A 57671-nucleotide genomic window follows, 5' to 3' on the forward strand; every position below is an offset into this window, starting at 1 on the left:
GCTCTCGCCATGGGCGTCGCTCGGTGAGAGGTAAACCTTGCCGTTATAGGAGATGAGATCGAGGATCGATTTCGGCAGAACGTCTGCCCATTTGCCCGCTTTCGCCACATCGTCTATCGGGGTCAAAAGTCCCTGATTGACGAAATCGGTATTGGCAAGGCCGATCACCGCCTGTTTGGCAGCCGGCGGATCGCCCGCGACAAGACGGTTCTGGAAGGCGGCATCGGCCGCGCCGAAACCGGCGATGGAGGAATCCTTCCAGACGCCGCCGCGTTTTTCGAACGCCTGCTTGATGACATCAAGGGCGGCGGCTTCGCTGCCGGAGGTCCAGGAGGTCATCACCTCGGCCTGCGGCTTGTCTTCGGCTTGGGCAGGAAGAGACGCCGCAAAGAGCGCGGCTCCCATCAATAGAAGTTTCATTTGGTCTTTCATCGTTCCACCTCTTCAAGAAAGCCCTCTTGGCGGGGCTATTCGTTTTCAGATCATTGTATCAGCGATAGATCGGCAGCAGCGCCTGCCGCACCAGTGTCAGCCCGTTGGCGATGTCGGCGACCGGATCGGCGGCGGCATCGAGCTCGAGAATGGCCCAGCCTTCATAGCCGCGGTCACGCAGCAGCCTGGCCCAGCCTGGCCAATCGACGCGGCCAAGGCCGAAGCCGCAGAAATAGGGGCGATGGCGATCGTGGATATGCTCGTCGATCACCGTGTCGGCCGGCATCGGCCCGAGCGCATCCTTCCAGTGGGCGATGATGACGCGCTCATGGTGGCGGTCGACCACCTGCAGCGGATCGGAGCCGGCAACGATGATGTGTGCCGTGTCCGGGCACATATGCACATAGGCGGGATCGGTCAGCAGCATCAGCAGATCGACATCGCGTGCGGCGGCAAAGATGGAATGCGCCTCGGTGTGGAGGGCCAGCCGCACACCCTTGGCGTAAAGGGTGGCGCCGAGACGGTTGAGGAAATCGGCAATCTTGCGCGCCTGCTCGAAATCGAAAAAGCGGGTCGGCTGTTCGCCGAGCGTCTGGCGAAGCGGCGCGCCGATGACCATGATGTCGCTGCCGCATGCCCTAAGGAATTCGGCGTATTTTTCCGCCTTGTCGATGATGGCGGCCTGCGCGGATGCTTCGGTGAAATCGCCCGCAGCTTCGAGTTCCGCGAAAAAGCCACTCGCCAGCGTCAACCCGCGCCTGGAAAGCTCAGCGGCGAAATTCTCAACCGAACCATAGGTCTTCGTCGCATCCTGCCAATTGAACGGCGAGAAGGTCAGTTCGACGCCGGTGACGCCAGACGCCTGCACGGCATCAAGAATCTTGTCCCAGAAGGCGCGCGGTTCGCTGCGGGAGAGCGCGATAATGCCGTCATAATCCTCAACGCCCCAGAAGCCGGGGTGGAAGAAGGTGACGAGGTCGACGCCAAAGCGAAGTCGTTCCGTTGAGTTCATGAGACTATCCGTTCCGAGAGTAAGGAAAACCGTCTGCGGAAAGGGTTTCGCAGCAGATAATCCATAGCGATTTCAATGCACTGTCTTTTGGCAATCGTTTGCCATTCCTAGATAGTAGACAAGTCATTTTCAGATGCAAGTGATTTTTGGCAAACGTTTGCTATGTGAGCGGGATTACCGTAGCATCCGGCGCAGCAGGCATCGGGAAGGACGCGAAAAAGTGAAAAATAACAAGGATATGCCCCCGGAGGAGCATGGCGGGCCCTTGATGGCGGATGTTGCCCGGCTGGCGGGGGTGGCGATCTCAACGGTCAGTCGTGCACTTGCCAATCCCGGGCGGGTGAATGAGAAGACGCGCGCGAAGATTGACGCCGCCGCCAAGCAATTGGGTTACACGCCGAATGCCATGGCCCGGGGCCTGAGGGTCGGCAAGTCAAACACCGTCATGATCATCCTGCCCGGCTCGCTCTATTATGGCGTCTCCCAGGTCATTCCTCAGGTCTTGCAGAGCATCAACAGGGCCCTGCTCGAGAACGGCTATAATCTGATGATCGCCAATCTCGGCCGAGATGCCGACTCGGAAAGGCATATCCTCGATCTTGCCTTCGGCGGCACCGTTCGCGGCGCCATCATTCTCTCGTCGAAACTGCCTGAAGTCGATGGGCGATCCCTCGCCAATACGGGTTTGCCGATCGTCTCCATGCTGCTCGATATGAGCGCCGCCGGGCTGCCAAGCGTGGTGACCAACGATCGCGAGGCCGTGCGGGAAGCGACGGCCGAGATGATCCGGCTCGGCCACAGGCGCTTTCTTTATATTGCCGGTCCGGAAGATAACTACCATGATGTCGAGCGTTATGCCGGCGCACTTCAGGCGGTGCGTGAGGCAGGGCTTTCGGAAGAGGTCATCTCCCGGTCAGGCGGCAATCTCGATTACCAGGAGGGTTTCGCGATCGGTACCCAGGCCGCAGCCGATTTCGCCCGGCTGACGGACCGGCCGACGGCGGTGATCGCAACCAGCGACGACATGGCCATTTCATTCAGCAGCCGCATACAGCGCTCGGGCCTGCGGATTCCCGAGGATTTGTCGGTGGTGTCCTTCGACGGTTCGCCGGTCTGTGAATTTTGCTCTCCGCCACTCTCCACGATCTCGCAGCCCTTTGAAGAGATGGGACAGGTTGCCGTAGCACGCCTGCTCGACATTATCGGGCAGTCGGAAAAGGAGTGGGAGACACCCATCGTCGTGCGCAGCAGGTTCATTCTGCGGGAGAGCATGGCTCCTCCCAGCAGCTGAAGAAATCGTTGGTCAGCTCTCAGGCGCGAGTGCTCCCTTCACGCCAGGCAAGGTCGGCGTTGATTTAGCGCGCATGCCCCTTTATTTCTCAGGCTGAAAGAGAGGTCTGCCAACTATGGATAATGAAACAAGCCTGCGGAACGAGCGCAAGCGCGGCTCCGGCGTCAAGGTGGTCTATGATATCTTGCGCGACGAGATATTGCACCTGGAACTGCCGCCAGGCAGCCCCATCGACGAGGTGCAGCTTTCCGAGCGTTTCGGCATGTCGCGCACGCCGATCCGCGAAGCGCTGGTGCGGCTCGCCGGCGAGGGGCTGATCGATACGCTGCCCAATCGCTCCACAATGGTGTCACAGATCGACTTCCTGAACATGCATAGCTATTTCGATGCGCTGGTGCTGATGTACCGCGTAACGACGCAGCTCGCGGCGAAGTATCATCGGCCGGAGGATCTCGAGATCGTGCGGGCGCGTCAGGCGGAATTTGCCGAGGCCGTCGATGCACAGGATGCCCTCGCGATGATTTCCACCAATGCCGCCCTGCATCTCGCCATCGCCGAGGCGGGTCGCAACCCCTATTTCACCGGTCTTTTCGGTCGCCTGCTGAATGAGGGCCGTCGCCTTCTTCGTCTCTACTATCAATCCTATGATGATCGTCTGCCGCGCCGCTTCGTCGATGAGCACGACGAAATGATTGCCGCGATCGCCGCCCGCGACACCGAGCTTGCCGAGCGTCTGGCGCGCGAACATGCCGAGCAGATCGTCAGCCAGATCCAGAAACTGCTGGTTCGCGGGGACCGTCTGGACGTCGGTCTCTAATCTTGCATATTTCTTGTCGACAAGTTGGATGCAAGGATGTATCTATGCTGCAGCAAGGTGATCCCGGCTGCGGAGGCGGTTGGCGCGTTGCCGACCCAGCCCAGGCCCCAAGAGGATAGACAGATGACATCCAGCATTTTCTCAGGCGTGATCCCAGCGCTGATGACCCCATGCAAAGCCGATCGCAGCCCCGATTTCGAGGCGCTGGTGAAGAAGGCCAGGGAGTTGATCGCCACGGGCATGTCGGCGGTGGTCTATTGCGGCTCGATGGGAGATTGGCCGCTCTTGACCGATGCGCAGCGCATGGAAGGCGTTGAGCGCCTGGTCAAGGCCGGCATCCCGGTCATCGTCGGCACCGGCGCGGTCAACACGGCATCGGCGGTTGCTCACGCAGCCCATGCCCAGAAGGTCGGCGCCAAGGGGCTTATGGTCATCCCCCGCGTTCTGTCGCGTGGCTCGGTCATTGCAGCTCAGAAGGCGCATTTCAAGGCGATCCTGTCGGCGGCACCGGATCTTCCGGCCGTCATCTACAACAGCCCCTATTACGGTTTTGCCACGCGCGCCGACCTGTTCTTCGCGCTTCGCGCCGAGCATGCCAATCTCGTCGGCTTCAAGGAGTTCGGCGGACCGGCGGATATGCGCTATGCGGCGGAAAACATCACCAGCCGCGATGACGACGTATCGCTGATGATCGGCGTCGACACGGCCGTGTTCCATGGTTTTGTCAATTGCGGAGCGACGGGCGCCATCACCGGCATCGGTAATGTGCTTCCCAAGGAAGTCATTCATCTCTGCCGTCTGGCGCAGGCCGCCGCAAAGGGTGATGCCGATGCGCGCCAGCGGGCGCTTGAGCTCGAAGCCGCACTCGCCGTGCTGTCATCCTTCGACGAGGGGCCGGATCTGGTGCTCTTCTTCAAGCACATGATGGTGCTGAAGGGCGACGCCGAATATACGCTGCATTTCAACGAGAGCGATGTGCTCTCTGATAGCCAGCGCGGCTATGTCGAAGCGCAGTTCAAGCTGTTCAACAGTTGGTACGCTCAATGGAGCACGCTGCCGGGTGCGGTGGAAAAATACAAAGCCTGAAACGGCGGTCTGTCGGTCACTATCTGCCGATAAAATATGAAGGGTCCCATTCGGGACCCTTTTTCTGTTTCTAACCGGAGGTGCGGCAGCCTGCGGCAATCCTCAAGCCACGGCGTCGAGGCCCAGTTCAAGCAAACGGTCGAGCTGATGGATTTCTTCTACGGTCAGCGGAATACCGTGTTCTTCCGCCTTGGCGCGAGCGGCAAAGCGGCGCTGCGAGGGGAGGCGGGCACCCTGGCCGACGATCGCTTCGAAAAGCACCTCTGCGCGGGCCAGCGGATCACCCGGCCGCCCGGCGGAGAAAGCCTCCGGCGAGAAGGCGACGATGAGTTCGCCGTGGCGCGGGGCAAATGCCGTCGAGCCGAGATAGTCGAGTGCCTCGCGGCTGGTGAAGTCGCCGATCATGATCCCGGCCAGAAGCTCGATCATTGTGCCAATGGCCGAGCCCTTGTGGCCGCCGAAAGGCAGCATGGCGCCCGCAAGAGCCGCTTCCGGATCCGTGGTCGGCTGCCCATCGGCATCGATGGCCCAGCCCTCGGGCAGAGTTTTGCCGGCCCGGCGATGCAGCTCAATTTCGCCGCGCGCAGCCACGGAGGTTGCAAAATCGAAGACGTAGGGCGGGTTGTCACGGCGCGGCCAGCCGAAAGCAAAGGGGTTGGTGCCAAGCAGCGGCGCAGTACCCCCGGCGGGTGCGACCGTCGAATAGCTCGGGCACATGGCGAAAGCGGCAAGGCCTTGTCCGTCAGCGCCTCGACTTCAGGCCAGAGGGCGGCGAAATGGGTGCAGTCGTTGATGGCGAGAGCGGCGATGCCGAAGCGGCGGGCTCGCTCGGCAAGCACCGGCACGCCGAGCTCGAAAGCGGCATTGGAAAAGCCGCTCTTGGCGTCAACCCGAATGATGGCGGAGTCATCGGTTTGTGCCAGTTCCGGCACGACATCCGGCCGCGCTTTGCCTGCCTTCACCGCCCGCAATACGCCTTCAATGCGGTAGATGCCGTGGGATTTGCAGGCGTCCCGTTCGCCGGCGACGATGACCCGCGCGATCGCAGCTGCCTGAATGGCATTGAGCCCAGCCTTCGAAAGGATTGCCACAACGCGGCCTTGCAGTGCCTCGGGCGTCAGGGTGGTGACATCGCTCATTTGAATTCTCCTCTGTCTTGTTTGCCTGCTTCATACATCTGAGTTCTAAAATACATAAAGTATACAAAAAATCGACATGCCAACAAGCGATCTGCATGGTCGCCGCTCATCCGGTGGAAGAACCGCTGGCTGCGACCGCGTGAGCACTATCGCGCCGCCGATTCCCGGCTCTGACATCTCACCAGAGAGTGCCGGAGAGTTTGCCTTCCTACCAGTTCAATGGGTGATCTCATACCCCACGGCAAGCCGGTCTTGCAGCTGGGAAATGGCGAGTACCAGAGCTGCGTCGCAGCAAACCCTCAAGCTTTTCCCGTGACCTTGAAACCGCAAACCATTGGGAGATATCGCTTTTCGCGACATAAAATTCTTTTTGTATACTACATGTATTTTACGTTTGATTTGCTGCTGCAAAAAGCGTTTAGTGGCCGCGGTCGCAAAAATGGCCGACCACGTTTGGGAGAACAGGTAATAATGAAAAAAACGGTCATCGCATTCGGCCTTCTGGCCGCCGCCTCCGCCATCACGCCGGCCAAGGCCGACAAGCTGGACGACATCATTTCTTCCGGTACGCTGCGCTGCGCAGTGGTGCTCGACTTCCCGCCCATGGGCTCGCGCGACGAGAACAACAATCCGATCGGTTTCGACGTCGACTACTGCAACGATCTCGCCAAGGCGCTCGGCGTTACCGCCGAGATCGTCGAAACGCCATTTCCGGAACGCATCCCGGCGCTGATGTCCGGCCGCGTCGATATCGGCGTAGCCTCGACCTCGGATACGCTGGAACGCGCCAAGACCGTCGGCATGACCATTCCCTATTTCGCCTTCGAAATGGCCGTCACGTCCAACGACAAGTCGGGCATCAAGTCCTTCGAGGACATGAAGGGCAAGACAGTTGGCGCAACCGCCGGCACCTTTGAGGCGATCGCGCTCGAAAAGCAGGTCAAGGAATGGGGCACCGGCGAATTCCGCCCATATCAGACACAGGCCGACGTCTTCCTGGCATTGAGCCAGGGCCAGCTCGACGCGACGGTTTCCACCTCGACCGTTGCCCAGGCCACCGTGAAATCCGGCAAATTCCCCGGCATCTCCGTCGTCGGCAAGGCGCCGTTCCAGACCGACTATGTCGCGCTCTTCACCAATCGCGAAGAATACGGCCTTATCAATTATCTCAATCTGTTCATCAACCAGCAGGTCCGCACGGGCCGCTATGCCGAGCTCTATGGAAAATGGGTTGGCGGCTCCCTGCCGGCTCTGACCGTGAACGGCGTCTATCGCTAATCGGATCGCTCTCAACGACGGCGTGGCCATGATGGCCGCGCCGTTCGACCTTCCGAAAGGTGGACGTTCATGTTCAGCTACACCTTCCACTGGAACCAGGCCTTCAAGGTATTGCCGCAGCTGCTCGATGGCGCCGTCGTCACCCTGCAGATCGCAATCCTGTCGATGGCGATCGGTCTTGCCTGCGCCCTGGCACTTACGCTTTTCAGGCTTTCCGGCAGTCGCGTGCTTGCCGGCATCGCCTCGACCTGGGTGGAGGTTGCGCGCAATACGCCGGCGCTCTTCCAGATCTACATGGCTCATTTCGGGCTCGGCAATTTCGGCATTCATCTCAGCCCCTATACCGCTCTGCTGCTCGGCATCGCCTTCAACAATGCCGGATATCTGGCGGAAAATTTCCGCGGCGCGCTCAAGGCAATCCCCGACACGCAGGCCCGCGCCGGACGGTCGCTGGGGATGACCGCGCTTCAGGCCTACCGGCTGATCGTCTTCCCGCAGATGTTCCGTGTCGCCTTCCTGCCGGTCACCAACCAGATGGTCTGGGCGATCCTGATGACGTCGCTCGGCGTTACCGTCGGCATGAACACTGACCTCGCCGGCGTCACCCAGGAGCTGAATGCGCGCTCGTTCCGAACTTTCGAATTCTTCGCGCTCGCCGCGGTGATCTACTACCTGATCGCCAAGGTCGTGACCCTTGCCGCCCGGCTCGCTGCCTGGCGTATGTTCCGCTATTGAGGGAGACGAGAAATGTTCGATACAGCCCTCACCTGGAACGATCTCCTTTTCCTCGCGAAAGGCGCGGGGATGACACTTTTGGTGACTGGCGTGTCCGTCGCGGCGGGCACGATCCTCGGGATCATCTTCGGGGTGATCCGCGTTCAGGCCGGTTCCCTCTGGTCGGCGCCGCTGACCTTCCTGCTCGATATATTCCGCTCGGTGCCGCTGCTGATCCAGCTGGTTCTCGGCAATGCGCTGCAATCCATCCTGAAGCTCGGCTGGGCGCCCTTCACTACCTCCTGCGTGGTGCTGTCGCTCTATATGGCGGCCTATTGCACCGAAATCGTGCGCGGTGGCATCGCCGCCGTCCCGCCCAATACCCGTCGCGCCGCGCGTTCGCTCGGCATGAGTTGGGGCCAGGATATGCGCTACATCGTGGCGCCGCTTGCCACGCGCGTTTCACTTCCCTCGTGGATCGGCCTTTCGCTCGGCGTCATGAAGGATTCGGCGCTTGTCCTGTGGTTGGGATTGATCGAGCTGCTGCGCGCCTCGCAGGTTCTCGTCACCCGGCTGCATGAGCCGCTGCTGATCCTGACGATCTGCGGCGCGATCTACTTCATCATCAGCTTCCCGGTCGCCCGCCTTGGCGGTTATCTCGAAAAACGGTGGTCCCCCAATGATTGAGATTGAAAATGTCCGCAAATCCTTCGGCCCGCTCGAAGTTCTGAAGGGGATCGACCTCACCGTGGAAAAGGGCGAGGTGGTCACCATTATCGGCGGTTCCGGTTCGGGAAAATCGACGCTTCTGACCTGTATCAACGGTCTGGAGCCCATCGATTCCGGCCGCATCCGCATCAACGGCTTAGAGGTGCATGCAAAGTCGACGGACCTCAACAGACTGCGCCGCAAGGTCGGCATCGTCTTCCAGCAATGGAACGCGTTCCCGCATCTGACCGTGCTGGAAAACGTCATGCTGGCGCCGCGCAAGGTGCTTGGCATCTCTCGGCGGGAAGCCGAGGAGATCGCGGTAAAGCAGCTCACCCATGTCGGTCTTGCCGAGAAGCTTTCGATCTACCCGTCGCGCCTGTCGGGCGGTCAGCAGCAGCGCATGGCGATCGCTCGGGCGCTTGCCATGTCACCGGAATATATGCTGTTTGACGAGGTGACCTCAGCGCTTGACCCCATGCTGGTCGGCGAGGTGCTGGATACGCTGAAGATGCTCGCGGAAGAAGGGATGACGATGATCTGCGTGACGCATGAAATGGCGTTTGCCCGCGATGTCTCGGATCGTGTCGCCTATTTCCATCAGGGCGTGATGGCAGAAATCGGCAAGCCGGAGCAGATTTTCGGCGCGCCGCAGCATCCGGAAACGCAGAAATTCCTCGCGAGCGTACGTTGATGGCGAGACCTGATGTTATCGTCATTGGGGCGGGCGTGATCGGCCTTTCCACCGCGATTGCCGCCCAGTCTCGTGGCTTGACTGTTGTGGTCGTAGATCGCGAAGGACCAGCGGCCGGCGCCTCCGCCGGCAATGCCGGCGCCTTCGCCTTCACGGATATTCTGCCGCTTGCTTCCCCCGGCATCCTGAAGAAGGCGCCAAAATGGCTTCTCGACCCCCTGGGTCCGCTGTCGGTGCCGCCAGCCTATGCGCTTCAGATCGCGCCCTGGATGTTTCGGTTCTGGCGGGCTTGCCAACCATCACGCGTGGCCGCGGCGACCGCAGCGCAGACGAAGCTGATGGATCTGTCGAAAGCGGAGCTGGAACCGTTTCTCGCGGCGACCGACACGCTTTCCATGCTGCGCAAGGAGGGTAACCTTCAGGTTTATGAGAGTGAGGCAGAGTTTCGGGCTTCGCTTCCCGGTTGGGAGGTGCGCCGCAATCACGGCATCGAGTTCCAGCATCTGAAATCCGACGAGATGGCAGCGATCCAGCCTGGGCTCGCATCCCGTTTCATCCTCGGCACCTTCACGCCCGGCTGGTATTCCATCGCGGACCCCAAGCTCTATACGCTGGCGCTGGCGCAGCATTTTTGCAGCCGGGGTGGCCTCATCGAAACCGCGGAGATTTCGGCGCTTCACCCCGTCCCTGGCGGCGTCGAGGTGGTGGCGACGGATGGAAAGTTGCGCGAGGCCGGCAAGGTGGTTCTGGCCGCCGGCGCCTTCTCGCACCGGATAGCTAAAACGCTCGGCGAACATATCCCGCTCGAAACGGAACGCGGCTATAACACCACGCTTCCGGCCGGTGCCTTCGACCTGCGTACGCAGGTAACCTTCGGTGGTCATGGCTTCGTCGTCAGTAAGCTGTCGACGGGTATCCGTGTCGGCGGCGCCGTGGAGCTGGGCGGCCTCACGCTGCCGGCCAATTTTCGTCGGTCCGAGGCGATGCTGCAGAAGGCCCGCAGCTTCCTGACCGGCCTCAAGCCGGAGGGCGGCGTGCAATGGATGGGTTTCCGGCCGTCACTGCCCGACAGCCTGCCCGCCATCGGCCGCGCCAGGGCAACGCCGGATGTGCTTTATGCCTTCGGCCATGGCCATCTCGGTTTGACCCAGTCGGCGGGAACAGCGCGCCTTGTTGCCGACCTCCTGACCGGACAGACGCCGCCCATCGACCTGGCGTCCTTCTCGCCGCAACGCTTCTGATAGAGATCTGCAAGGCGATGCATGTCGCCTTGCGCATCAACAATGATCGTCCTCTTGCGCATGGATTTACGGTGAAATGACCGACACGGCACTCGCTCGCAGCATCATGGACGGCACGGCGGAGGGCCACGTCGTCGCCACGCAGGAGGCGCTCAGCTTCTGGGGTGGGGTCGATCCCGCCAGCGGCCGCGTCATTGATGTCCACCATCCCCTGCACGGCGAATGTCTCACCGGCGCGGTGCTGATGATGCCTTCGAGCCGTGGGTCCTGCACCGGCTCCGGCGTGCTGCTCGATCTGGCGCTGACGGGCCGCGCACCCGCCGCTCTGATCTTCTGCGAAGACGAGGATGTACTGACCCTCGGAGCACTCGTCGCCGCGGAAATGTTTGATCGGCAGTTGCCGGTGGTGCGTTTGCGGCCGGATATCTTCGCCGGTCTGTCGCAGGCAAAGATCATCCGGATCGAAGCCGCTGCCATCGTGGCCGACGGCGAGACCATTCCTCTTCTGCCGCCCGTCACCTCGGCACTCTACTTGACGGAAGCTGACCGCTCCATGCTCGAGGGTGGCGAAGGCGTTGCCGTTGCCCAGGCCATGCGGATCTTGATTTCCATGGCGGCGCAACAGGGCGCGACATCCCTGATTGATGTGACGCAGGGCCATATCGACGGCTGCATCTATGCAAGCCCGGCCAACCTCACCTTCGCCGAGAAGATGGCCGATCTCGGCGGTCGCGTGCGCGTTCCCACAACAATGAACGCCATCTCCGTCGATCGCGCCAACTGGCGGTCGCAGGGCGTGCCGGAGGATTTCGGCGATCCGGCCGTGCGATTGGCGGATGCTTATGTCCGCATGGGTTGCCGCCCGACTTTCACCTGTTCGCCCTATCTGCTTGAAAGCGCGCCGGGTGCCGGCGAGGCGATTGGCTGGGCCGAATCCAACGCGGTCATTTTCGCCAACACCGTGCTTGGTGCGCGTACGGCCAAGCACCCGGATTTCCTCGACCTCTGCATTGCGCTGACCGGTCGCGCGCCGCTCTCGGGTGTCTATCTGGATGAAAACCGCAAGGCCACGCGCATCCTCGATGTGGAATTGCCGGAGCATCGCGACGATGCCTTCTGGCCGCTGATCGGTTATCTCGCCGGCAAGGCTTCTCCGGATCGCATTCCTATGCTGCGCGGTCTTGCCGCCGGAAATCCGTCGCGGGATGATCTGAAGGCGCTGTGCGCCGCCTTCGGCACGACGTCTGCCGCACCCATGCTGCATGTCGAAGGCGTCACCCCGGAGGCTGGCGATGCCGAGCATCCGGCTGCCGACCGCCACGCCATTACGCGCGCCGACATGGCCGCTGCTTGGAAGATGTTGAACGAGGGACCGGAGCAGGTCGAGCTCGTCGCCATCGGCAGCCCGCATGCTTCGCTCGCCGAATGTCGTGCGCTCGCCAATGCCTTTGCCGGCCGCCGCCGTCTGTCTGGGGTGATGGTCATCGTTACCGCGGGACGTGATGTCATCGCCAAGGCACAGGAAGAGGGGACACTGGCGCGGCTGCGAGACAGCGGTGTGCAGGTTCTGCCCGATCTTTGCTGGTGCTCGATTTCAGAGCCTGTCTTTCCGCCCGGCACGCGGGCAGTCATGACGAATTCGGGCAAATACGCTCACTACGGGCCGGGCCTCAGTGGCCGGGTCGTGCGCTTCGGCAGCCTTGCCGATTGCGTGGAGGCAGCCTTGACCGGGCGTGTTCCAGTAGGGGCGCCTGACTGGATTTGACACTAGGCAGATTAGGCGGAAGGCACTTTGATGAATGCCTTCAACAATGACGGGCGGCCGTTCAGCTAGAGATCCATCGGCCAGGTATCGGAGAGGCGATAGCCGGCGGGAAACGGGTCGTCGGGGTCCACCATCAGCTGATGCGTGCCGATGATCCAGGCGCGGCCTGAGATGATCGGGCTGATCGCCGATTTGCCGTTGAGATCGACGGCGCTGTCGATGCTGCAATGGAATTCCGTGTCGATGAGCGAGGTTCCGACGAACCGGTCGCCGACTTTCATCTGACCTCGGGCGTGGAGAACGGCCATGCGCGCCGAGCATCCGGTGCCCGTCGGCGAGCGGTCGATCTTGCCGGGGCGAATGGCGACGGCATTCTTTCCCCAGAGGACGCCATCCTTCATTTGGACGGGGTCGGTGATCTGGCAGAAGGAGATGTGGTTCCAGTCGTTGACGGGATGGCGGAAGCCGAGTTGCTCATTGGCCGCTTCGGTGATTTTCACGCCGAGGCGGGCTATGTCGCGCGCCTGATCGGGCTGCAGGCTGAGGCCCAGTGACGCCGCATCCACCAGCACGAAACTATCGCCGCCATAGGCGGTATCCACCGTGATTGTGCCGATGCCCTCGATTTCCAGCTTCGCATCGAGCTTATCGGCAAAGGACGGGACATTGCGGACGTGAATGCGCTCGGCCTTGCCGTTGCGGCATTCGGCCTTCACCTCAATGAGGCCGCCTGGCGCCTCCAGCACCATGCGGGTAATCGGCTCCTGCATCGGGATGATGCCGGTGTCGAGCAGAACGGTGGAAACGCAGATCGAATTCGATCCGGACATGGGCGGGGTGTCGGCAGGCTCCATGATGATCCAGGCCATCTGCGCCCTGGGATCTTTCGGGGGAACCAGCAGGTTTACATGGCGGAAGACGCCGCCGCGTGGCTCGTTAAGAACGAAATTCCGCAAAGTCTCGTCTTGCGCGATCCAGCGTGACTGTTCCCAGACGGTGGCGCCAGGGGGAGGAGCCACCCCGCCGACGATGACATCGCCGACCTCTCCCTCCGCATGGCAGCTCACGACATGGATGACTTTCGATGTGCGCATTGAAATATCCCTCTTATCGCCAATATCGTATACGTTATTCGATAATTTCGGATAGCGTATACGATATTCCAGGTGCGTCAAGCCTTGCCCTAGAGCCGAGAGCGCATTGAATCCGCGAGCCGAAGCGACCGGAATGCGCCCTTGCGTCGCAGAACCAGATCACGATATTGAGGGATGGTTGCGACTTCAAAAACTCCGCTCACCTTGCGTGCGATCCAAGGAATAATGCCTGAATGCCCCTTAATGTCGATGACATACCCAATCTGGGAAAGGCGCCGAGCACTTCCGACCTGATCCTGAAATTCATCCGGGATTCGATTGCAGACGGTTCCCTTGATGAGGGAGAGCCCATTCGGCAAGACGACGTTGCCCGTCTCTTCAATGTCAGCAAGATCCCGGTTCGCGAGGCCCTTAAAAGGCTCGAGGCGGAGGGACTGGTGGAGTTTCACCGCAACAGAGGTGCTGTCGTCACCAGCGTATCCGAACCGGAAATCGTCCAGATTTTCGAGGTGCGGGCCATTCTGGAATCGAATGCGCTGAGGCTTTCAGTTCCCTTCATGACGGAAAAGACCTTCGAGAAGGCACAGGCCTACTGTGACGCATTTGCCGGGGAGACCGACGTGGCACGCTGGTCGGAATTGAACTGGCAATTCCACAGTTGCCTCTATGAGGATGCCGAGAGACCTTATCTCGTCAGCACCATACGGTCCGTTAATGATCGGCTTGAGCGCTACCTGCGGGTACAGCTCACGCTGTCGCACGGCAAGGAAACGGCTGATCGCGAGCATCGCGAATTGCTGGCGATCTGCAGGACAGGCAATGTGGAAAAAGCCGCCGCCTTCTTGACGGATCACATCATGGGTGCGTGCCAGTCCTTGCAGCATCACCTTCCCGGACGGCGAGCCTAGCGGCTGGCTTTTATCCGCAGCAAGCGGATGCGGTCATGATTGCCGCATGCCCATATATCGCTCCAGGCCTACATATTGGTGATATATTTCGGATCGAGCGATCCGCTCAACAGATGACGAAGCGCCACCAGATTCCCGCGAAGACGGCCGCGACGGTCGATGTAGGGCGGTGGTTTGATCGAGCCGACGATGTTCGAGGCGACGTTGCCGCCCATAAGCCTCAGCGCCCATTTCAACGATACGGTACGCTTTCTGACAAGATAGAGCGGGTTGGCGATCTGAGAGTAACCGAAGCGCAAGCCTGAGGTGCGGCCGACTTTGGCGCCGAGATGGACGCCGCGCAGCCGATTGAACCTGACGATCGTACCATATGCACGCAGCCGCCGGCAAAGATCGACATCCTCCTGCCAGGCATAGAGCGGCAGCTCCTCATCGAAATAGACATGATGGGTGAGGATAGGCTGCAGACGGAAAGTCATGTTGCAGCCGTAGGCATTGTGCGTGGCCTCGATGACGGGGGCGGGATCAGGGTCCGCATCTCCCTTGAGGATCCGGTCAGCCTCCTCAACCGTCAGGCCCGGCCCGCCGATGCCGTCGTAAATGACGTGTCCGGTCGCGACGACGATGTTTTCGTCGGCTTCCAGCAACGCTTCGGTTTCCGCGAGATAATTGGTGGCGGGAAAGAAGTCATCATCGAAAAAAGTAAGCATATCCATGCCGGCGGCGGCATGAATGATCGCGTTACGCTGCGGGCAGCTCCCCTTGGGGGATGATATGATGCTCACCGGAAACGGCGCTGAGCGCAGGCGTTCCATATCGATATCGTCATCGGTCGCGGGGCTGAGGAACAGATGGTCTGGCTTGCGCGTCTGCGCAGCCAGCCTGTCGATCATACAGGCCAATATCGCTTTGCGACCGGACGTCGCCACACCCACGGCAATCTTCATAATGCTTCCCGCCCATACCAACCCCGATATACAGAAGCATCAACGCGTTAATTCTTGGTTGTGCCGATGGTTGTGAGCATGAACCGCATGGGATGTGCCCATTGCAATGGATGTCGATTTGATCTGAAATAGCGTTGGGAGGAGGGCCCAATGACCAACAGCCATCAGATACTCTATCGCGAACGCCTGCGATCCGCCGCGGAGGCCGTCGCTCTTATCCCGTCGGGCGCGAAAGTCGCCATGCCCATAGCGGCGGGTCAACCGCCGGCCATCCTTGCGGCGCTTGCCGAACGGGCAAGGGCCGGGGCCGTCGACAATGTACGGCTTCACTACCTTCTTTGCACCGGCGTGGCGGGCACCAGCGTTTTTGATTTCGACCTGCGCCACCAGATCATCCCCGTCAGCTACTTCCACGGAGGCGTGGAGCGTGCGCTTGACAAGAGGCGATCGGCCGAGGCTCTGCCTCCTGTCGATTTGGTCCCCTGCCACTTCAGCCAGGTGCCGCGCTCGCTGGTCGAGCATGTCGGCGTCGACACGTTGATTGCAACGGTCGCGCCGATGGATGCGGATGGCAATTTCAGCCTTGGCGCCAGCACCGACTATGCGTTGACGGTATCGCGCAAGCCGGGAATTCGGTTGATCCTCGAAGTCAACGCCCGGATGCCCTATGTGCGCGGCGATTGCATGATCCCTGTCTCGAGCGTGGCGGCGTTGGTCGAAAACGATGTCGGCCTGCCAATCTTGCCTCCGGCGCCGCCGAACCAGGTGGACGATGCGATCGGTGCGATCATCGCGGGTCTGGTGGAAAATGGTGATTGCCTGCAAATGGGCATCGGCGCCTTGCCGGATGCTGTGTGCGCGCGGCTCTCGAAACATCGCCATCTCGGCATCCATACGGAAATGATGACGGCGGGTCTTGCCAATCTGGTCAAGGCGGGCGTGGTCGACAACAGCCGCAAGCAGACGCATGTCGGCCGCTCGATCTTCACTTTTGCGCTGGGGGATCAGCCGCTCTACGACTTCCTGCACGACAACCCGGATGTCGAAGCCCATCCGGTCGACTATGTGAACAATCCCTTCGTCATCGCCCGCAATGACCGTGCGGTGTCGGTCAACGCCACCATGCAGGTCGACCTGAACGGCGCCTGCAACTCGGAATTCGTCAACGGAAGACAGTTCAGTGCCTCCGGCGGGCAGGTGGATTTCGTACGCGGCGCTTATGCCTCGCGCGGCGGGCGATCGATCATCGCCTGCCATTCGACGGCGGCAAAAGGGACGATCTCACGCATTGTTCCAGCGCTGACGGGACCGGTGACCACCTCGCGCAACGACACACATATTATCGTGACGGAGTATGGCTGGGCGAACCTCAAGGGCAAATCCGTGGCTGATCGGGCAAAGGCACTGATCGGGCTGGCTCACCCGGATTTTCGCGAGGAGCTGGACAGGGCCGCGCATGCGGCGGGACTTCGTTCGCTGAGCTGACGTCGCATTTTACATATCGACACGGCCAGGGAGCGGTCTGTACCCTGGCCGTTCCGATCGAGATTGTTCGTCTCAAGCGACGAGCTTCTCGCCCTTCAGATGACGCTCCAGGAATGGCAGGCTATCCTGCCCCCAATAGAGCTCGCCCTCGTAGCGAAACGTCGGAAATCCAAAGACGCCGGCCGTCTTGGCGACTTCGTAGTTCGATTTCCAGATGGCTTGCACATCATCCTGTTGTACCCTCTTTTCGAGCGCAGCTCCATCGAGGCCGGCAGCGTCCGCGATCGCCTTGCGGACTGCGGCATCGCCAATATTTTCTGCGCGAACCCAGAATGCCTCCTGCAGGGCCTTCGTCAGTGCGAACCAATCCTGTCCTTCCAGCTGTGCGACAAGGACGAGCAGTGCGGCAGGCGTCGGGTCGGATAGGCCGGCGCGGTCATCGAAATTCAGTGTTTTCCCGCGTAAGGCTGCCCAGCGTTTCAGATCCTTGTACCAATAGGCCCGCCGCGCTTCCGGCCGGTTCTTGGACGAGATGGCGCCGTTTTCCTCGACAAGGGGGATGATGAAGGGCCGGATTTCCGCTGAGTATTGTGCTGCCAGTGCACCGAAGGGTTCAAGCCCGATGAAGGCCCAGGGAGAACCGATGCCGAAGAAGTAGTCGATCGTCTTTGTCATTTTCCATTTCCGTTTTGAATTTGATGAGGTCTCGCGACCCCGTCGGGCAGTGTCAGTGCATCTCAGTCTTTTGGTCCTGGTCGGTCAACCGGCTTTGAGAATGGAATTGGTGGCGGATGTCGGCACGCTTGCAGGCGATTGCGATGCTGGATGTCCGCGACCCAGCGCGGTGCGGCCGAGAATGGCGATTGCCGTGTCTTCCTGCGGCGCGTGAACGAGAACGGACTGGATATCGCGAAAATGCCGTTCGATGCCGAGATCGGCGCTGAGGCCGGGATTGCCGAGCGCACCGACGGCGAGGCGCGCCGCCTTCAGAAGCTGGCGTCCGGCCAGGAGGCGGGCGCGGATGAGAGCCTCGGGATCGTCGAGGCTGTAGTCCAGCGCATTGAAGATGAGCGCCCGCGCTCCGCCAACGAGAAGATCGATTTCGCCTGCAAGCGAAATGAAGCGTTCGGTGCGGGCGATGGGATAGCCCAGATTGGAAGGGACGCGTTCATGAGCGAAGCGCACGAAAGCTGCCTGAGCCGCCTCGGCGGCACCGAGATAGATTGCGCTCAGCGCCAGCGTCATGCTGGCATGGGCGCGATTGTCCTGCGCACCGCTGCCGGCATCGACGAGATCGAGCACATCTTCGCGGGGCACTTCCACATCGGTGAAATGCACGTCATGAGAACCGCTGGCGCGCATGCCGAGGCTCTTCCATGTGTGGATGACGTCGATGCCCGGCAGGCCAGCCGGCACGACGAAGGTGCCGACACGTTGCGGCTTCTCATCCGTGCATGCCCAGACGAGAAAATGCGTGAGCCCGAGCGCGCCGGTGACGAAGCGCTTGCGACCGGTGATCGACCAGCCGTTTCCCGTGCGGCGCGCCACGGTTTCAGGCAGGCCGCCGCGCGCCGGCGAGCCAAGGTCGGGCTCGACGCGGGCCGCGTTGAGCAGGATGGGGCGGTGCTTGGCCTCCGCCAGCAATCCTCGATAGAGACCTTCCGGCCATCGGTTACGGCCAGCCTCGCCCAAATGCGTGAAAATCGTCATGGCGCTGATCAGCGCTACGGATGGGTCGCCGCGTCCGAGGTCGGCGAGGATGCGCGCCACCTCCGGCAGCGAAGCTCCCGCGCCGCCAAAGCGCTTGCCGACGGTGCTTTCGAGGAGGCCGCTTTCATGGACGGCCCTGATCCCGACCCATGGAAACTCGCAGGTAGCATCGGCGGCCGGTGCTGCATCGGCCAGTTTCCGGATGATATCGGTCAGATCGGACCTGTTCTGGGACACTTGGTTTGGCCTTTTCAATGAGAGCCGCCCGGCAACCTCGGCGTGGGTTTCACCATGTTTTGGCGTCGGGTTTATTGTCTTAAAGAGAGTGAGCCCGCCACCATAGGGATGACGGGCTTACCGAAGGGATTGCGGCCTCGTCAGGCGACGTTCCGTTGGCCTTCCGCCCGCTCCAGCAGGCCGGCCCTGACTAACGGCAGCACATAGCGACCATAGTCGATGGCATCGTTGAGATTGTCATAACCGCGGATCGAGATCAGTTCTGCGCCGAGATCGACATAGTCCAGGATGGAGTCGGCGATGGTCTGTGGCGATCCGACAAGCGCGGTCGAAGCGCCGCGGGCGTTGGTGGCGCTGACGGTCGGATACCACAGCGCCCGGTCATGCACGTCACCGCGCGCCGCAATTTCCAGCAGTCGCTGCGAGCCGACATTTTGCGGCGCTGGCGCCGAGGCCGGCACTTTGCCGAGACCCTTGGCGCGGTTGTCCTGCAATGCGACCAGCACCTGCTTGGCTTTCGTCCAGGCCAGTTCATCCGTTTCCGCGACGATCGGGCGGAAGGTTACCCAGATGCGCGGCCTATCGCTGCGCCCGGCCCGCTTGGCTTCGGCATGGATGCGGTCGATCTGCTCTTTCGTTTCCGCCAGCGGCTCGCCCCACAGGCCGAAGATGTCGGCAAGTGCGCCACCGATGCGATAGGCGTCATCGGACGATCCGCCGACCGACACGGGAATGGTGCCGTTGACCGGACGCACCGCGTTGCGGAACTGCTTGAACTGGTAATATTTCCCGTCGAAATCGAAGGGCTCGGGCGATTGCCAGGCGCGGCGCAGGATGTGGATATATTCCTCCAGCCGCTCGTAACGTTGTTCCTTCGTCAGGAAATCGCCTTCCCGCGCCTGCTCCTCGTCACTGCCGCCGGCGATGAAATGGACGACGGCACGCCCCTCGCTCAGCTGGTCGAGCGTGGAGAGCGCCTTTGCCGCCACGGTCGGGTAGAGCGTGTTGGGACGCAGCGCGATGATGATCTTTATGTTCTTCGTATTGGCCGCGATCGTCGCACCGATGGTGAAGGGGTCGAAGGATGAGGAATCGTATGGGACCAAGGTGTAGTTGAAGCCGTAGTCATCGAGCGATCGGGCATAGCGAACCAGAAACCGCGGATCGATTGCCGGGCTTGGCAAGGGATTGAGCTCGGTCGAGGCATTGGGGAACGTCACGCTGATGAATTCGGTCGGCATCGTTTTTCCTCTCGTGCGCTATCCGGCGCTAATGTCCAAACCTTAGGGGCCGGCACCATGAAAGAGAAAGACCTGTCTTTCTTTAGTCTACTAATTTTATAGAAATTATTTCCTGAAATCGCGCCGCATATGCTGTCAGGCGAAGGACCCCGGCATATCGCCGCCATGTGAAGACCTGCAAACCCCGGAATTATTTTCGAAAGAATCGTGAAAAGCAGGATCGATTTAGCCTGCCTACAGACAAAGAGATTGCTACATGCTTCCATCTAGTTGAGCCGCATCGGGCACAATGAAAAACTAGCGCGACTGCTGCGCAAAAAGACATTTAAGGGAGTTCATCCATGTCGATCATTGCCTCTCGTTCCCGACTATTGGGGACAGCCATCAGCCTGGCGCTTCTGCTCGGCGCATCAGCCGTTCGGGCTGAAACGCCACCGAACGTGCTTGTGGTTGCCCAGTCGATCGACGATGCCGTCAGCTTCGATCCTGCCGAAGGCTTCGAATTGACGACCGTGCAGTCTTTCAACAATCTCTACCAGCGTCTCGTACAGTCGAACCGCGAAGATGGCACGAAGATCGAGCCGGCGCTTGCCGCTTCTTGGGCAGCGGGTAGCGATGGCCGCAGCCTGACATTTGAGCTGGCTGATGCCAAGTTCTCCTCCGGCAATCCGGTCCGCGCCGAAGACGTGATCTTCTCGCTGACCCGGGCGGTGAAGCTCAATAAATCGCCGGCCTTCATTCTGAATGAGCTGGGCTGGAAGCCCGACAATGTCGATGCCGCCATCACCAAGGTTGATGATAAGCATGTGAAGCTCACCTGGTCTGCCAATGTCGGCTCCGGTTTTGCTCTGTCGCTGCTGACGGCGCCGATCGCCTCGATCGTCGATGAGAAAACCGTCGAGCCGCAGGCGAAGGAAGGCGATTTCGGCAATGCCTGGCTGAAGACGAATTCGGCCGGAAGCGGCGCCTATACGATCGCCACCTACACGCCGCACGAGGCGCTGGTGCTGCAGGCAAATGCCAACTCATCTGACAAGCCGAAGCTCGACAGTGTCATCATCCGCAACGTTCCCGATGTCGGCGCTCGCCGCCTGCTGGTCGAGCAGGGCGATGCGGATATTGCGCGCGGCCTTTCGGCCGACCAGATCGAAGCGCTGAAGACCAAGAGCGGCGTCAAGGTTCTCTCCGTGCCGTCGGCGCGCACCGATTATATCCTGCTGAACACCAAGGCCAATCCGACGCTCGGCAATCCGGCCTTCTGGGAAGCGGCGCGCTACCTCGTGGATTATGATGGTATCGCCAAGAACCTGCTTCGTGGCCAGAGCACCGTGCATCAGGCCTTCCTGCCCGTCGGCTTCCCCGGCGCGCTGACGGATACGCCGTTCAAGCTCGATGTCGAGAAGGCCAAGAAAATCCTGGCCGATGCTGGCATCAAGACGCCGTTCAAGGTCGAGTTCATCGTCTTCAACGACCAGCCTTTCCTGTCGATCGCGCAATCGCTGCAATCGACCTTTGCGCAGGCCGGCATCACGCTGGACATCCAGCCGGGCGTCGCAAGCGACATCTATGCCCGGGGTCGTTCCGGCAAATTCGAGATGACGCTGCGCTACTGGATTCCCGACTATTTCGATCCCCACTCCAACGCCAGCGCCTTTGCCATCAACAAGGACAACTCCGCCAACACGGCCGCCAAATATGCCGGTTGGGTCATCCCCGAGCTGACAGATCAGACGCTTGCCGCCGTCAAGGAGCAGGATGCGGCGAAACGCGTGGCGCTCTATCAGGATCTGCAGAAGAAGATCCAGGCAAGCTCGCCGTTCATCTTTATGCTTCAAGGCAACGATCAGGTCGTGCTAAGCGACAAGGTGAAGAACTATGCCCAGGGTCTCAACGCAGACCAGGTCTACTACGACAAGGTGGAGAAGTAAGTGCCGCAAGCGGCCACACCATGCGATGCCGACATGAGCAACTCCCGCCAGAAGAAAACCTGGCGGGAGTTGTCGTTCGTGAGATCGCTTTTCACCTGGGGTTGGTCGTTTGCGCTGACGCTGTTCGGGCTTGCGCTCGTGACCTTTGCGCTGACGCGGCTGTCGCCGATCGATCCGGCGCTGCAGATGGTCGGCGATCACGCCAGCCAATCGACCTATCAGCAGGCGCGCGTCGAACTCGGGCTCGATCAGCCGCTGCCGGTGCAGTTCATTCGTTACGTCGAGGCAGCGCTGTCGGGGAATTTCGGGCAATCGACTTCGACCGGCCAGCCGGTTGCCAAGGATATCGCGCGGACTTTTCCGGCGACGATCGAGCTTGCGACGGCGGCCATCATTCTGGGCGTGCTCATCGGATTGGCGCTCGGCATCGCCGCGGCCATGTGGCAGGGGACATGGCTGGATAGCTTGGCGCGCCTCGTCTCGCTTCTTGGCTATTCCGTGCCGATTTTCTGGCTCGGCCTGCTGATGCTGCTGTTCTTCTATGCACGCCTGCATTGGGCGCCCGGGCCGGGTCGTGCGGATGTCGTCTTCCAATATACGGTCAAATCCGTCACCGGCTTTGCGCTGATCGATGCGTGGATTTCAGGCAAGCAAGGAGCTTTCCGAGACGCGCTGGCGCATCTGGCACTGCCGGCGACCGTTCTGGCCTTTCATGCGCTTGCCGCGATCTCGCGGCTGACACGGGCGTCGATCCTGACCGAGCTTGGGCAGGAATATGTGACGACCGCGCGGGCCAAGGGGGCGAGCCTTGGCCGCATTGTCTTTACCCATATCATGCCGAACATATCCGGGACGCTTCTCATCGTGATTGCCCTTTCCTATGCGAGCCTTCTGGAAGGCGCCGTGCTGACCGAGACCGTCTTCGCCTGGCCCGGCATCGGCCGCTACCTGACGACGGCGATGTTTGCCGGCGACATGCCGGCGATCCTCGGGGCGACGCTCGTGGTCGGTGCCTCCTTCGTCGTCCTGAATGCGCTGACCGATCTCGGTGTCGCGCGGCTCGATGTGGGGAAGAAGCGGTGAGTGACATCGTTCAGCACCCGCTTGACGGCCCCTCTTTTGTTCGGCGTATCCTGCGTTCGCCTTCGGCGGCGATGGGAAGCGCGATCGTGCTTCTTATTCTGTGCCTCGCCTTGCTGGCACCGGTGATCGCACCCTACGATCCCAATCTGCAGGAGACGGCCAATCGGCTGATGCCGCCGAGTGCTGCGCATTGGTTCGGCACGGATGGTTTCGGGCGGGATCTGCTATCGCGGATAATTTATGGTGCGCGATCGACCTTGCTGCTGCTGCTTTTCGTGGTTCTGATCATGGCTCCCCTTGGCATAGCGGTCGGCCTCGTCGCTGGCTTCTTCGGCGGGATCGTCGAGCGCATTCTGATGCGCATCACCGATGTCGTCATGTCGTTTCCGCGGCTGCTGCTCGCCTTTGCCTTCGTCGCCATCATGGGGCCGGGCCTCGTCAACGGCGCTCTGGCGCTGTCGCTGACAAGCTGGCCGGCCTATGCGCGCCAGGCCCGCGTCGAAACCGAGCGGTTGCGTCGGAGCGATTATCTCGCCGCTGCCGAAATGGTTGGGATCAAGGGCATACGGCTGCTTTACGGGCATGTGCTGCCCTTGGTGCTGCCGTCCGCCATCATCCGTCTCGCCCTTGATCTCTCAGGCATCATCCTTGCCGCGGCAGGCCTCGGCTTCCTCGGTCTCGGCGTTCGCCCGCCGACCGCCGAGTGGGGCGCAATGGTGTCGGAGGGCACCCAGGTCATCTTCGATCAATGGTGGGTGGCCGCCGTGCCCGGCTTTGCGATCCTCATCACCTCGCTTGCCTTCAACCTGTTGGCCGATGGTCTGCGCGATATACTGGATCCCCGTCATGTCTGATCCGCTGCTCTCCGTTCAGGATCTCACGGTTTCTTTTCCGTCCGAGGCGGGCATGGTCCGTGTCGTTGATGGCATCAGCTTCTCTGTGGAACGTGAGATCGTCGCGCTCGTCGGCGAATCCGGCTCCGGCAAGTCGATGACGGGGCGGGCGATCATGGGGCTGCTGCCGCGCCAGGCTAAAGTGCAGGCAAAACGGCTTTCCTTCGAGCGGCGGGATCTCCTGACCCTGCCGCCTTCCGGCTGGAACAAGGTGCGCGGCAACGGTATCGGCCTTGTCCTTCAGGATCCGAAATATTCGCTGAACCCGGCACACAAGGTCGGTCGACAGGTCGAGGAGGCCTTGCTGTTGCATACGCGGCTCTCGGCTGCAGAACGCCGCGAGCAGGCGCTGGACATGTTGCACAAGGTGGGACTTCCCGATCCGGCACGGATCTATGCGAGCTATCCGGCCGCCCTGTCCGGCGGAATGGGGCAGCGCGTCATGATTGCCGCAATGCTGATCAACCGGCCGCGCCTGCTGATCGCCGACGAACCGACATCCGCGCTCGACCGCGAGCTTCAGAACCAGATATTGGCGCTGCTGCGCTCGTTGACCGAGGAGTTCGGCATGGGATTGCTGCTGATCAGCCATGATCTGCAGCAAGTGTCGCAATTTGCCGATCGGGTGATGGTGATGCGGGGCGGGCATATCGAGGAGGAATTGGCCGCCACGGAGCTGGCCAGTGCCGAATCCCCGTATACGCGTGCCCTTTGGGCGGCACGGCCATCGGCTGATACCTACGGCACACGCCTGCCGGTATACGGAGCCGACGCATGAACGCGCTTTCGGTTTCCGATCTTTCCATCACCTTTTCAGGCGCACGCAAGGCGTTCACGGCCGTGCACGGCGTCAGTTTCGATATTGCGAGCGGCGAGACCTTTGGCCTCATCGGCCCGTCCGGCTGCGGCAAGACGACGGTGCTGCGCGCCATCGCCGGGCTGAACGTCAACTGGCAGGGCGCGATTTCCGTCTTCGGGGAGCCGCTTCAATCCGGGAAAAAGATTGCCGGCACCCTGCGCGACAACATTCAGATGGTGTTTCAGGACCCCTATTCCTCCCTGCACCCGCGCCATACTATCGAGCGAATTCTCGGTGAGCCGCTATCCTTGCGGGGCGTAAAGGACGTTGAGGCGCAGGTGCGAACGGCGCTCGATCAGGTCGGCCTTCCGGCAACGGCGAGCCGGCGCTTTCCGCATCAGCTTTCCGGCGGCCAGCGGCAGCGCATTGCCATCGCCCGCGCCTTGCTATTACGGCCGAAACTGTTGTTGCTCGACGAGCCGACCTCGGCGCTCGATGTGTCGGTCCAGGCGGGGATCCTCAATCTTCTCAATGATCTCAAGGCCTCGCACGGCATGACCTTCGTGCTCGTCAGCCACGACCCCGGTGTCGTCGCCCATATGTGCGATCGCGCCGCGGTCATGGACGCCGGCGCCATAACGCGGATCATGGATCGCGACGATCTCTCAAAACTCAGCTAGCGCGCGCTAAGCGATGTCTTGCAAGGACACTGGGCAGGGCGCTTGACCTCGCTTGGCGGCACTATAGTCTGACCCTTAATGTCGGGCTAACCGTGCTTTGCCTGGTCAATGATTGCCGTTGACCGAGACGACATCGGCCGAACTCCTACGCATTCGTCGTGGTCCCATTGGCACGGCCTCTCATAGCTCTATCTGAATATCGAACCGTGAAGTTCCGGCCGAATGCCGGAGATGAAGAACGGGCACACCCGAAGGGAGTTTCGATAATGGCACAGACTGTCGCTGACCAGTTCGTTACAACATTGGCCGCAGCCGGGGTAAAACGTATCTACGGCGTCGTCGGCGATAGCCTCAACGGTCTGACGGATGCGGTTCGGCGACATGGCGGCATCGAGTGGGTCCATGTGCGGCACGAAGAGGCCGCCGCCTTCGCCGCAGCAGCGGAAGCCCACCTGACCGGCAATCTCGCCGTTTGCGCGGGAAGCTGCGGGCCGGGTAATCTGCATCTCATCAATGGTCTGTTCGATGCGCATCGCTCGCGGGTTCCAGTCCTGGCGATCGCAGCCCAGATCCCTTCTGCTGAGATCGGCTCCGGCTATTTTCAGGAGACGCATCCGCAGGAACTCTTCCGCGAATGCAGCCATTATTGCGAGCTTGTCTCCGGTGTTCAGCAGATGCCGCGGGTGCTGGAAATCGCCATTCGACAGGCAATCGGGAAATCTGGCGTCTCCGTTATCGTCATGCCGGGCGACGTCGCGCTGCAAAAGGCCGAGGGGCCTGAGCGGCCGCGGGTCGGCGGCCTGCTTCCGCGCAAGCCCATCGTCGTGCCGGCGGCAGAAGAGTTGAGCAAACTGGCCGAGCTTCTGAATAGCGACGCGCGCATCACCATCCTCGGCGGCGCGGGCTGCGAGGGGGCGCACGATGCGCTGCTGGCGATTGCCGGGCGGCTGAAGGCGCCAATCGTTCATGCGCTTGGTGGCAAGGAGCACATCGAATGGGGCAATCCCTTCGATGTCGGCATGACCGGGCTGATCGGCTTTGCGTCGGGCTATTACGCCATGATGGATTGCGATGTGCTGTTGATGCTCGGCACGGACTTTCCATATCGCCAATTCTATCCCGCGGGATCATCCACGCGGATCGCTCAGGTCGATATCCGGCCTGAGAATATCGGCCGCAGGGCGCCCGTCGATCTCGGGCTGGTCGGCGATGTCAGGGCGACGATCGAGGCGCTGCTGCCGCACCTGCAGCAGAAGACGGACAGTGCCCATCTGGATCAGTCGATCGCGCACTACAAGAAGAGCCGCAAGGAACTCGACGCGCTAGCGACAGGCAGGCCCGGCAAGAACCCCATCCATCCCCAGCAGATCGCCAAGGCTATCAGCGATCACGCATCCGAGGATGCAGTGTTCACTTGCGATGTCGGCCTTCCGACGGTCTGGGCGGCGCGATATCTGGCCATGAACGGCAAGCGGCGGCTGATCGGATCGTTCCGCCATGGCTCCATGGCCAATGCGATGACGCAGGCGATCGGCGCGCAGGCCGCCTTTCCCGAACGTCAGGTGATTTCGCTCTCGGGAGATGGCGGCTTTGCCATGCTGATGGGCGATTTTCTCACCTTCGCGCAGCTCGGCCTGCCCGCAAAGATAGTGGTCTTCAACAACAGCGCATTGGGCTTTATCGAGGTCGAACAGAAGTCGGTGGGCTTCCTGCCGACGGGCACGGAGCTGAAAAACCCGAACTTCGCGGCGATGGCCGAGGCGATCGGCATCAAGGGCATCCGCATCGAAGATCCCGCCGATGTCGACAGCAGCATTGCCAAGGCGCTTGCTCATAATGGGCCGGTTCTGGTCGATGCGGTCGTTGCGCGCACCGAACTGCCGATCCCGCCTTCGATCAGCGCGGAGATGGCGAAGGGGTTCAGCCTCTATATGGTCAAGGCGGTGTTCAGCGGTCGCGGCGACGAACTCGTCGAGCTTGCTCGCACCAATCTCTGGCGTTGAGACAAGGCGGGCGTGGTGAGACGAGGCATCAGCCACGCTCTACCGAGGGTCGGTTTCGCTGAACGGTATCCACCGAAGCGGGATCCAGAGCGGAGAATTCCATGCCTTCAATGCATCGAGGAAGACCTGCAGCTTCGAAGGGATGAAGCGCCGCGTCTGATAGACCGCGTGCACGAAGATTTCGGGTGATGTCCATTCTGGCAGGAGGCGAACGAGTTCGCCGCGCTCGATGCGGTCGTCGCAATAGTTCGACGATAACAGGCCTATGCCGTGCCCCTTGTAGGTGAATGCACTTACGGACTGGAAATCGCGGCTGGAGATCGGTCCCGAAACCTGGACTTTCGCCGATTTGCGGCCGCTGACGAGATGCCATTCGGCTTCGTTGTTGCGGCTGTTCATCAAGACGCACTGGTGCTGACGCAGATCCTCAGGTTCGATGGGCCGGGCGCGACCCTCGAGATAGTCAGGCGTTGCGACCACATAGCGGACGCTTTTGCCGAGGCGTTGCGCGATCATCGTCGAATCCTGCAGTTCGCCAAAACGGATAGCTAAGTCGACATTTTCGGCAATCAGGTCGATGAAGGTATTGGTGATGAACAGGTCTATCTGGATGCGCGGATAGCTTTTCAGGAACAATGAAACGAACTCATAGAACGGTTCCTGGCTTAGAACCACCGGCACCGAAATCCGCAGCAGGCCCTCGGGATTCCTCTGGGATTGAACAAGCACCCGTTCGGCATCGTAGAGATTGCCAAGCGGCTCACTGCATTGGTTGAAATAGGCACGCCCCTGCGCCGTGAGGTTCAGTTTGCGCGTCGTCCGCTGCAGAAGCGTCACGCCCAGCTGCTCCTCGAGCGCTGTCAGCCGGCGGCTGACTGTGGAGACCGGCATTCCCAGGGCATGTGCCGCCCGGCTGAAGCTTTCTAACTGCGCTACCTTCACAAAGATCGCGATGTCATTCAAATCGGTCATGCCATTATTTTTGCATGAATGGAAAATTGATTCCAGATATTTCCATCTAATCGCGTAAAGCCGAAATGGGCATATTCCCTCTCACGAGAGCAAGCCAACCACCTCATCCCCTCTCGATCGATCCGGCCCTTAGGGCCGACGCATGGCGGTGAGGTTGCTTTGTGAAACGGAGAACGACAATGGAAATAGCAAAAACGGTACTCATTACCGGTGCCTCGCAGGGCATTGGTGCAGGTCTTGCCAACGCCTTCCTCGATCGCGGCTATAATGTTGTCGCGACATCGCGGCGGGTTAGCGAGACCAACGAGATCAAGGCCTCCGACAGGCTGGCGCGTGTGGATGGTGACATTGCCGATCCTGTCACGGCGCAACGCGTCGTCGAGGCCGCGCTCGGGCGGTTCGGGACGATTGACGCTCTGGTCAACAATGCCGGGGTCTTCTTCACCAAACCGTTCGTCGATTATACCTTCGACGATTACCGCAAGCTCGCCTCGACGAACCTGGAGGGTTTCATCCACCTGACGCAACTGGTCGTGCGCCAGATGCTGGCACAAAAGACCGGCGGCAGCATCGTCAGCATCACCACGCCTCTGGTCGACCATCCGATACTCGGCATCAACGCCTCCGTAGCGATGGCCACAAAGGGTGGCATCGAAGCTCTCTCCAAGAATATTGCGCTTGAATACGCAAAGGAGGGAATTCGCGTGAACACCGTGGCGCCCGGCGTTGTCGATACGCCGCTTCACAAGGACAATCCGCGGGATTTCCTCAACACGATGTCGCCGATGCACGGGATCTCCAATGTCCAGGAAATCGCAGATGCCGTTCTGTTCCTGACCGAGGCTCCGCGCATAACCGGGGAGGTGCTGCACGTTGATGGCGGCGCACATCTGGGCAAATGGTGAGCGCGGGCATAGCGCCGGCCGCTGGCGCAGAGCAGCGGCTGAATGATCTCGGCATTACGCTTCCTCCGCCTCCCACACCGTTTGGCGCCTATGTGGAGGCTGTGAAGATGGGAAAGCTGATATTCCTGAGCGGCATGCTGCCTGTCGTCGATCGCAAGCCGCAATATATCGGCCGCGTCGGCGGTGTGCTGTCGAGTGACGATGGACGAAAAGCAGCTGAAATCGCCACTTTGAGCGCGCTGGCTGCAATCAGGGAATATCTCGGCTCGCTCGACAAGGTGACCGGTGTCGCCAAGCTCGGAGTCTATATCGCAACGGAAGGCGATTTTCGGGATCATCCGAAAGTCGCGGATGGGGCGTCTGAGCTCCTACTCAAGGTCTTCGGCGCAGAGATGCTGTCGGGCCGAGTGGTTCTTGGGGTTGCAAGCCTGCCGCTTGGCATGCCGGTCGAGATCGAGCTTGTTCTCGAGGTTGCGGACTGAAATTTACGCCCCGGTTGGCCATTGTGGCCGGTCGGGGCTTACCCGTGATTTGACTGTACCGAGGCAGTTCTGCTGACTTGCGCCGGCTTGCTGGGCTTGGCGCTTTGAAGCACTGTCAGATGATTTCTCTACTCAACCTTCGAAGCCGAACCGTTCGACGTCGAAATCATCGTCGTCAAAGCCGGCCGCACTATTCCGGATATCGGCCATATCTTCCTCAAAGAGGATTGGCGTGCTGACGAAGGTCGGAAGCTTCATGTCGACAGCCGTGCCCGGAGGCTGGAGCGCCCAGGCCACGATAGCGCCGGTAGACATGGCGCCGACGCCACCCGATACGTCCTGTGCGGCGGAGGTGGGCAGGTCCGCCATCGGCTGCAGCTTTGCCATGGCGCTGCTGTTCGAATTCTTCGACTGATCGGCAAGGAGCAGGTTGCCTGCATCGTTCCGCCCCACCACAAGGCTCGCCAGAACCATCGCCGGCGGCCTTTCGGGAGCGGCTGTCGGGATCACGGCGATGCTGATCGGTCGTGAGGCCGGCAGGGGCACGGTATAGGTTGCCAGATCAGTGAAAGGTGCAATCTTGTTTTCTTCGGCCACGCGTTTGCCGAGCTGAAGCTCCAGCCCGTTGACGGCCCGGCTTCGAGGTGTCGGCAACATGCTGGTCAGGAGGCTCGTATTGGTGGCGGCCGCAGCGGATGCCACCGGCGATCCGGCGTCGTCATCATCATCATCGACAGCGGGTGCAATCTTGCTCGTGGTCAGGCTCGGGCGTTTTCTCGATTGTGCAATAGCGACTTCATAACCCGGCAATGGCCTGCCATCGGCGGGCACATGGAGTGTCCGGCCATTCGGAAAAAGCTGCGCCAGTTCCGGGCGCGACATTCTCGGCCAGGCGCGGACCCTGCCGACATCCAGATGCACGAAAGGGGATCCGGAGTTGGGATAAAAGCCAACGCCGCCGATTTGCATCTGCATGGCAATGGCGCGCAAGGTGGCAAGCTTTACGCCGGGGATATAGAAGTCCATCGCCTTGCCGAGCGTGTGCTGGCTGTGCTTTGCGACGCCGGAGCTGCGCGAGCGATTGCGCAGCATGCCATTGGTAGATGGGGAGCGGTAGGCCGACACGACGTGAATGGTGTCTTTCGCTCCGCTGCGGTTATAGACTTCCCAGACAAGATCAAGCAGTTCCGGATCCATTTTGGTCGGCTCGTTCTTGCGCCAGTCACGCAGGAAGCGGTTGATCTGGGCGAGGCCTCGCGGATCGTATTTGCCGCCGCGCTTGAAGACGATGGTCGCCCTCTCTCCCGTGTGCGTGAAAAACAGCTTGAGGGCGCGGTCGTCAGACGCGGCCTGGGCGGATCCCGCCAGCGCACCAAGCACCAGCATCACAACCAATGCCACCCGGCAGGCGGCGAAGGAGAAAGCCATGGTGAAAGTTGCGGCCGGAATGGAGAAGATCGCTTGATGCACGGATACGACTTTCGCCCTTGCTAATAGACACAGAAATCAGAGGCGCCGCGCCTGCGGCATCGTTGTACCTCCAATTATGGTCAATAAATCCCTAACGGACCGTTTACGGCCGATTGCCCCGAGATATCGCCCGCCTGAGCGGCATTCGCATCTGCTGGTGCCGGCTTTTGGGGAGGGTACTGGGAAGTGGCTTCGATCATAACTGCAGCCGTGGACAAACATGCAGCTTGTGGCGTTACGATGGCGGCTGAAATAGAAAAATCCATAGCTATGCAAACGTTTTCGCGTGGGTTGCAAACTGCCTGCCGAGACAGCATCATCCCGCGCATGAACGGACAGAATCGATTTGCTCCTCCGTCCAGCGGACAGCAAACCATTAAACGAAGCGACCTGTTGCGGCAGCTCCGGCGTGTCGGGCTGCGCCGTTTGACGACCATCGTGGCGCCAGCGGGTTACGGCAAGACCTCGCTCGCCGTCCAGTGGTACGAATTACTCAGGGAAGATGGAGTCAATCTGTGCTGGGTGTCGCTCGATGCCGAGCACACGAGCCAGGAAGCCTTTCTGCTGGCTCTGATCGATGCATTGCAGACGCTTCTGGACGAGGACGGAGCGGATGCGGGCAATCTGCCGGCAGCGGCGCTCCTCTCCGTACTCACGACGAGGCTGCGCAAGATCCCGGGGCCGCTCGTGATCTTCCTCGACGATTATCACTTCGCCCAGACGGATGCCACCGAGGCACTGATGGCGAAGATCCTCGCCGATCTTTCGCTCGAACATGTGAAATTGGTGCTGGTAAGCCGTAGTCCGCCGCGTTTTCCATTGTCGGCATTGCGCCTTCGTGGCGAATTCAAACAGTTCGGCGTCGCCGAACTCGGTTTTTCCGATGCCGAAGCGCGGGAATTGTTTGCCGGCAAGGGGACCCGCCTGACCGAAGAGCAGGTCGGTTCCTTTAACCGCCGGACCGAAGGCTGGGCCGTCGCGCTGCAGATGGTGAGTCTGCTTGTCTCGGAATCGGAGGAAAGCGACACGATCCTCGCGTCTTTCGATGGCGGCGGCGCGGATATGGGATCCTATCTTTCCGAGCAGGTATTCGAGCATCTGCCCGAGGAGATCCGCCAGTTTCTGACCGAGATCGCCGCGCTGCCTGCTTTCAATCATTCGCTGCTGGAGGCGGTATTGGAAAGCGGGGAGAGGGTAGGTTGGATCGAGCGCCTGAACGAATATGCTCTTCCTGTCACGCTGCTTGCCGGGCCGGGCAACTGGATGCGTTTCCACCCGGTCTTCAACGAGTTCCTCAAGCAAACCGCCAGCCGCAGGGGCGTTGACGCCAAACGCGTGCTGAACCGGGCAGCGCGCTGGTTCGAGGTTCAGGGTGATATCGACCGGGCAGTACAGCACGCGTTGTCAGCCGGTGACGCCAATCTTGCGGCAAGCATCGTGGAGCGAGCCGGCGGTTGGCGGCGGGTCTATGCCACGACGCGTGGCGGCGCGACGCTCTTCCAGGCGTTGAGCGGGCGAGCATCGGAGATTGATCTCAGCCGGTTTCCGCTCGCTACCCTGGGGCTTTCGATTTTCAACGCCAAGGCCGCCCAGCTTGCCGCCGCCAATCATTATCTGGTCATCGTAGAGCGCGCCGCCGCGGGCGATGAGATCCTGGCAAAGGATCTGCGTGTGGTGCGTATCCTGCTTGCGCTTTATACCGATCACTGGGCGAGCGCTGCCGATCTTTCCGCGCTGGAAAATGATCTGCAGCAACCCGACGGAATGGAACTCATCCATCGGGCGCTGGCGCTCAACATGCTTTCCTACAATTTCCTGATCCGCAGCGAGCTTGATCGGGCATTGCACTATGGCCATCTGGCCATTCGCGCCTTTCGCGACGGTGGCGCCGATTTCGGTGCCATGCATCTCTACACGCATATCGGTCAGGCCTTCTTTCTTTCGGGGGATAGTGCAAGCGCACTCTCCGCCTATGACGACCTGATCGCCGAGGCGCAAACCAACATCGCTGCGGGCAGCGATCTGGACGCCGTCGGCCAGGTGTTGAAGGCCGAAATTCTTTCGATGCGCGGCGAAACCGCAGCCGCTGCCGACATGTTGGGATGGGCGCTGCCGCATCTTGAGCGCCATGATACATGGTTCGATCTTCTCGCCGCCGGGTTCATGGCCGAACAGCGCACGCTGCGAATGCGCGACGATGTCCTGGCCGCCCACGCGGCCATGGATCGCATTCGCGCGGTGGCGCGCCGCCGCGGTTTCGACCGGCTTACCCGTCTGATAGATCGCGAGCGGGCAATGCTTCTGATGGAGTCGGGTGATCTCGACCAGGCAATCCGTCATGCCGAGGCCAGCGGATTCGGCATACAGGCGATCACTTCGGATCGCGCCAACATGTTGTCCATCCACCTGCGCGGGGCGACGCCGGCTATCTTCTGGACGCGTGCCTATTTGGCGCTTGGCGAGGTTGCCAAGGCGCGCGAGGTGTTTGACCAGCTCACGACGCGTCAGGCCCAGCGCCCGCATGTCCCGCGTACGATCGAGCTTGCGCTCCTCGAAATCGGGATCCTGATTGCCGAGGGCCGCAGTGAGATTGCAGCCGCGCGCCTTTCCGATCTTGTGGTGACCACACCGCTCGGCGACTACCGCGCGCTTCTCCATCTCGATCGTGCAGCCGGGCTGGAAGAGCTCCGTGCGCTTGCCAACCATCCAAGCGTTGCCACGGTCACCCGCAAACGCCTCCAGGCCCTATTGAATAGCGCCGATGCAAACCAGCAGCCTGCCCCGGACGAGGATCTGTCGTCGTTTACCGGGCGCGAGCGCATGGTGATGGAATTGCTCACCGCGGGGCTTTCCAACAAGGAAATCGGCCGCACGCTGTCGCTTTCCGACAATACGATCAAGTTCCACCTGCGCAATATTTTTGCCAAGCTCAACGTCTCGACGCGTACGGCCGCGGTGACGGCAGCACGACAAAAGGGCATGTTGAACTGATACCTACCCGAACGGGTAGGGTATGATTCGCTCACCCACCCATCGGGAAGGCTATCGGGGAAGAAAAAAACACCTAATCTGCGCTCGTGCGAATATAATAACGGGGGTAGATTCGTGGTCATCGTCGATCCAGTGACCCAGGAGATTATCGAGGGTAAGCTGGCCGCAACCGTCGACGAGATGGGCGTTGTGATGGCCCGGACCTCGATGAGCCCTGTGATCTATGAGGTGCTGGATTTCGCCTGCGGTCTGCTCACCCGTGAGGGAGAGCTGGTGGCACAGATGAACGGCATCACGCTGTTCACCGGCACCTTCGGCACACAGGTCAAATCGCTGATTGCGCTTTATGGCGACGATCTCGAAGACGGCGATATTCTGCTCACCAACGATCCCTATTCGGGCGGCACGCATGCCTGCGATTTTGCCATCGTCAAGCCGATCTTTTTCGATGGGCGGATCCTGGCCTATGCCATCAATGTTGCCCATTATCTCGATGTCGGCGGCTCGGTTCCCGGCTCGCTTGCGCCCAACGCCACCTCGGTCTTTCAGGAAGGGCTGAGGCTGCCTGGCGTCAAGGTCGTACGCAACGACCGTTTCTCCGGCGAGGTCCTGCGCATCATCCGTGAAAATGTTCGTCTGCCCGATATCGCCATCGGCGACCTGACCGCGCAGGTGGCCACGGTTCGCGTCGCAGCCCGCCGGATGGGCGAACTCGCGCGGAAATACGGTACGGCAGTCGTCGAGGCTGCATTCGATCACCTTCTTGCGATGAGCGAAAAGCAGGCGCGTGCTGCCATCGCCGCTTTGCCGGACGGGGTCTATGAGTCCCGAGACATCATCGACGGCGATGGCGTTACCACGGACCCCATCGAGGTCAGAGTGGCCGTGACCATTGCAGGCGATCGTTTGACTGCCGACTTTACAGGCTGCCCGCCGGCAGTGGCGGGGCCGATCAACTGTGCGGCAGGGGCGCTGCAATCGGCCGTACGCACCATATTCAAGGCATTGGTGGCGCCGCAGGCACCTTCGAACGAAGGCTGGTTTCGGCCACTCGATGTCATTGCGCCGCAGGGATCGGTTTTCACCGCAGAGAAGCCTTCTCCTACGGGTTGGTACTATGAGGGCTCCGTCCATGCCTCTGAGCTGGTCTGGAAGGCGCTTGCCGGGCTGATGCCGGAGCGGTTCTCGGCCGGCTCCTACACGAGCCTCTGCGTCGTCTACATCTCCGGTAAGGATGCGGCAGGTCAGCCGTTCATCCATATCGAACCGCAACATGGCGGCTGGGGGGCTAGCAAGGACGCGGACGGCGCAAATGCGTTGATCGCGCTGACCGATGGCGACACCTACAACTATTCCGTCGAGGTCATCGAGGCACGGTTCCCGCTGATGGTGCGTCGCTATGCGCTCAATCTCGAAGGTGGATCGGGTGCTGGTCGCCGCCGTGGCGGTTTCGGCGTTATTCGCGACTATGAAGTTCTGGCGGCCGGCGCATCGGCCTATTGCAGCTTCGGGCGGACGGAAACACCACCCTGGGGGATCGAAGGCGGGGCTCCGGGCACTCCCAATCTGTTGCAGGTGGAAGATTCTGCCGGCCAGGTTAGCAATTTCGGCCGAGAACCGCATATTGCGCTCAAAAGCGGTGACCTCGTGCGCATCATTACCGGTGGCGGTGGCGGCTGGGGCGAGGCACGTTCTCGCGAGGCCGAGCATGTCCGCCGTGACGTCGAAGACGGTTACATCTCCAAGGAGACGGCGCGGAACCTGTATGGGTTTGATGAGAGGATGGCGGGATGATCAGGCTGGCGACGGATGTAGGCGGTACCTTTACCGACCTCGTCGGCTATGACGAGCGCACCGGTGAGATTTTCACGGCCAAAAGCCTGACGACCGTGCATGACCAATCCGAAGGCGTGCTTTCGGCCATCGATCTTGCCGAACGGAAGGATGGGCTTTCCACCCGCGACGTCATCTTCTTTGCCCATGGCGGCACGACCGTCATCAACGCGATCACCGAGCGCAAGGGCGTCAAGACCGCCCTTGTCACCACGGCAGGCTTTCGCGATGTTCTGGAAATAGGTCGCGGCAACCGCCCCGATCTCTACAATCTCCAATTCAAAAGCCCGGAACCCTTCGTGCCCCGTAGCCTGCGCTTCGAAGTGCGCGAGCGCCTGGACGCCAAGGGACGGGTGCTGACCGCGATCGAGCTTGGCGATCTCGAGCCGATCATTCGCGAATGCCGGGCGCGCAATGTCGAGGCCATCGCTGTCATCTTCCTCCACAGCTATGTCAATCCCAGCCATGAGATTGCCTGCGCGAAGGCGCTGGCAGAGGCCCTCCCAGACGTGACGATCTGCGCCAGCCACGAGGTCTCCCGCCAGTGGCGGGAATATGAGCGCTCCAATACCGCCGTGCTCAATGCCTATGTGCAGCCGATCATCAAGCGTTACTTCGCAAGGCTCGAGAGCGCGTTGACTGAGCGCGATCTGTCCTGCCCCTACTACGCCATGCAGTCCAACGGCGGTATCTCGACCTTCGATCAGGCGCAGATGAGCCCGCTGACACTGGTCGAGTCAGGCCCTGCCGGTGGCGTCGCGGGTGCTGCGCGCATCGGCACGCTGCTCGGCCAGTCGGAAGTGCTTTCGCTCGATGTCGGCGGCACGACGGCGAAATGCTCGTTGATTCACGACAGCCGACCGACGCTAGACAGCGAGTACAAGCTCGAACACACCCGCATCGTTCCGGGCTATCCCGTGCAGGTGCCGGTCGTCGATATTGTCGAAATCGGCGCCGGCGGCGGCTCCATCGCCCGTGTCGACGAGCGCGGTGCGCTGCGTGTCGGCCCAGAAAGTGCCGGCTCGACGCCAGGTCCTGCCTGCTACGGTCGGGGTGGTGACAAGCCGACGCTTTCCGACGCACTGCTGACGCTCGGCATCTTCGATCCGGCAAGTTTTGCCGATGGCCAGATGCAGCTCGACAAGGGCAAGGCGGCTGCCGCAATTGCGACCGTCGCCAAACCGCTCGGGCTTTCGGTCGAGGATGCAGCGCTGGCCATCGTCGAGATCGCTCATGCCTCGATGATCAATGCTTTGAAGCTCGTCACCGTTCAGCGCGACACGATCCGCGCGATGCCGCCTTTGTCATCTCCGGCGGCGCCGGGCCGGCGCTGGCTGCCCGCCTCGGGCGCGACCTCGGCGTGCAGATGACGGTGGTGCCACCACATCCCGGTATTTTCTCGGCTTGGGGTATGCTTGCGGCTGAACCGCGGGCAGATTTTCGCAGCACCTGGTTCTCGCCTCTCGTGCCGCAGGCGGTCAGCGATTTGAAGCGGCGCTTCGACGAGCTGAAGCGTGATGCCGTTGCCTATTTCGCCAAAGGTAATGGCGCCGACATACGCTATGCCTGCCGGGTGGAAGCCCGGTATCGTGGCCAGGAGCACGGCGTCTTCGCTCGCTTTGAGCTTGACGACGATGTCGGAAGCTTCGCAGAGCGCTTCCACGCGGCTCACGAGCGTGCATACGCCTTCCGCCTTCCGGCTTCGCCGATAGAGATCACCATGATCCATCTTGAGGCGGTGTTGCATGGTCCGGTCATTGCCATTCCGAAGCTGACATTGGCGGATCGCTCGCTCGACGCTGCCTTCAAGGGTGAGCGCCAAGTCTATTTTGGTGGAGAGACAGGCTGGGTATCCTGCCCGGTTTACGAGCGCACGAAGCTGTCGCCGCTGAAGGGCGTCTTTGGTCCGCTTATCGTCGAAGAGGCAACGGCGACGTCGCTTGTCGTTGCCGGACAGGAACTGGAAGTGACCGACGAAGGACTGCTGCTCATCCGTGAATCTGATGGGGGACATGCCTGATATGGCGATAGCGATCGGTCTCGACCATATCGTCAGGAGCTACGGGCCGGTGCGCGCTGTCGATGACGTCACACTCGATATCAGGGCAGGGGAGTTTTTCACCCTGCTCGGCTCGTCGGGTTGTGGCAAGAGCTCGCTCCTGAAGCTGATCGGCGGCTTTGACAAGCCGACCGACGGACGCGTTCTTTTTGACGGAAAGGATATGGCGAGCGTTCCTGCCAATCGTCGGCCCGTCAACACCGTGTTCCAGTCGCTTGGGCTCTTTCCGCATATGAACGTGGCCCAGAATGTTGGTTACGGGCTGAAATTGCGTGGGCTATCCGGCGGTGCGCTGAAGACCAAGGTCGAAGACGCCCTGGAGCTGGTCGAGCTTTCCGGCTTCGCGGATCGGGACGTCAATCTTCTCTCGGGCGGCCAGCGCCAGCGCGTGGCTCTTGCCCGGGCACTTGTCATGGAGCCCGGTATTCTGCTGCTGGACGAGCCCTTGACCGGGCTGGACGAACGGCTGCGCCAGCAGATGCGCGACGAGTTTGGCAGGCTCCACAAGCGAACAGGTGCGACCTTCATTCTGGTGACCCACAATCAGGACGAAGCCCTTAGCCTCTCCGACCGCATGGCGGTGATGCACAAGGGCCGCATTGAGCAGACAGACGCGCCGGCGCGGTTCTTCGAGGCTCCTGCCAATGCCTTCGTCGCTCGTTTCGTCGGCATCGATACGCTGTTGAAGCCTGAGAGCATCTCTATTTCGGGCGATAGGGCCGTGGCGGTGATTGCCGGCCAGAACCTGAATGCAACATTTTCCGGCACAGCGCCCGCCAATGCTCTCGTTGCCATTCGTCCCGACCGGATTGGACTCGTCCCGGCAGGGGAAGATGCGAGTGAAACAATTGAACTTAAGGTTGTCGAAAGTATCTATCGCGGACTCAGCCATGACGTTACCCTCGCTTTCGCCGATAGCCAGCGTTTGGTGGTGACGACCGGCGCGGATGCAGTACCGCCCTTGCCGGGCAGAAGCGTGCGCGTACGTCTGAAGCCGGGTGGCGCGCTCTTGATTGATCGTTCCGGAATACCTGCCCTGAGTGAAGGCGATGAGTAGAACCCGAATAGCTGAAACACGCGAAAATAAGGGAAGGGAATGACATGATGAATAAAGGAAATGATCCCGTCTCCTCCGCTTTGAGGAGCAATCTGCAGCGTCGAGATATGCTGAAGCTGATGGGTGCTGGTGCGGCTGCGCTATCCGTCGGTGGGCTTGGCGCCACGCGCGCCATGGCTGACGATGCGACGGTTGCGTTCTGGGGCACGGCTACGCTTGACATCGGCGATAAGTGGCAGGAATTTACGCGCCAGAGTGGTGTTTCGCCCGAGTTTACCGACAATGGCAACGATGTGGGCCCGGTGGTTGCGCGTCTTGCCGCTGGCAATGCCAATGATCTTTTCGATGTTGGTGGTTTTCAGGGTGGTGCCGAGCGCGAACTCGCCAAGCAGGGGCTGATCGCTCCTTGGGACGTCTCAAAGATCCCCAACTTTGCCGGTATCTGGCAATGGGCCAAGGATATCCCGACCTTGACCTATGAGGGCAAGCAGTACGGCATCCCCACGGTCGTCAACGCCGACTCGATCATCTATCGTCCCGACAAGCTCGGCAAGGTCGACAGCTATGGCGTCATCTTCGATCCGAAGCTGAAAGGCCGGGTCGCGATGGAAGATGCCTGGATCAACAGCGCCATCTTCACCGCCATCTACCTTAAGGGCGCGGAGAACCAGCCGATCAAGGATCCTGGCAATCTCTCCGAGTCTGAACTCGGCCTCGTCATGGAATTCCTGATCAAGCACAAGAAGGATGGCCAGTTCCGCACCTTCTGGAATGGCTGGGAGCAGGGCGTGCAGCTGGTCGCCAACGAGGAAGTCGATGCGATGACCGGCTGGGAGCCGATCGTCTATGAAGGCCGCAAGCGCGGGCTTCAGGTGGAGTATGCCGCGCCGGTCGAAGGTTACGAAGGCTGGGGCAACAACACGGTCCTGCTCAAGGGCGCCGCAGAACGCGGTAAGGCCGACGTCGCCCACAAGTTCGTCGATGCGCTGCTTGCTGGCCTCTACGGTTGCGAACTGGGCAAGGCGCGCGGCTATCTCGTGCCGACGGACAACAACCTCGCTTATGCCAAGGCGCATCCGGACGAATACAAGGCCGACGACGTTGCCAAGCTTGCCGACCATGTGAAGGCCAAGTTCTCCGGCAAGGTCTATTGGCAGAATTGCCGCCCGGACAATTTCCAACTCTACGAAGAATGGTGGCAGAAGCTGCGCAACGCTTGATGTGATGCGATGGACCGGGGCTGGCCAGTTTTCCCGAGAGGGCAGGCCGGCCCCGAGCCGATGGAGACGACCCGATGAACCTGGATAGAAGTGGAGGCAGATTATGAAGACATCAGTTCTATTGCTGGCTGCCCCGCTTGCGGTCATTCTTGTGCTTGGCCTCGCGCCGCTGGTTCTCGTCGTCATCTGGAGCTTCTGCGCCTGGGATTCCGCAACCTACTGGATCAAGCCGGAATTCAGCCTCGCTGCCTATGGCGCTATCCTTGAAGCCGGGCGCTGGAGCGTGTTTCTTTCCACGCTTGGCAAGGCGTTTCTGACGGCCAGCATCTGCCTCGTTATCGCCTATCCTACGGCCTATGCGATGTATTTTCTGGCCGGGCGTAAACTATCCGTCGTGCTTGCGGCACTTCTGACGATTCCTTTTTTCACCTCCTATCTCATTCGTTCCTTTTCCTGGCGGTTGCTGCTTGGGCGCACCGGCGTCATCAATACGCTGCTTATGCAGGCGGGGATCACGGACGCGCCGCTCGATTGGCTGTTGTTCAGCGATTTCGCCGTCATTGTCGGACTTGTTGCATCCTATCTGCCGTTCGCAACCTTCCCTGTTCTGCTCTCCATGCGTCGCGTCGATACGGTGGCGATGGCGGCTGCCCGTGACCTCGGCGCCGGCTTCTGGACCATGGCGCGCACGGTATTGCTGCCACTCACCTATTCCGGTGTCTTCGCTGGCTTCCTGTTCGTCTTTGTCATGGTCGCGGGGTCCTCGACCGAGGTGCAGATGCTCGGCGGTGCCGGCGCATCGATCGTCTCGATCATGATCAATGATGTCATGCGTGTCGCGAACTTCCCGCTCGCCTTTGCGATCTCTACCCTCATGCTCGTCATCGTCTTCGGATTGGTGCTGATCGGAGACGCCGTATTCGGCCTTTCCTCCCTGTTCGAGGATCGCAGCCAATGATCGTCAGAGAGGGAACGAACCCGCGTATCATCATCTGGACGCTGACCATTGCCGGCCTGGCGGTGATCTATGCGCCGCCGCTCTATCTGCTGGGCGTTTCGTTCAATCCGTCCCTGCAGCCCGGACTGCCGCATTTCTCGGACCTCACCCTGCAATGGTATGTTGCGCTTGGTGGAGAAAGCGCACTCATTGCCGCGCTTGGCCAGTCGCTTATCATTGCGCTTGCTACGGCGGTCATTGCGACGGTGTTGTCGCTCGGTGCGGCCCTGGCATATCGCGAGCTTCATCGCGGCCGCGGCATCTGGTTCCTGACCGTGCTTTTGCCGATGTTCGTGCCGGGCGTCATACAGGGGCTGGCGCTCTCGACGGTCATCAGCCGGGTTGGCCTAAAGGCTTCGGCCCTGACTGTCATTGCCGGCCATCTTTTGTGGGCGATGCCCTTTGCCTTCATCGTCATTCTGACGAGCTTTGCCGCCGTCAAGCGGACCTATCTGATGGCGGCCGACGATCTCGGCGCCAGCCGTTTCCGGCAATTCCGCGACATCACCTTGCCGCTTATCCGGCCGGGTCTCGTCAGCGCCTTCATCTTTTCGTTTTTGCTGTCCCTCAACGAGTTCACGCGCGCCTTCTATCTGGCGGGGCGGCAAAACACGTTGCCGGTGGTGTTGTTCGGCAAGATGAATGCCGGGGCGTCACCGACCATTTATGCGATGTCGGGGGCCATCTTTCTTATTTCCAGCGTTTGCGTGGTGGTGGTGGCACTGCGCGCGCTGCTCATGCAACGCAGACCGGGTTGATCGATATGAACATGCGACTGACGGACCACAAAATCCGCCTGCCCCTAATCCTCCATGAACGGGAGTATAGAGGATGACACAAGAGTCCAAGCTGATGGCGCTGATCCGCGCCGGAAAAAGGCAAGAGGCGCTCGATATGGTCGAGCGGCTCAAGATTGGTGCACAATCTATACCGACCTCGATCAAGGTCGATCGGACCGGTTGCGTCAGCTATTACAAGGGAAATCGCCGTTTTGTGAGGAATACGCAGGGCTGGTGGGAGCTGGCGCCAAAGAAGAAGTAGGCTGCCGTCATGACGGCATATGCCATTCAGCGTGCCCATCCCATTGTCTCGCGATGTCGTGCCGCAGGCCGCGACCTGCCGAAGTCGACCGGTACCGTGCCAAAGCCGTTGAAAAGAACAACCCACCCGAGCGCCGCCGCCCGGCTTTTACAGGCCGGTTCTTTCGATAAGGGTGGCCAAGATACTGCAATGACAACAATTTATACCAATTAAACCAATATCTTTTAGATGTAAAAACATTAGAAAATAGTATATTTAGAAATATAAAATTAACGCGCGCAATCTAAGGTTTCCTGGATCGTCATCATCATAGATGACCAGCCGATCGAAGGAGCCAGGACCATGATTCGTGTTTCTGATTTCAACAGGGCCAAAGAAGGCACAGCCGCTGTCGAGTTCGCTCTGATCGCGCCGCTTTTCCTGCTTATGCTTCTGACGCTGATTGCTTTTGCAATCTATCTCACCGCCGCCCATTCGCTCCAGCAGCTGACGGCCGACGCCGCACGCACGGCGGTCGCGGGCATTTCTGCGACTGAGCGAACGCAGCTCGTTCAGGATTTCGTTACGCGCTCGACCATCAACGATGCCTTCCTGACGAAAGACAAGCTGACCGTTACCGTCGCGACTGATCCGGCGAACGCCAATCAGTTCACTGTCAGCGCCAGCTACGACGCATCCGCTCTTCCGATCTGGAACCTTTATACCTTCGTCATGCCGGATCAGACGATCCGCCGCTACTCCACGATCCGGATCGGAGGGCTGTGATGAAGAAGCTTTTCGAATGGGTCGCCCTCTGGCGCGACAGACGCGGAAACGTCGCGATCACCACGGCGCTCGTTTCGCCTCTGATCCTTTATTGCCTCGGCCTTGGCATCGACTACGGCATGATGACGCTGCAGCAGCAGCGCCTGCAGCAGCTGAGCGATATCGGCGCCATCACGGCCGCTTCGAATATTACCAGTGCCAACAGCACGCTTCTTGCCAATCTTCAGTCGAACGGCACCACCGCCGCTCTTGCCACGGGCAGCAACTATCTGACATCCAACGGTCCCATCACGTCTGCCGCCGCCAATTCAGGGCAATATGAAACATTGGCCAACATGGTTCTCGGAACCTACAAGGCAGATACATCGATCGCGCCCGCGAATCGCTTTTCTTCGGGTAGCACTCCAGCCGACTCCGTGAAAGTGACACTCACTCAGAAGGCCCTGATGCCTTTCTCATCGGCGTTTGCAGATGCGCCGACGCTCAGTGCAACCGGTACCGCCACAAGCGAACGCCTGGCCGCCTTTTCCGTCGGGTCGCGACTGGCGAGCCTCGATGGCGGTATTCTCAACCAGCTTCTGGGGACCCTTCTCGGAACGAAAATATCGCTCAAGCTCGTCGACTATCAATCGCTCATCGGCGCGAAGATCAATCTCCTGAGCTTCCTCAATCTTCTGGCGACGGACCTCAATCTCACGGCACTCAGCTATAATGATTTGTTGGCCACCGATGTCACCTACGACAAAATTCTGGGCGCACTCGGCAAATCCACGAACCTCTCCCCTGCGGTCGTTACCATCATTAACAATTTGGGTAAGTCGCTCGGCAAAACGAAGGTCACCCTCAAGCTCCAGGATCTCCTGAAGCTTGGACCTGACGGTAAAAATATCGTCGGGACAGGCCCCAATCTGTCCGTCAACATGAGCGTGATGAATTTCCTGTCGTTGACGGCGATGGCCGCCAATCAACAAAGACAGATCTCTATTGACCTTGGCGCCGCACTTCCCGGTCTCTTGACGGCCACAATGACGTTGGCGGTCGGCGAGATCGCGCAGCAGACGCCATCCCTCGCAGTGGGCGCGCCAGGCGCTACCGTTCGCACGCCGCAAGTGCGTGTCATGGTCGACGTTGCCGTCACGGGATTGTCGATCATTGCTGGACTGAAGCTCAGAATACCGCTCTATATCGAACTGGCACCCGCCGAGGCCAAGCTCGCCTCGATCACCTGTGTCGGCGGCAATATGCCCAACGCCGTCGTCGGCATAGACGCCGTGCCTGGGGTCGCGGAAATAGCTCTCGGAGATGTGGACCCCACGGCCTTCGTGAATTTCGGCACCAAGCCCAGGGTCACGCAGGCAGCCATCATCGATTCCCTGCTTCTTCGGGTCCTTGCCAGCGCACAGATCGACATCGCCAACATGACCCCGACGCGGGTGACGTTTCAGCCTTCGGAAATCTCCAATGGCACCATCAAGACGGTCTCGACCCGAGATGTCGTGACGTCGCTGATCTCGTCGCTGCTCAAGAATACCAACGTCACCATCCAAATTCTCATCATCACCATCGGTACGCCGAGCGGGATATTGTCCGCTCTTGCCGATACGCTTTCCGTTATCACGGCTCCAGTCGATCAGCTGCTCTATAACCTGCTGGGACTTCTCGGCATCGGTGTCGGGCAAGCGGACATACAAGTCACAGACGCACGCTGCCTGCAGCCCGTTCTCGTCCAATAAAGGCAGGCGTGATTGAAACGGGCCGAGTACCGGTGCACTCGCACCGGGCTCCGTCTAGCGCGCCGCTATTATCCCGACGCGCGAGATATCGAACACGTGATGATGCGCAATCGAAGCTGCGCCTATCGCCCCTTCGTAGGAACCCAGCGTGGAAAGCATCACCGTCGGGGCGGGGATGCCCGTGACGATACCGTCGCGCACGCCCTGTGAAATCTTGTCGATGTTTGCTTCTGCGAGCGTGGCCACCGGGCCGCCGAGGAGCACAATGCTCGGATTGTAGAGATTGACGAGCGAGACGAGGCCGAGAACGAGCCAGTGCACGAAGGAATCCATTGTCTCGATGGCGCGGGCATCATTGCTGCGCGCAGCTTCGACGATTCTTTTCGGAAGATGCGCAAGCTCGATGTCGGAGAGAGTATGCGCTCCCAAGAACTGCTGCGCGATGGCGCCAAGGCCGATCCTGCTTTCCAGGCAACCCCTGTTTCCGCAACCGCATTGCGGACCGCCATTCGAAAGCCTGAGATGACCAAACTCGCCTGCGGTACCGTTTGCTCCCCTTAGCAGCCTGCCGTCGACGACGACCGCACCGCCGCAACCCGCATCGAGCTTCAGAAAGAGGCTGCAGCTATTGGGCAGGGAAGGATCGTTGTAGACGCAACCGAAGGCTCCGGCATTGGCGTCGTTCTCGATGAAAAACGGCAGGTCGATCAATTCGGAAAGGAGGCCGGGGAAATCGATATTGCGCCATCCGACGATTGGCAGGTTCACGACAAAGCCGTCGGAGCGGACGATGCCGGGGAAGGCAATGCCTATTCCTTTGAGGCGCTCGTTGTAGGTCGGATTGGCTTTGAGCCGGTTGACTTGTTCTGCAATCTCTCCGGCGACTTGCTCGGGAGACATCTGGTTGTGGAATGGTATTTCGCTAGCCTCCACAACCGTAGCCGCCAGATCCAGCAGGGCGAAACGCAATATGTCGACGCCAACTTCGACACCGAAAAAGAATGCGCCGGAAGCATTCAGGGCGACACTGGTTGCCGGCCTGCCGGGCTCACGATTGGCTTGTCGGCCGGCATTGGGCAATTCGATGTCTTGGACGAGCCGCTGCTCGATGAGGTTGTTGACCAAGCGGGTAACCGTGGCGGGGGTGACGGAGAGGTGCCGCGCGATCTCGATCCGGCTGGCCTGTCCCTGGACCCGAAGCATGGTCAGGATGGTCAACTCGTTCAGATATTTCGCTATCGTCTGATCTGCCAACGCCCCACCGTCCATTTTTCCTGTTGATTCCAGCCTATAGCAGCATCCGGAAATTCCGCGCGCTTTTTCAAAAATATTTTATTTCTTTTGTAAAAAAATGATAGAAGCGAAATAAGAAAGGTCGAGCTGGCGGGGGAGGCCGACCTGTTCGATCTATCGAAGCGAGGAGTTATCGATGCCGGCTAAGAATGAACGACGTCTTCGCATAGGCGTGCTCGGTGCGGGCCAGATTGCCCAGGCGGCGCATTTTGAAAGCTGCACCAAGGCGGTCAATGCAGACCTTTACGCCATTTGCGATGTCGCCGACGATCTGCGCGAGCGGATGGCGATCACCCATGGGGTCGAGAAGGCCTACGCCGACTACGACAGGATGCTGGAAGATCCCGATCTCGACGCCGTCATCATTGCAACGGCCGACGCCTTTCATGTGCCCGCCTCCATCAAGGCTCTGCAAGCGGGCAAGCATGTGCTGTGCGAGAAGCCTGTCGGTGTCACCGTCGAAGAGTGCCTGGAGCTCAAGGCCGCCGTCGAGACCTCGGGCAAGATCCTGCAGGTCGGCCACATGAAGCGCTTCGACGCGGGATTGCAGGCGGCCAAGAGCTTCATTCGCGACGAAATGGGCGAGATGGTTGCTCTCAAGGCATGGTATTGCGACAGCACGCATCGCTACCCGATGACCGACGCGGTTCAGCCGCTGATCGTGACCAGCGCCAATGCCAGGAAGCCTTCGGTCAACCCGAAGGCGGATCTCAGGCGTTATTACATGCTGGCTCATGGATGCCATCTGATCGATACCGCGCGTTATTTCGCCGGCGATATCGTTTCCGTCCATGCCAGGCTATCCGAGCGCGGCGGCATCTGGTGCTGGTTCGTTGATGTGGAGTTTGCCTCCGGCACACTCGGCCATCTCGATCTCACCGTTCAGGTGCGCATGGACTGGCACGAAGGTTTCCAGATCTACGGCAAGAACGGCAGCGTCCTCGGCAAGACCTATAACCCCTGGTACTACAAATCGAGTGAAGTCGATATTTTCCGGGAAGCCGATGGCGCGACCCATCGCGTGCTTGGCGCCGATGGCCATTTCTATCGCCGGCAGGTGGAGGGCTTTGCCCGCACCATTCTGGATGGCGCGGCAATGGAGGGAGCCGATATCAATGACGGGCTTGCCTCGGTGCAGGCGATGGTCGCCATTGCCCGCTCGGTCGAGAGCGGCAAGGCGGTGGCGCTTGCCGACGTGACGGGCGGTGTATGATGAGGCTCGGTATTTTCGCCAAGACCTTTGATGGCACGGATCCTGCAACCGTTCTCGGGGCCGTGGCCGATACCGGCTTTTCGGCTAGCCAATATAACATGGCGTGCTCAGGCCTTGCCTCAATGCCTGACGAAATCAGCGATGAACAGGCCAGGTCGATTGGCGAAGCGGCCGCAAAGACCGGCGTGGAGATCGTCGCGGTTTCCGGCACCTACAACATGACCCACCCCGATGTCTCCGTGCGCCAAGTGGGGCACCGGAGGCTGGAGGAACTTGCCAGGCATTGCGCGGGGATGTCGACCGGTCTGATAACGCTCTGCACCGGCACGCGCGATCCCGTCGACCAATGGAGAGCGCATCCCGACAATGATCTGCCGGATGCCTGGCGGGACCTGTTGGAAGCAATGGAAACGGCGCTCGAGATTGCCGAACGCTATGACATTAACCTCGGTATCGAGCCGGAACTGGCCAATGTCATCAACTCGGCGGAAAAGGCACATCGCCTGATTACCGAACTCGGTAGTCCGCGACTGAAGATCGTCATGGACCCAGCCAATCTCTTCGAGGTCGCAACGCTGGAGGAGCAGCGGTCAACAGTATCCGCCGCCATCGATCTTCTCGCCGACCGCATCGTCATGGCCCATGCTAAGGATCGCAATCCGGACGGCAGCTTTGCGACTGCCGGCAAAGGCGTACTTGATTACCCGTATTATCTGGGCAGGCTGAAGGCTGTTGGTTTCGATGGCAGTCTGGTCACCCATGGTCTCTCGGCCACTGAAGCTGCCGGCGTGGCAACCTTCCTCCAAAACATCCTTTCGGGCGGATCGACTGGAGACGGACGATGAACAGTACGGCCCCGTTTGAAACAAGGCACGGCACGTTACTCAATGTCGATATGGCAGGCGCTGGCGCTCCCGTCATCTTTCAGCATGGATTATGTGGGGATAGCAAACAGACCGAGGAAGCCTTTCCGCTCGATCTCGGCTTTCGCCGGATCACCATCGAGGCGAGAGGTCACGGCCGTTCCCAGCCCGGCAATCTTGATCGGCTATCCATCGCCACCTTTGCCGAAGATGTGGCCTCCTACATCGAGGCGCAGATCGCCGCGCCGGTCGTGCTTGGCGGCATCTCCATGGGGGCTGCGATTTCGCTGCGTCTGGCGGTCACGCGGCCCGATCTGGTGCGTGCCCTCGTCATTGCCCGACCCGCATGGGTAACCCAATCGGCGCCAGAGAATATGGCTCCGAATGCGGAGGTTGGGCGCCTCTTGCAGACAATGTCGCCCGAGGATGCCAGAGCCGAGTTTCTCGCCGGCAAGATCGGGCAGCGGCTGGCCGGTGAGGCCCCGGACAATCTCGCATCGTTGCTGGGCTTCTTTTCGCGCCTGCCACATGACGTCACCGCAGCTTTGCTGACGGCCATTTCCGGCGATGGGCCTGGCATCCCGGATGCTCAGGTGCGTGCGATCACCGTGCCGACTCTCGTCATCGGCCATGAGCGCGACGTCATTCATCCACTCGCCCATGCGCAGGCTCTCGCGAAGCTGATCCCGACTGCCCGCTTCGTCAAAATTACACCCAAGGCTGAAAACCGCTCGCAATATCTGGCCGATTTCCAGATGGCGATGCGCAATTTTTTCAAGGAACTGACAGACAATGACTAATCCCTCCAAGAGCTGGATTGCCGATCTTCCTCGCGATCGACTGATCGGTGAATTCTCCGTCTGGTCCGCCGATCTGGTCCACTTGGCCGATGATCTCACACGCGTCGATCCCTATGTCGATGTCCTCCATATCGACGTTGCCGATGGTCACTTCGCTCCGGCCATGTTGTTTTTTCCCGATCTGGTCGCCGGCGTGAGAAAGGTTTCCTCGCGCCCGATCCATGTTCACCTCATGGTGGCAGACGATATCCTTCTGCCGCAGATCGAGCAGTTTGCCGACGCCGGCAGCGATCTGATCAGTATTCATCTCGAAAACGAGGCTGTCGCCGATGCGGCGCTGGATCTGCTGGATCGTCGCGGCATAGCCGCCGGCATGGTGGTCAAGGTCGAGACGCCAGTCTCGCTGGTGGAGAAGTACGTTGCGCGCCTCGACTTCCTGACACTTCTCGGCACGGCGATCGGCGTCAAGGGACAGGGGCTGGACGAGCGGGCCGGCGAACGGCTGCAGCACGCCAAGCAGCTTATTGATGGATGCGGTGCGACGCACAGGATCGTTCTCGCCGCCGATGGCGGTATTCGTGAGCACACGGTTCCGTTGCTGCGTCAGTCCGGAGCGGAGACGGTCGTTCTCGGTTCTCTCGCCTTCAACGCCCCGTCGCTGCAGGACAGAATGGCGTGGCTGCACGCACTTTGACACGGAGCGGCCCATGAGCCGGTTTGCGATCGGAATTGATTTGGGCGGGACGCAGGTCCGCGCTGCCCTGGTGGATGAGCTCGGCAATGTCCTGCAGCGCGTCGAGGATCGGACGGATGCGGACGCCGGCCCGGATCCCGTTCTCGGCCAGATTGGTAGCCTGACAGACCGGTTGCTTTTGACCTGCGATCCCGGCGCCATAGTCGGGATCGGCGTATCGGCGCCGGGGCCGCTCGATACGGAGACGGGAACGGCGCTGGAGATTCCGACGCTGCGCGGCTTCTCTAATTATCCTTTGCGGCAGGAGTTGCAGAAGCGCCTGCGATTTCCGGTCAGCCTTGAGAATGATGGTATTGCGGCGGCAATCGGCGAGTGGCAATTCGGCGCCGGCCGCGGCATCGCAAACCTCGTCTATGTCACGGTCAGCACGGGTATTGGCGGTGGTGCAATCGCGGACGGCCGCGTCGTGCGTGGCCGCAAGGGAATGGCCGGCCATGTCGGCCATATGTCCATCGCGCCCGACGGCATCGTCTGTCCCTGTGGCAACAAGGGCTGCTTCGAGGCCTATGCCTCGGGCACGGCCTTTACCAAACGGGCGCGAGCAAGGACAATGGAATGCAGCGAGACATCGCTCGCCAGAGATGGAGGAATCGTTGACAGCCGCAGTGTCTTTAGCGCCGCTGCCGTCGGCGATCCGCTCGCCAACAGCCTCGTCGACGAGGAGGCGGAAATTCTCGGTCGAGGCTTTACCAATCTCATTCATATCTTCAGCCCGGAAATCGTCATCATGGGCGGAGGGCTGTCGGATCAGTTTGATCGTTTACGGCCGGGCATTCGGTCGCATGTCTCGCAATGGGCAATGCCGGCCTTTCGCGACGTTGAAGTCGTTCGTGCGGCGTTGGGGCAAAATTCCGGATTGATTGGAGCTGCTGTCCTCGCCTTTATCGCCTAGCGCTTCCTCGTCATAATCGGTCGCTCTTCAAAGGGGACGCGCTTCGATTGAATTTTGACGCGTCATGGAACTATGACCAGCGCGGCTCCACAGATTGCCGATCTAGCCTCGCGCAAGGTCTGGTTGCGATTATACGCGCCGGGGCTAATGTTGGTGAACTGCGCGTCTGTGGGGGACGAACCATGATTTCAACCTATCTGGGCTATGTAACTGCGACCAAGGACATGGCATCAACGCTTGCGCGCATCGCTAAGCAAGCCACTGTCAAGAGCGATCAGCAGTACTACGACACCCACATCGGCAACATCAAAAACGTCGATGACTTCCTCAAGGATCACAAGCTATACAGCTATGCGGTGAAGGCCTACGGTCTCGAGGACATGGCCTATGCCAAAGCCTTTCTGAAGAAGGTTCTGACGAGCGATCTCAGCAACAGCAGCAGCTTTGCCAATAAGCTCACGGACCCTCGCTATCGGCAATTCGCGGCGGCCTTCAATTTCGGCGCGAATTCAAGCAAGCAAACGGCTCAAAGCGACACGCAGAAAACCGACACGATCGGGCTTTATGAGCGATCCTTCGCCAACGAAACGACGTTGGCTAAGAATGAGAGCAATTTTTACAGCAAATGGATCGACAAGGCGACGAACGTCGATGACATCGTCGGCAATACCAGGATGCGGGACTATGTCCTGACGGCTCACGGCGTTAATCCGGACAATGTCTCAAAGAGCTTTCTGAAGTCGGTTCTGACGAGCGACCCCAGTGATCCGAATAGCTTCGTCAATACCGCAAGCAATTTCTCGTCTGCTTCGACCCAGGCAACATACAAGCTCATCGCATCGCAATTCGGCTTCAATCCGGATGGAACGCTTTCCGGTGCAACTGCGCAAACTGAGCAGCAGAAAGAGGCGTTGATATCCCGTTACAACAATATGGTGCCGACCTTGCTGACATCGGCTTCAGCTGACAGCAATGATCAGTATTATCGCCAGCAAATTGGCAAGGTTGGATCGGTCAGCGATATCAGCGGCGATAACAGGCTGTTTTCCTATCTCAAGACTGCCTATGGGCTTAGCGCGACACTCACGCCAACACAATTCAAGCTAGCCTTTACCAACAAAGACTATGCGGCCGTTATGGATATGACGGAAATGGTTTCCTCGTTCAACTTTGCCGCCGATGGGTCGCTTCCGGCTGGCCAACTTGCGCAGTCGGCCGATGGCATCACGGCTGCCTCGAAGAAGTACATGGCGCACTATGCGGATGCCCGTGCGGTCTTGTTGAAGGATGCCGAGTCCCACTACAAGACGGTAGTCGGCAAGATCAAGACGATTTCCGATTTCTTCGCTCCCAATGATACCAAGAACCAGGATCTTCCAACGATCCAGGACATGGCGCTCCGCGCCTACGGGATCGAAAAAGGCGAGGTTACAAGAGACCAGCTGCGCAAGATATTGGAGAGCGATCCATACGACAGCAAGAGCTACGTCAACTCCCTCAAAGACGATCGATTTACCGAACTGGCGAAGGCATATAATTTCGACAGCAAAGGCAATCTCCGGTCTTCAGTCGAGGCTCTGCCGCAAGCGTCGATCAACAGCTTTATCTCGGCCTATTCGAAGGCAAAGACGTTTGGTTTGACAGGGCAGATGCGCGAGAAGGCCGTCAAGGACGCGAAAGACGCAGCAACCGATTTCAGCAAGTCGATTGCCGGCGTGAAAACCGTGGACGAACTCCTGGCGGACAAGAAGCTGACGGACTTCATCCTCGTTGCCAATAATATCGATCCCAAGACAGTCGACAAAGCCACGTTGAAGAAGGCTTTTGCCGCCGATCCGGAGGATGCGAAGGGATTTTTGAACACGCAAGCCGGTCAGCAATTCAAGGCGATGGTCAGCGTCTTCAACTTTGACGTCAAGGGAAATCTGACCAATGCCAAGATAGAGGCCAGTCAGAACAAGGGCGCGCGCCTTGCGACCGACAGTCTCTATCTGCACCAGACGTTGGAAACGCAGCAGGGCGCTTCCAACGACGGTGTCCGGCTCGCGCTTTACTTCCAGCGAAAGGCGCCGCAGATCAATTCCGTCTACGACATCATGTCGGACCCGGCGCTCTATAACGTGATCAAGACCACATTCTCCTTGCCCGCCTCCATATCCAATATGGATGTGACCCGCCAGGCGAAATATCTGGAAAAGCTTGTCCCGATCAAGGATATGCACGACGCCGCCAAGGTCAACACGCTCCTGAAGCGCTTTTCTGCCGTTTATGATGCGGCTAACAGCGCCAACACGGCGTCGCCCGCTTCTGCGATCCTGAATCGCGGTTCAGGGATCGGCATGAGTGGGGATCTGATGCTGTCGATCGCACAACTCAGGTCGCGATAACACGGTCGCTGAGGTTCGGCGGTGATGCGGCGGCAAAGCTTAGCGCACCTCGAATGCACCCGTAAAACCATACACGCCGCGAGCAAGCCGCGGCGCTAACTCTGTCACTTGGGCCGCCGAATTACGAACGCGGCGCTTCCGATCCCATTCGTCCATATTGCCGGATGAGTTCCACTAGTGGCTCGTGCTGGATGGCCTGGATGCGGAAGCGATCATAGGGCGTGCCAGCCATGTCCTCGGCCGCCAACATCGCATTGACGACGGCTTCCTCGACGCTGTCGACCGTGGCCATGTAGACAGGGTCGAGAGGTTCGTCGTTGACGATCTCCAGGGAAAGATGGCCATTGGCCCTATGCGCCATCGGGTGGGCATTCGCGGTCGAGAAGGCGAGAAAGATGTCTCCCGAATTATTGCCGCCTGGTGTGCCGTTGCGGCCGATGCCGATGGATGCGCGGCGGGCGAGGCGCTTGAGCTGGTGCGGCGCCAGCGGCAGGTCGGTGGCGATGACGACGATGATCGAGCCGCGCTCCTGAAGCTGGCTCTGCGGCGTGCCATCTCGCATATGCCGGCCGACCGGCACGCCCGATATCGTCAGCCAGTCACGCTGGCCGTGATTGGCCTGAACCAGCGTGCCGATCGTATAGCTGCGACCGTCGAACTCGACGATGCGGGAAGATGTACCCGTGCCGCCCTTGAAGCCATAGGTGATCATGCCGGTGCCGCCGCCGCAATTACCTTCCTGCACCGGACCAGCCGCAATGCTGTCGAGGGCCGCCCGTACATCGGCCTCGCTGACATGCAGTCCATTAATGTCGTTCAGTGCACCGTCATAGGTCTCCGCGATAACGGGCATGATCCAGAGGAAATCGTCGGTCTGATAGGTGGAGGCATAGCGCTCGATCATCCACTTGATGGTGGCGTGATGCGCCATGCCGACGCCATGGGTGTTGGTAATGACGATGGGCCCGAGAAAGTAGCCGCCATCCTCGATCCAGTGCGTGCCGGTCATCTCGCCATTGCCGTTGAAGCGATGCACCCCGGCGTAGACAGGAACGGGGGTTTCCGAATCCATATGCGGCAGGATGGCCGTCACCCCAGTGCGCGTCGGCCGTTTGCGGCCGGGACGCGGCTCGTTTTCGATGATCGTACGAAAGCCGACGCCGATACCGGCGACATCTGTAATGGCATTGTTCAAGCCGGTGCGGCCAGAAAAGGGCAGGCCGAGCTCGCGCCCGCGCGGTTTGCGGATGGTTGTTTTTGTTGTCATGTCATTTCTGCCGGGAGCGAAGATAGAGGCCAAGCGAGGCCACGAGGAAGGAGAAGGTCAGCATCATCACGGCAATGGCGTTGATTTCGGGCTTGATGCCGCGACGGAGCATGGCGAAGATGAACATCGGCAACGTCGTTACATCGACGCCGGCTATGAAATAGGTGATCACCAGGTCATCCATCGAGATGATGAAGGCAAGCAGCGCCCCGCCGAGTATGCCCGGCATCAGCTGCGGCAGCACCACGCGGCGGAAGGTCATCCACTCATTGGCACCGAGATCGGCAGACGCATTCTCCAGCGTCCGGTCCATGCCGGACAGACGCGCCGCAACGACGATGAACACATAGGAGGTCAGGAAGGTGCATTGGCCGATGATGATAGTCATCAGGCCGAGCTGGATACCGGCACTGACAAAGAAGATCAGAAGCGCTATGCCGAGCACGATATCCGGCATCAACATCGGCATGAACATGGCGGCCTGATAGAAGCGTTTGCCGAGAAAATTGAAGCGGTGAAGCGCGATTGCCATGGCCGTGCCGAGTACAGTCGAGATGACCGTCGTCGAGACGGCAATCTTCAGGCTGTTAAAGACGGCCGCGAGCAGCTGATCGGTCGATTCGATATAGAGCGCGCTCTCCGAAATTGCGGTCTTGAAGCCGAAGACCTGCGCGTACCAATCGGTGGTGAAGCCGCTCCAGCTCATCATGTTGACCGGGTTCGCATTGAACGAATAGACGGCGATCAGGACGAGGGGGATATAGATGAAGGCGAAGAATAGCATCGTATAAAATGCGAGGCCGCCGTTGAAGAGGGTGCGTGCGATCTTCATTGAGCCCTCCTCATACTGACAATGCTGCGGTCGCGTTGCGGCGGCCGGAGACGATGACATAGGCGACAAGCAGAATCAGCATCACGGCCATGACCATCATGGCGAGCGCCGCGCCGAACGGCCAGTTGCGGGCGGAGAGGAACTGCGCCTCGATGAGGCTGCCGAGCATCATCACCTTGGCGCCGCCCAGAACCGCCGGCACGACGAAATTGCCGAGCGCGGGAATGAAGACGATGATCGAGCCGCCGATGATGCCCGGCGTGGTGAGCGGCAGGATGATGCGGAAGAAGGTCCGGATCGGGCCTGCACCGAGATCGAGCGATGCCTGAATGAGCCGCCAGTCGAGCTTCTCGATGCTGGCATAGACCGGCATGAACATGAACGGAATGAAGACGTAGACCATGCCGAGGATGATCGCGCCATCCGTATAGATCATCTCCAGCGGTGCGGAGATCACGCCCGTCGCCATCAGTGTGTTGTTGATCAGCCCGGTCGGGCGCAGGATCATCACCCAGACGAAGAGCCGCACGATAAGGCTGGAAAAGAACGGCAGGGTGATGAGGAAAAGGCAGAAGTTCTTCCATTTGTCCGGTAGCCGGCTGATGTAGAAGGCGGCGGGGTAGCAGACGAGAAGCGTCGCCGCCACCGTCAGCGCCGCAATCCGGATCGAGCGAAGGAAGATGGCGATATAGACCGGATCGTATTCCTCGAATTGCGGATTGGCGAAGCCGAGGATCCGGCCGAAATTGTCAGGGTAGAAGCTCCATTCGACGCCGCCATAAAGGCCCGGCGTCAGGAGGCTCGTCACCATCATGATGCCGAGGGGCACGACGAAGAAGATCAGCAGGAAGAGCGTCACAGGTCCGAGCAACAGCCCGAGTTGGAAGCGCCGGCGCGCGGCAATCGTCATCAGGCTGCCTCCCTCGCGGTGATCAGGTGGACGCTGGCGGGATCATAATGCCAGCGCGCCGGTTGGCCGGTGGCAAGCGATCCGACAGCGCCCCGTTGGGCGGCTGGAATCTGCGCCACGAGCCTGCGCCCACCCGCCGTCCTGCCGAAGACTTCGAAGGATGAGCCGACATAGACGATCTGCTCCACGGTGACGTCGATTGCCGGGCAGGTGTCGGCGGAGGTCGAGAGGAAGAAGTTCTCCGGGCGGATCAGAGCGACGGCAGGTCCCATGTCCTCGGACTTTGTCGCGGAGGTGTGCCTGATCGCGGTGCCTTCGCTGGTCATGAAGTTCTGGCCGTCACTCATACCTTCGAAGAGGTTGCTCGCGCCGATGAAGCTCGCCACGAACGTATTGGTCGGGTGGTCGTAGATCTCCAGCGGCGTGTCGAGCTGCTGGATCCGTCCCTCGGCAAGCACGGCAACGCGATCGGACATGGTCAGCGCTTCCTGCTGGTCATGGGTCACGAAGATGAAGGTGATGCCGAGTTCGTGCTGCAGGTTTTTCAGCTCGAGCTGCATCGTCTCCCGCAAATGGCGATCCAGCGCCGAGAGCGGTTCATCGAGCAGAAGCACCTTCGGCCGGGCGACGATGGCGCGGGCAAGCGCCACGCGCTGCTGCTGGCCGCCAGACAATTGCCGCGGCAGACGGCCTTCCAAGCCCTCCAGCCCGACCATCTTCAATATCGCCCGCACCCGTTCCATGCGTTCGGACTTGCCGACGCCGGCGGCTTCGAGGGCATAGCCGGTATTCTCGCCGACACTCATATGCGGGAAGAGCGCGTAGTTCTGGAAGACCGTGTTGACCGGCCGGCGATAGGGCGGACGATCCGTCATGTCGTCGCCGTCGATCATGATGCGCCCGGCATCCAGTTCGACGAAGCCGCTGATCGCTTGTAGCAGCGTGGTCTTGCCGCACCCGGATGGTCCGAGAAGTGTGATGAATTCATTGCGGCCGATCTCCAGATCGATGCCGTCAAGTGCTTTCACCTGCCGACCCTCGGGAGTCGGAAAGGCCTTTGCGGCTGATACCAGCCGCACTATTGCATCTCGCATTCGTCGTTCCCCGAAATGTTATTAAATTAACTCTTGCGTGATTTAGATATATTGATATCATTTTTTCGTCGAAGTCAACGCCCTCAACGCGATCGGTTAAAGCTTCCACCAAAGCCCGAGCCGAGCGCGTCGAAGGGACAAAAATCCTATCAAGGGGAACAAAAATGATGATTTTGAAAGGCGTCTTCAGACGCCTGGGTCTTGTTGCGCTTACGGCATTGCTGCCGACTGCGGTCCTTGCCGAAGAGCTCAACATCTATAACTGGGGCGAATACATCAATCCGGCCGTCCTCCAGAAGTTTGAGGAGGAAACCAAGATCAAGGTCAATCTGTCGACTTATTCCTCCAACGAGGAAATGCTTGCCAAGATCCAGGGCGGCGCGACGGGCTACGACATCGTCTTTCCGTCGGTGCACATGCAGGAAATCATGGCCAAGCTCAATCTCCTGGAGAAGACCGATATCGATACCTATGAGGGTTTCAAGAATATTGATCCCCGCTTCCTGCGCGCCAAGAGCGATCCGAAGGGCGAATATTGCCTGCCTTATGCCTTCGGCACCGTCGGCATTCTCTATAACCGCAGGGTGCTCGGCAAGGATATCACCGGCTGGAAGGATCTGGTCGCGACGGTCAAGGCCAAGCACCTGAAATTCACG

General features: G+C 60.2%; 50 protein-coding genes and 2 pseudogenes (2 of these 52 running past the window's edge). 37 read left to right on the forward strand and 15 right to left on the reverse strand.

Annotated features, from left to right (window positions below; genetic code table 11):
* Together BSK43_RS33335 and BSK43_RS33340 are read right to left on the reverse strand one after the other, a co-directional pair.
* On the reverse strand, positions 1–432 hold the start of the coding sequence (locus BSK43_RS33335) for an ABC transporter substrate-binding protein (RefSeq protein WP_077471517.1). The gene continues 801 nt to the left of window position 1, outside the view; only the first 432 of its 1233 coding nucleotides appear in the window; it begins with the start codon at positions 430–432; its stop codon lies off the left edge, out of view.
* A gap of 58 nt (positions 433–490) precedes the next feature.
* Positions 491–1444, reverse strand: coding sequence for a sugar phosphate isomerase/epimerase (locus BSK43_RS33340; protein ID WP_077471516.1), 954 nt, complete (start codon positions 1442–1444; stop codon positions 491–493).
* A gap of 238 nt (positions 1445–1682) precedes the next feature.
* Between BSK43_RS33340 and BSK43_RS33345 the strand changes: the two genes are divergently transcribed.
* From BSK43_RS33345 to BSK43_RS33355, 3 genes are all read left to right on the forward strand, one after another.
* Entirely contained in the window at positions 1683–2735 is a 1053-nt protein-coding gene (locus tag BSK43_RS33345; RefSeq protein ID WP_136687492.1) for a LacI family DNA-binding transcriptional regulator, read from the forward strand.
* A gap of 115 nt (positions 2736–2850) precedes the next feature.
* A complete protein-coding gene (locus tag BSK43_RS33350; RefSeq protein ID WP_077471514.1) occupies positions 2851–3552 on the forward strand; it encodes a GntR family transcriptional regulator in 702 nt (233 codons plus the stop codon).
* Positions 3553–3675: 123 nt separating this feature from the next.
* Positions 3676–4638, forward strand: a complete 963-nt coding sequence (locus BSK43_RS33355; RefSeq protein ID WP_077471513.1) for a dihydrodipicolinate synthase family protein — start codon at positions 3676–3678, stop codon at positions 4636–4638.
* Positions 4639–4740: 102 nt separating this feature from the next.
* Here BSK43_RS33355 and BSK43_RS33360 read toward each other — a convergent pair.
* Positions 4741–5777: pseudogene (locus BSK43_RS33360) on the reverse strand (Ldh family oxidoreductase).
* A gap of 471 nt (positions 5778–6248) precedes the next feature.
* Here BSK43_RS33360 and BSK43_RS33365 point away from each other — a divergent pair.
* From BSK43_RS33365 to BSK43_RS33390, 6 genes are all read left to right on the forward strand, one after another.
* A complete protein-coding gene (locus tag BSK43_RS33365; RefSeq protein ID WP_077471511.1) occupies positions 6249–7055 on the forward strand; it encodes a transporter substrate-binding domain-containing protein in 807 nt (268 codons plus the stop codon).
* Positions 7056–7124: 69 nt separating this feature from the next.
* Positions 7125–7790, forward strand: coding sequence for an amino acid ABC transporter permease (locus BSK43_RS33370; RefSeq protein WP_077471510.1), 666 nt, complete (start codon positions 7125–7127; stop codon positions 7788–7790).
* Positions 7791–7802: 12 nt separating this feature from the next.
* Positions 7803–8456 carry an amino acid ABC transporter permease gene (locus BSK43_RS33375; protein ID WP_077471509.1) on the forward strand — a complete coding sequence of 218 codons (654 nt, stop codon included), beginning with the start codon at positions 7803–7805 and terminating at the stop codon, positions 8454–8456.
* Positions 8449–9171 (forward strand): amino acid ABC transporter ATP-binding protein, encoded by a 723-nt coding sequence (locus tag BSK43_RS33380; RefSeq protein WP_077471508.1) that lies wholly within the window; start codon positions 8449–8451, stop codon positions 9169–9171. The genes BSK43_RS33375 and BSK43_RS33380 overlap by 8 nt, the downstream gene beginning before the upstream one ends.
* Complete coding sequence (locus BSK43_RS33385; protein WP_077471507.1) at positions 9171–10412, forward strand: FAD-binding oxidoreductase; 1242 nt, start codon at positions 9171–9173, stop codon at positions 10410–10412. The genes BSK43_RS33380 and BSK43_RS33385 overlap by 1 nt, the downstream gene beginning before the upstream one ends.
* A 76-nt stretch (positions 10413–10488) precedes the next feature.
* The gene (locus BSK43_RS33390; RefSeq protein WP_077471506.1) at positions 10489–12177 is read left to right on the forward strand and encodes an aconitase X; all 1689 of its coding nucleotides are present in this window, start codon (positions 10489–10491) and stop codon (positions 12175–12177) included.
* Between the two features lie 65 nt (positions 12178–12242).
* Here BSK43_RS33390 and BSK43_RS33395 read toward each other — a convergent pair whose 3' ends face one another.
* Complete coding sequence (locus tag BSK43_RS33395; protein ID WP_077471505.1) at positions 12243–13271, reverse strand: proline racemase family protein; 1029 nt, start codon at positions 13269–13271, stop codon at positions 12243–12245.
* A gap of 233 nt (positions 13272–13504) precedes the next feature.
* Between BSK43_RS33395 and BSK43_RS33400 the strand changes: the two genes are divergently transcribed.
* Positions 13505–14179 carry a GntR family transcriptional regulator gene (locus tag BSK43_RS33400; RefSeq protein ID WP_077471504.1) on the forward strand — a complete coding sequence of 225 codons (675 nt, stop codon included), beginning with the start codon at positions 13505–13507 and terminating at the stop codon, positions 14177–14179.
* A 68-nt stretch (positions 14180–14247) separates the two neighbouring features.
* Here BSK43_RS33400 and BSK43_RS33405 read toward each other — a convergent pair whose 3' ends face one another.
* Positions 14248–15126 carry a glycosyltransferase family 2 protein gene (locus BSK43_RS33405; RefSeq protein ID WP_077471503.1) on the reverse strand — a complete coding sequence of 293 codons (879 nt, stop codon included), beginning with the start codon at positions 15124–15126 and terminating at the stop codon, positions 14248–14250.
* Positions 15127–15276: 150 nt separating this feature from the next.
* Here BSK43_RS33405 and BSK43_RS33410 point away from each other — a divergent pair, with 150 nt between their 5' ends.
* Complete coding sequence (locus BSK43_RS33410; protein WP_077471502.1) at positions 15277–16611, forward strand: acetyl-CoA hydrolase/transferase C-terminal domain-containing protein; 1335 nt, start codon at positions 15277–15279, stop codon at positions 16609–16611.
* Between the two features lie 72 nt (positions 16612–16683).
* Here the strand turns inward: BSK43_RS33410 and BSK43_RS33415 are convergent, their stop codons facing one another.
* The 3 genes from BSK43_RS33415 to BSK43_RS33425 all read right to left on the reverse strand — a co-directional run bounded on the left by BSK43_RS33415 (position 16684) and on the right by BSK43_RS33425 (position 19799).
* A complete protein-coding gene (locus tag BSK43_RS33415; protein WP_077471501.1) occupies positions 16684–17286 on the reverse strand; it encodes a DsbA family protein in 603 nt (200 codons plus the stop codon).
* Between the two features lie 84 nt (positions 17287–17370).
* Positions 17371–18558, reverse strand: coding sequence for an acyl-CoA dehydrogenase family protein (locus tag BSK43_RS33420; protein WP_077471500.1), 1188 nt, complete (start codon positions 18556–18558; stop codon positions 17371–17373).
* A gap of 140 nt (positions 18559–18698) precedes the next feature.
* Positions 18699–19799, reverse strand: a complete 1101-nt coding sequence (locus BSK43_RS33425) for an LLM class flavin-dependent oxidoreductase (protein WP_077471499.1) — start codon at positions 19797–19799, stop codon at positions 18699–18701.
* A 341-nt stretch (positions 19800–20140) separates the two neighbouring features.
* Between BSK43_RS33425 and BSK43_RS33430 the strand changes: the two genes are divergently transcribed.
* The 6 genes from BSK43_RS33430 to poxB all read left to right on the forward strand — a co-directional run bounded on the left by BSK43_RS33430 (position 20141) and on the right by poxB (position 27185).
* Complete coding sequence (locus tag BSK43_RS33430; RefSeq protein WP_077471498.1) at positions 20141–21727, forward strand: ABC transporter substrate-binding protein; 1587 nt, start codon at positions 20141–20143, stop codon at positions 21725–21727.
* Positions 21728–22810 (forward strand): ABC transporter permease, encoded by a 1083-nt coding sequence (locus BSK43_RS33435; RefSeq protein WP_136687433.1) that lies wholly within the window; start codon positions 21728–21730, stop codon positions 22808–22810.
* Positions 22807–23664, forward strand: coding sequence for an ABC transporter permease (locus BSK43_RS33440; protein WP_077471497.1), 858 nt, complete (start codon positions 22807–22809; stop codon positions 23662–23664). Before BSK43_RS33435 ends, BSK43_RS33440 begins: the two co-directional genes overlap by 4 nt.
* The gene (locus tag BSK43_RS33445) at positions 23657–24481 is read left to right on the forward strand and encodes an ABC transporter ATP-binding protein (RefSeq protein ID WP_077471496.1); all 825 of its coding nucleotides are present in this window, start codon (positions 23657–23659) and stop codon (positions 24479–24481) included. The genes BSK43_RS33440 and BSK43_RS33445 overlap by 8 nt, the downstream gene beginning before the upstream one ends.
* Positions 24478–25182, forward strand: coding sequence for an ABC transporter ATP-binding protein (locus BSK43_RS33450; RefSeq protein WP_077471495.1), 705 nt, complete (start codon positions 24478–24480; stop codon positions 25180–25182). Before BSK43_RS33445 ends, BSK43_RS33450 begins: the two co-directional genes overlap by 4 nt.
* 266 nt (positions 25183–25448) lie before the next feature.
* Positions 25449–27185 (forward strand): ubiquinone-dependent pyruvate dehydrogenase, encoded by a 1737-nt coding sequence (gene poxB, locus BSK43_RS33455; RefSeq protein ID WP_077471494.1) that lies wholly within the window; start codon positions 25449–25451, stop codon positions 27183–27185.
* A gap of 39 nt (positions 27186–27224) precedes the next feature.
* On the opposite strand, the gene BSK43_RS33460 is transcribed toward poxB, so the two are convergent.
* On the reverse strand, positions 27225–28157 hold the full coding sequence (locus BSK43_RS33460; RefSeq protein ID WP_077471493.1) for a LysR family transcriptional regulator: 933 nt from the start codon (positions 28155–28157) through the stop codon (positions 27225–27227).
* 179 nt (positions 28158–28336) lie between these two features.
* On the opposite strand from BSK43_RS33460, the gene BSK43_RS33465 reads away from it, so the two are divergent.
* Positions 28337–29062, forward strand: a complete 726-nt coding sequence (locus BSK43_RS33465) for an SDR family oxidoreductase (protein WP_077471492.1) — start codon at positions 28337–28339, stop codon at positions 29060–29062.
* Positions 29056–29544 carry a RidA family protein gene (locus tag BSK43_RS33470; RefSeq protein ID WP_077471491.1) on the forward strand — a complete coding sequence of 163 codons (489 nt, stop codon included), beginning with the start codon at positions 29056–29058 and terminating at the stop codon, positions 29542–29544. The genes BSK43_RS33465 and BSK43_RS33470 overlap by 7 nt, the downstream gene beginning before the upstream one ends.
* Before the next feature lie 132 nt (positions 29545–29676).
* Here BSK43_RS33470 and BSK43_RS33475 read toward each other — a convergent pair whose 3' ends face one another.
* Positions 29677–30972 (reverse strand): DUF882 domain-containing protein, encoded by a 1296-nt coding sequence (locus BSK43_RS33475; RefSeq protein ID WP_077471584.1) that lies wholly within the window; start codon positions 30970–30972, stop codon positions 29677–29679.
* Positions 30973–31407: 435 nt separating this feature from the next.
* On the opposite strand from BSK43_RS33475, the gene BSK43_RS33480 reads away from it, so the two are divergent.
* The 11 genes and pseudogenes from BSK43_RS33480 (at position 31408) to BSK43_RS33525 (ending at position 44710) form a co-directional block, all read left to right on the forward strand.
* Positions 31408–34005: a LuxR C-terminal-related transcriptional regulator gene (locus BSK43_RS33480; protein WP_246662774.1), complete on the forward strand. Its 2598-nt coding sequence runs from the start codon at positions 31408–31410 to the stop codon at positions 34003–34005.
* A 114-nt stretch (positions 34006–34119) separates the two neighbouring features.
* Positions 34120–35799: a hydantoinase B/oxoprolinase family protein gene (locus BSK43_RS33485; RefSeq protein WP_077471489.1), complete on the forward strand. Its 1680-nt coding sequence runs from the start codon at positions 34120–34122 to the stop codon at positions 35797–35799.
* Positions 35796–37216, forward strand: a pseudogene (locus BSK43_RS33490) (hydantoinase/oxoprolinase family protein); the annotation flags it as partial. The gene BSK43_RS33485 and the pseudogene BSK43_RS33490, both read left to right, overlap by 4 nt.
* A 33-nt stretch (positions 37217–37249) precedes the next feature.
* Positions 37250–37858, forward strand: a complete 609-nt coding sequence (locus BSK43_RS35925) for a hypothetical protein (RefSeq protein WP_246662806.1) — start codon at positions 37250–37252, stop codon at positions 37856–37858.
* A 1-nt stretch (position 37859) separates the two neighbouring features.
* Complete coding sequence (locus BSK43_RS33495) at positions 37860–38954, forward strand: ABC transporter ATP-binding protein (protein WP_077471487.1); 1095 nt, start codon at positions 37860–37862, stop codon at positions 38952–38954.
* 47 nt (positions 38955–39001) lie between these two features.
* Positions 39002–40174, forward strand: a complete 1173-nt coding sequence (locus BSK43_RS33500; protein WP_077471583.1) for an extracellular solute-binding protein — start codon at positions 39002–39004, stop codon at positions 40172–40174.
* A 103-nt stretch (positions 40175–40277) separates the two neighbouring features.
* Entirely contained in the window at positions 40278–41132 is an 855-nt protein-coding gene (locus tag BSK43_RS33505) for an ABC transporter permease (protein ID WP_077471486.1), read from the forward strand.
* A complete protein-coding gene (locus BSK43_RS33510; RefSeq protein ID WP_077471485.1) occupies positions 41129–41929 on the forward strand; it encodes an ABC transporter permease in 801 nt (266 codons plus the stop codon). The genes BSK43_RS33505 and BSK43_RS33510 overlap by 4 nt, the downstream gene beginning before the upstream one ends.
* Before the next feature lie 73 nt (positions 41930–42002).
* Complete coding sequence (locus BSK43_RS33515; protein WP_077471484.1) at positions 42003–42212, forward strand: hypothetical protein; 210 nt, start codon at positions 42003–42005, stop codon at positions 42210–42212.
* A gap of 342 nt (positions 42213–42554) precedes the next feature.
* A complete protein-coding gene (locus BSK43_RS33520; RefSeq protein WP_068395620.1) occupies positions 42555–42977 on the forward strand; it encodes a TadE/TadG family type IV pilus assembly protein in 423 nt (140 codons plus the stop codon).
* Entirely contained in the window at positions 42977–44710 is a 1734-nt protein-coding gene (locus BSK43_RS33525; RefSeq protein WP_077471483.1) for a pilus assembly protein TadG-related protein, read from the forward strand. The genes BSK43_RS33520 and BSK43_RS33525 overlap by 1 nt, the downstream gene beginning before the upstream one ends.
* 54 nt (positions 44711–44764) lie before the next feature.
* Here BSK43_RS33525 and BSK43_RS33530 read toward each other — a convergent pair whose 3' ends face one another.
* Positions 44765–45964: an ROK family transcriptional regulator gene (locus BSK43_RS33530; RefSeq protein ID WP_169055498.1), complete on the reverse strand. Its 1200-nt coding sequence runs from the start codon at positions 45962–45964 to the stop codon at positions 44765–44767.
* A gap of 175 nt (positions 45965–46139) precedes the next feature.
* On the opposite strand from BSK43_RS33530, the gene BSK43_RS33535 reads away from it, so the two are divergent.
* The 6 genes from BSK43_RS33535 (at position 46140) to BSK43_RS33560 (ending at position 52912) form a co-directional block, all read left to right on the forward strand.
* The gene (locus BSK43_RS33535) at positions 46140–47216 is read left to right on the forward strand and encodes a Gfo/Idh/MocA family oxidoreductase (protein ID WP_077471481.1); all 1077 of its coding nucleotides are present in this window, start codon (positions 46140–46142) and stop codon (positions 47214–47216) included.
* Positions 47216–48061, forward strand: a complete 846-nt coding sequence (locus BSK43_RS33540; protein ID WP_077471582.1) for a sugar phosphate isomerase/epimerase — start codon at positions 47216–47218, stop codon at positions 48059–48061. The genes BSK43_RS33535 and BSK43_RS33540 overlap by 1 nt, the downstream gene beginning before the upstream one ends.
* On the forward strand, positions 48058–48879 hold the full coding sequence (locus BSK43_RS33545) for an alpha/beta hydrolase (RefSeq protein ID WP_077471480.1): 822 nt from the start codon (positions 48058–48060) through the stop codon (positions 48877–48879). Before BSK43_RS33540 ends, BSK43_RS33545 begins: the two co-directional genes overlap by 4 nt.
* Entirely contained in the window at positions 48872–49573 is a 702-nt protein-coding gene (locus BSK43_RS33550; protein WP_077471479.1) for a ribulose-phosphate 3-epimerase, read from the forward strand. The genes BSK43_RS33545 and BSK43_RS33550 overlap by 8 nt, the downstream gene beginning before the upstream one ends.
* Positions 49574–49586: 13 nt before the next feature.
* Positions 49587–50525, forward strand: coding sequence for an ROK family protein (locus tag BSK43_RS33555; protein WP_077471478.1), 939 nt, complete (start codon positions 49587–49589; stop codon positions 50523–50525).
* 182 nt (positions 50526–50707) lie between these two features.
* Positions 50708–52912, forward strand: coding sequence for a DUF1217 domain-containing protein (locus BSK43_RS33560; protein ID WP_077471477.1), 2205 nt, complete (start codon positions 50708–50710; stop codon positions 52910–52912).
* A 121-nt stretch (positions 52913–53033) separates the two neighbouring features.
* On the opposite strand, the gene BSK43_RS33565 is transcribed toward BSK43_RS33560, so the two are convergent.
* From BSK43_RS33565 to BSK43_RS33580, 4 genes are read right to left on the reverse strand one after another with little or no spacing between them, the layout of a single operon-like run.
* Positions 53034–54179: a P1 family peptidase gene (locus tag BSK43_RS33565; protein WP_077471476.1), complete on the reverse strand. Its 1146-nt coding sequence runs from the start codon at positions 54177–54179 to the stop codon at positions 53034–53036.
* 1 nt (position 54180) lies between these two features.
* Positions 54181–55011 (reverse strand): ABC transporter permease, encoded by an 831-nt coding sequence (locus BSK43_RS33570; protein WP_077471475.1) that lies wholly within the window; start codon positions 55009–55011, stop codon positions 54181–54183.
* 10 nt (positions 55012–55021) lie between these two features.
* Positions 55022–55921, reverse strand: a complete 900-nt coding sequence (locus BSK43_RS33575; protein ID WP_077471474.1) for an ABC transporter permease — start codon at positions 55919–55921, stop codon at positions 55022–55024.
* Positions 55921–57015: an ABC transporter ATP-binding protein gene (locus BSK43_RS33580; protein ID WP_077471473.1), complete on the reverse strand. Its 1095-nt coding sequence runs from the start codon at positions 57013–57015 to the stop codon at positions 55921–55923. The genes BSK43_RS33575 and BSK43_RS33580 overlap by 1 nt, the downstream gene beginning before the upstream one ends.
* 164 nt (positions 57016–57179) lie before the next feature.
* Between BSK43_RS33580 and BSK43_RS33585 the strand changes: the two genes are divergently transcribed.
* Positions 57180–57671 carry the start of a spermidine/putrescine ABC transporter substrate-binding protein gene (locus tag BSK43_RS33585; protein ID WP_077471472.1) on the forward strand. The gene runs 552 nt beyond the window's last position, so the window shows 492 of its 1044 coding nt (coding positions 1–492); it begins with the start codon at positions 57180–57182; the stop codon falls past the right edge of the window.

It is taken from the genome of Rhizobium sp. P44RR-XXIV (assembly GCF_001999485.2).
Taxonomy (GTDB): domain Bacteria; phylum Pseudomonadota; class Alphaproteobacteria; order Rhizobiales; family Rhizobiaceae; genus Rhizobium.

What these genes read in the sequence shown, in the direction of transcription:
- BSK43_RS33340 (WP_077471516.1), bottom strand. Translation starts at nt 1,444, where the DNA reads ATGAACTCAACGGAACGACTTCGCTTTGGCGTCGACCTCGTCACCTTC.
- BSK43_RS33345 (WP_136687492.1), top strand. Translation starts at nt 1,683, where the DNA reads ATGCCCCCGGAGGAGCATGGCGGGCCCTTGATGGCGGATGTTGCCCGG.
- BSK43_RS33350 (WP_077471514.1), top strand. Translation starts at nt 2,851, where the DNA reads ATGGATAATGAAACAAGCCTGCGGAACGAGCGCAAGCGCGGCTCCGGC.
- BSK43_RS33355 (WP_077471513.1), top strand. Translation starts at nt 3,676, where the DNA reads ATGACATCCAGCATTTTCTCAGGCGTGATCCCAGCGCTGATGACCCCA.
- BSK43_RS33365 (WP_077471511.1), top strand. Translation starts at nt 6,249, where the DNA reads ATGAAAAAAACGGTCATCGCATTCGGCCTTCTGGCCGCCGCCTCCGCC.
- BSK43_RS33370 (WP_077471510.1), top strand. Translation starts at nt 7,125, where the DNA reads ATGTTCAGCTACACCTTCCACTGGAACCAGGCCTTCAAGGTATTGCCG.
- BSK43_RS33375 (WP_077471509.1), top strand. Translation starts at nt 7,803, where the DNA reads ATGTTCGATACAGCCCTCACCTGGAACGATCTCCTTTTCCTCGCGAAA.
- BSK43_RS33380 (WP_077471508.1), top strand. Translation starts at nt 8,449, where the DNA reads ATGATTGAGATTGAAAATGTCCGCAAATCCTTCGGCCCGCTCGAAGTT.
- BSK43_RS33385 (WP_077471507.1), top strand. Translation starts at nt 9,171, where the DNA reads ATGGCGAGACCTGATGTTATCGTCATTGGGGCGGGCGTGATCGGCCTT.
- BSK43_RS33390 (WP_077471506.1), top strand. Translation starts at nt 10,489, where the DNA reads ATGACCGACACGGCACTCGCTCGCAGCATCATGGACGGCACGGCGGAG.
- BSK43_RS33395 (WP_077471505.1), bottom strand. Translation starts at nt 13,271, where the DNA reads ATGCGCACATCGAAAGTCATCCATGTCGTGAGCTGCCATGCGGAGGGA.
- BSK43_RS33400 (WP_077471504.1), top strand. Translation starts at nt 13,505, where the DNA reads ATGCCCCTTAATGTCGATGACATACCCAATCTGGGAAAGGCGCCGAGC.
- BSK43_RS33405 (WP_077471503.1), bottom strand. Translation starts at nt 15,126, where the DNA reads ATGAAGATTGCCGTGGGTGTGGCGACGTCCGGTCGCAAAGCGATATTG.
- BSK43_RS33410 (WP_077471502.1), top strand. Translation starts at nt 15,277, where the DNA reads ATGACCAACAGCCATCAGATACTCTATCGCGAACGCCTGCGATCCGCC.
- BSK43_RS33415 (WP_077471501.1), bottom strand. Translation starts at nt 17,286, where the DNA reads ATGACAAAGACGATCGACTACTTCTTCGGCATCGGTTCTCCCTGGGCC.
- BSK43_RS33425 (WP_077471499.1), bottom strand. Translation starts at nt 19,799, where the DNA reads ATGCCGACCGAATTCATCAGCGTGACGTTCCCCAATGCCTCGACCGAG.
- BSK43_RS33430 (WP_077471498.1), top strand. Translation starts at nt 20,141, where the DNA reads ATGTCGATCATTGCCTCTCGTTCCCGACTATTGGGGACAGCCATCAGC.
- BSK43_RS33445 (WP_077471496.1), top strand. Translation starts at nt 23,657, where the DNA reads ATGTCTGATCCGCTGCTCTCCGTTCAGGATCTCACGGTTTCTTTTCCG.
- BSK43_RS33450 (WP_077471495.1), top strand. Translation starts at nt 24,478, where the DNA reads ATGAACGCGCTTTCGGTTTCCGATCTTTCCATCACCTTTTCAGGCGCA.
- poxB (WP_077471494.1), top strand. Translation starts at nt 25,449, where the DNA reads ATGGCACAGACTGTCGCTGACCAGTTCGTTACAACATTGGCCGCAGCC.
- BSK43_RS33460 (WP_077471493.1), bottom strand. Translation starts at nt 28,157, where the DNA reads ATGACCGATTTGAATGACATCGCGATCTTTGTGAAGGTAGCGCAGTTA.
- BSK43_RS33465 (WP_077471492.1), top strand. Translation starts at nt 28,337, where the DNA reads ATGGAAATAGCAAAAACGGTACTCATTACCGGTGCCTCGCAGGGCATT.
- BSK43_RS33470 (WP_077471491.1), top strand. Translation starts at nt 29,056, where the DNA reads ATGGTGAGCGCGGGCATAGCGCCGGCCGCTGGCGCAGAGCAGCGGCTG.
- BSK43_RS33475 (WP_077471584.1), bottom strand. Translation starts at nt 30,972, where the DNA reads ATGGCTTTCTCCTTCGCCGCCTGCCGGGTGGCATTGGTTGTGATGCTG.
- BSK43_RS35925 (WP_246662806.1), top strand. Translation starts at nt 37,250, where the DNA reads ATGCTTGCGGCTGAACCGCGGGCAGATTTTCGCAGCACCTGGTTCTCG.
- BSK43_RS33495 (WP_077471487.1), top strand. Translation starts at nt 37,860, where the DNA reads ATGGCGATAGCGATCGGTCTCGACCATATCGTCAGGAGCTACGGGCCG.
- BSK43_RS33500 (WP_077471583.1), top strand. Translation starts at nt 39,002, where the DNA reads ATGAATAAAGGAAATGATCCCGTCTCCTCCGCTTTGAGGAGCAATCTG.
- BSK43_RS33505 (WP_077471486.1), top strand. Translation starts at nt 40,278, where the DNA reads ATGAAGACATCAGTTCTATTGCTGGCTGCCCCGCTTGCGGTCATTCTT.
- BSK43_RS33510 (WP_077471485.1), top strand. Translation starts at nt 41,129, where the DNA reads ATGATCGTCAGAGAGGGAACGAACCCGCGTATCATCATCTGGACGCTG.
- BSK43_RS33515 (WP_077471484.1), top strand. Translation starts at nt 42,003, where the DNA reads ATGACACAAGAGTCCAAGCTGATGGCGCTGATCCGCGCCGGAAAAAGG.
- BSK43_RS33520 (WP_068395620.1), top strand. Translation starts at nt 42,555, where the DNA reads ATGATTCGTGTTTCTGATTTCAACAGGGCCAAAGAAGGCACAGCCGCT.
- BSK43_RS33525 (WP_077471483.1), top strand. Translation starts at nt 42,977, where the DNA reads ATGAAGAAGCTTTTCGAATGGGTCGCCCTCTGGCGCGACAGACGCGGA.
- BSK43_RS33535 (WP_077471481.1), top strand. Translation starts at nt 46,140, where the DNA reads ATGCCGGCTAAGAATGAACGACGTCTTCGCATAGGCGTGCTCGGTGCG.
- BSK43_RS33540 (WP_077471582.1), top strand. Translation starts at nt 47,216, where the DNA reads ATGAGGCTCGGTATTTTCGCCAAGACCTTTGATGGCACGGATCCTGCA.
- BSK43_RS33545 (WP_077471480.1), top strand. Translation starts at nt 48,058, where the DNA reads ATGAACAGTACGGCCCCGTTTGAAACAAGGCACGGCACGTTACTCAAT.
- BSK43_RS33550 (WP_077471479.1), top strand. Translation starts at nt 48,872, where the DNA reads ATGACTAATCCCTCCAAGAGCTGGATTGCCGATCTTCCTCGCGATCGA.
- BSK43_RS33555 (WP_077471478.1), top strand. Translation starts at nt 49,587, where the DNA reads ATGAGCCGGTTTGCGATCGGAATTGATTTGGGCGGGACGCAGGTCCGC.
- BSK43_RS33560 (WP_077471477.1), top strand. Translation starts at nt 50,708, where the DNA reads ATGATTTCAACCTATCTGGGCTATGTAACTGCGACCAAGGACATGGCA.
- BSK43_RS33565 (WP_077471476.1), bottom strand. Translation starts at nt 54,179, where the DNA reads ATGACAACAAAAACAACCATCCGCAAACCGCGCGGGCGCGAGCTCGGC.
- BSK43_RS33570 (WP_077471475.1), bottom strand. Translation starts at nt 55,011, where the DNA reads ATGAAGATCGCACGCACCCTCTTCAACGGCGGCCTCGCATTTTATACG.
- BSK43_RS33575 (WP_077471474.1), bottom strand. Translation starts at nt 55,921, where the DNA reads ATGACGATTGCCGCGCGCCGGCGCTTCCAACTCGGGCTGTTGCTCGGA.
- BSK43_RS33580 (WP_077471473.1), bottom strand. Translation starts at nt 57,015, where the DNA reads ATGCGAGATGCAATAGTGCGGCTGGTATCAGCCGCAAAGGCCTTTCCG.